Consider the following 55,927-nt stretch of genomic DNA (forward strand, 5'->3'; position numbering starts at 1 on the left):
GCAAGGCTGGGACGGAAGTCACTGTCGTTCTCAAAATCGGTGGAGCTGCATGACAAGGTCATCGGGCATTATCTGAACATAAAACACTATCAGTAAGTTGGAGTCATTACCGTGGTTATACGGCTGTTACCACCGGATCCTGCGGGTGGGAATGACTTCTCTGTATACGTTACTATTGCCTGAGTTTTATTCGATGAGCAGCCAGACAGGAGTAGTTATGAAAATTTCCCGCCTCGGCGAAGCGCCGGATTATCGCTTCTCGCTGGCAAACGAGCGCACCTTTCTGGCCTGGATCCGCACCGCGCTGGGCTTTCTGGCAGCGGGTGTCGGCCTCGACCAGCTGGCGCCCGATTTTGCCACGCCGGTGATCCGCCAGCTGCTGGCGCTGCTGCTGTGCCTCTTTTCCGGCGGGCTGGCGATCTACGGTTACCTGCGCTGGCTGCGTAATGAAAAGGCGATGCGCCTGAAAGAAGACCTGCCCTATACCCACAGCCTGCTGATTATCAGCCTGATCCTGATGGTGGTGGCGGTAATTGTGATGGGGCTGGTGCTCTATGGCGGATAACCGCAAAGCCCGCCGCCTGGCCGATCCGGGACTGCAGCCGGAGCGGACCTCGCTCGCCTGGCTGCGCACCCTGCTGGGCTACGGCGCATTGATGGCGCTGGCGGTTAAACACAACTGGCAGCAGGCAGGGCAGCTGTTCTGGGTGGCGCTGGGTGTACTGGCAATCGCGGCGCTGATCCTCTGGTATTACACCCGCAGCCGGGCGCAAATGGATGTTTCTCTGTATGATTTTTCATCATCCCGACCGGTGCGTATTAAATTTTTGATCGCCCTCGCAGTGTTATCCCTCGCATTACTGTTTGCTGCTAGTCATGTCCACCATCTCATTACTTTCATCAGGGGTATTACATGACAGGATGTCAGGTTATGGCCAAGCCAGCCAGCTCACGATGCAACCTGAATTGCCGCTACTGTTTTTATATCGATAAGCCTCAACAGGCGATCATGGATGACGCCACCCTGGAAACCTTTATTCAACAGCATATCGCCGCCCAACCCGGGCCAGAGGTGCAGTTCGCCTGGCAGGGCGGGGAACCGACCCTGTGCGGGCTGGATTTCTTTCGTCGCGTCGTGGAACTGCAACAGCGGCATGGCGCAGGAAAGCGTATCCACAACGCTTTTCAGACCAACGGCATCCTGCTCAATGACGCCTGGTGTATCTTTTTTCGCGAACAGGGCTGGCTGGTGGGTATCTCTCTTGATGGGCCTGCGGCGCTGCATGATGCTTACCGCGTCAGCCGCAGCGGCAACCCTACTCATCATAAGGTGCTGGCGGCGATAGAGAAGCTGCGAGCGCATCAGGTGTCGTTTAATCTTCTGACGGTCATCAACCGGCAGAACAGCGGCCAGCCAGAGCGCATGTATCGCTATTTGCGCGCGCTGGGCACGCCGTATCTGCAGTTTCTTCCCCTGCAGGAGCACGACAACCCGGAATCGGTCAGCGATGCGCAGTGGGGAGCGTTCCTGTCGTCGGTGTTTGATATCTGGGTGCGGGAGGATATTGGTCGCATCTTTGTGCAGCTTTTCGACTCGACGTTAGGGGTCTGGTGCGGCTATCCGTCGCAGATCTGTTCCCTCGCCGTCACCTGCGGCCACGCCTTCGCGCTGGAGGCGCAGGGCGATCTCTATCAATGCGATCACTATGTCTACCCCGAGTACCGGCTGGGTAACATCCACCAGACGCCACTGGCAGAGCTTAATAACAGTGAGGCGGCCATCGCCTTTGGCCTGCGTAAAAAAAACACTTTATCCGGTGAGTGCCAGGCCTGCCCGGCGCTTCACCTGTGCAATGGCGATTGCCCGAAACACCGGGCGGAGGGCAAAAGCGCGCTGTGCGCGGGGTATCTGGCGTTCTTCCGCCATTGTGCCCCGCATATGCGGGTGATGCGCGATCTTATCCGTCATCACCGTTCGCCCATTGAGTTAATGACCCTGTTACGCCAGAGCCAGTAAGTTACCGCCCTTTTGCCAGATACTTGGCCATCTCCTCGTCCGGCACCATGCCGCCGCCGGTGGCCCACACCAGGTGGGTGGCGTTGTCCAGCGCATAGTGCCCGGCAGTGACGAGACGTACCGGCCCGGCCATGCCCGCCAGCGCAGAGGGTTCAAGAAGAATCTGCTCCTCCTGCGCCAGCCAGCCCAGCATCTCATACATGCTCTGATCGGAGAGGGTATAGAACCCGTCGAGCAGGCGCTCCATGGCGCGGCCAACAAAACCGGACGCGCGGCCTACCGCCAGGCCATCGGCCGCAGTGAGGTTATCGATACCCAGATCCTGCACCGCAATCTGGTCATGCAGCCCGGTATAAACCCCCAGCAGCATGCACGGCGAATGAGTAGGTTCGGCAAAGAAGCAGTGCACATGGTCGCCAAAGGCCAGCTTCAGCCCAAACGCCACGCCGCCAGGGCCGCCGCCGACGCCGCATGGCAGGTAGACAAACAGGGGATGATCCCTGTCCACCACCCGGCCCTGTTCAGCAAACTGCGCTTTCAGTCGTGCGCCTGCCACGGCATAGCCTAAGAAGAGGGTGCGGGAGTTTTCATCGTCGATAAAGAAGCAGTTCGGATCGCTTTCGGCCGCTTTGCGCCCTTGCTCCACCGCCACGCCGTAATCCTGCTCATATTCCACCACCGTCACGCCGTGGCTGCGCAGTTTCGCTTTTTTCCACTCACGGGCGTCGGCGGACATATGGACCGTCACCTTAAAGCCAATGCGGGCGCTCATGATGCCGATGGACATTCCCAGGTTGCCGGTCGACCCCACGGCGATGCTGTACTGGCTGAAGAAATCTTTAAAGCGCGGCTCCAGCAGGATGCTGTAATCCTCTTCCGGCGTTAACAGGCCCGCGGCGAGGGCCAGTTTTTCCGCGTGGGTCAGCACTTCATAGATGCCGCCGCGGGCTTTGATAGAGCCGGAGATCGGCAGATGACTGTCTTTTTTCAACAGCAGCGTGCCGGGAAGGGTGATATCAAATGCCGTCTCCAGCCGCTTATGCATCGCCGGTATGGCGACCAACTCCGATTCGATAATCCCGTTTGTGGCCGCCGTCTCCGGGAACGCTTTTGCCAGGTACGGCGCAAAGCGCGCCAGGCGCGCGTGGGCATCATCCACATCGGCCTGGGTCAGGTCGACCCAGGGCAGCCCGTCGGCAAGGGTGGTGGCTTTCGGGTTAAGCCAGGTGGTCTCTTTCAGGGCGATCAGCGCATTGAGCAGGGGATATTGCGCGATTAATGTCTGGGTCTGTGGCGTCATAGGTTCCTCGCAGGCGTTATCCCCTTAAGAAAACAGGAAACGGACGCGAGGGCAAGTGAACGCTACACCGCCTGCTGGTGATGTGAGGCGCGGGAGGCCAGCGGCAGCCAGCACAGCACAATCAGCAGCCCCATTAAGGTCATCAGCAGACCGAGGCTGGCCTGTCCGTTTTGCGGCATCATCGCCGAGAGCCAGGCCAGCGCGCCGGAGCCGATATTCTGCAACCCTCCCACCAGCGCCCCGGCGGTGCCCGCGAGGAACGGGAAGGGCTCCATCGCGCCGCTGGTCGCCAGCGGGAAGAGCATCCCCGCGCCAAAGAAGAAGAGCGCAGCCGGGATCAGCAGGGTCCAGACATTCATCACCCCGAACAACCCCGGGATCCACATCATCAGCCCCGCCAGCAGGCAGCTTGCGACCGACTGCCACATCAGGGTGGTAAAGCGTTTATTCGCGCGTCCGGCAAACCAGGCGCCGAAGAACGCCGCCGGGATCGGCAGAATAAACAGAATACTCACCACCATGCTGCTGAGGCCCAGCCCGGCGCCCAACAGCACGCCCGAACTGGCTTCGAACACCGCGATCCCCGCCAGGCCGCCAATCAGCATCAGCACGTAGCAGTTAAACGCCCCATTGCCGAAAAGGATTTTGTAGCTGGTGAGCAGTCTGGTGCGAGGCGCCTCAGTAGGCCGGGTTTCCGGCATCCAGCGCGCCATGCTGAAGGTGACGATGGCGCATAGCACTAGCAGGAAGCCATAGCAGGCCCGCCATGACCAGACGGTATCCAGCAGGCCGCCAATCAGCGGCGCCAGCAGCGGGCTGACCAGGATGCCCATGTTCAGCAGGCTGTTGGCGTGGCGCAGCTGGGTGCCCTGATACATATCCCGCGGCAGCGTGCGCGCCATCACCCCGCCGACGCCGGTGCCGACGCCCTGCAACGCGCTGGCGGCAATCAGCACGTTCAGGCTGTGGGTGGACATGGCGATGAGCGTCGCGATCATAAAAATCGTCATGCCGACCAGGATCACCGGACGGCGACCCACGCGGTCCGAGAGTGGGCCGTAGAATAACTGCGATACGCCATAGGTCAGCAGATAGGCGCCCATCACGCTCTGGATCGCCCCTTCGCGTACCTGGAGTTCCTTCGCCATGTCCGCAATGGCCGGGATATAGATGGTTTGCGCCATCTGACCGACGGCGACCAGCAAGATCAACATCAAGAGTAAATTAACGTTCCGCTGTTTTTTCATGTCGCTGAATACTTTTGCCAAAAGTGAGAAATAAAGAATAAGTAACTACGCATTCCCATAAATGCGCGAGGAATCTACCACAGGAAAATGACAAGTTAAGTACCCGGCTGAAGAACGGGAAGGGGCAAGAAGGCAGGATTTTTAAACGACAGCGGCAACGAATGTTGCCAGCGTTAATTCATTTGCTTAAACCGCGCAAAAAAGCCGGTGCGTCACGCGCGGTTCATCGGCGACCAGCGTAAAGCCCGACCGCTGGTAGAAGGCCCAGGCGGTCTTCGGCGCATGGGTATTGAGAAAATCGAACCAGATGCTGGCATCGGCCATCACCACACCGAGCAATTGCCTGCCGATACCCTGCCCGCGACACTTTTCGCTGATATAAAGATGGCGAATGCGCCCGGCCCGCGGCTGCTGGCTGAACGGATCGCGGTTTAGTCCGCAGATTCCTACCAGCTTGCCATTGAGAAACGCACCCAGCAGCTTTTCGCCGGGGGCATTGAAGCGGTTTTCGCCACGCTGCCAGTTCTCTTCCAGCCTGCGCAGCATGTTGAAATTGCGCGCAATGCTCTCGGCCTTAAGCGCGATATACCCCGGTTCGTCCGGCGTAACGGGTTCAATTAGCAAACGCGACATAGCATTCCCTCGTTATTATCGTTGTTAAAGAGGGGCGGTTTCCCGCCCCTCTTCGGTGCGACTTGAACCTGAATTACTTCACATACTTCAGGACAGCATCAAGCAGTTGCAGTGCTGCAACAATGAGTTTGAGGATAAGTACAACCATATCCACTACGCTCATACGCGTCTCCTCTGGTTAAGGAGCACGATGCTGGCGTACCTTTCCGCCGCCTGTGACCAGCACCTTTGTTGACGTAACACAGTGTGCTCAGTTGGGGAGTGGAGGCGCTGACGGCACCACCCGTTTCAGCCAGGACTTCGTTGCGCCGGTGTACTACGAGCGGCTCCCCTCACACCCTGTGAACACAACCAGTATAGATAAATACTGTATATATGAACAGTAATTTATGGACAAAACGTGAAGGGCGATCCATACTCAAATGCGTCAAAATCCGTGCCCAAAATTGCGCGTTCCTGTGCGATCGCGTATACTTCGGGCGTTGACGTAACACAGTGTGCTCTGCGGTCACCAGCCGCAAACGCTGTAAAAAAAACCTCGCTCCGGCGGGGTTTTTTGTTTTCATCACTCGACAAACGAAACGTGATCGTTGACGCATTTTTATGCAGATGAAAATAATTCCGTTGTCACGCCTCTCAACCTGTGCTTGTATAAATCCACTTAATGATTCCAGAGACAGGTCCCCCATGACTGCATCCATGAACACCGCGACCCTACTAAAAACTGCGCACCCAGCCGCAGTGGTCGTCGTGCGTGTGGTGGTCGTCGTCGGCAATGCGCCGTAGGGACTGGATCAACACACGATTCCAAACCCCGCCGGCGCAAACCGGCGGGGTTTTTCGTTTAAAGCCCCCCGGAAAGTCGGCTCAGAATAAAAGGACTGGAGCATGGCAAGTTCGGGCACAACATCACACAAGACGCGTTTCACTGGCGCGCAGTTAATCGTTCATCTGCTGGAACGTCAGGGCATTACCACGGTTGCAGGTATCCCAGGCGGGACGGTACTCCCGCTGTATGACGCCTTAAGTCAGAGCACGCAGATCCGCCACGTGCTGGCGCGTCACGAGCAGGGCGCAGGCTTTATCGCCCAGGGCATGGCGCGTACTCAAGGCAAACCAGCGGTGTGCATGGCCTGTAGCGGGCCGGGGGCCACTAACCTGGTAACCGCCATCGCCGACGCGCGTCTCGACTCTATCCCGTTAGTCTGCATTACCGGCCAGGTACCTGCCTCAATGATCGGCACCGATGCGTTTCAGGAAGTGGACACCTACGGCATCTCTATCCCCATCACCAAGCACAACTATTTAGTGCGCGATATCAGCGAATTACCGCAGGTTATCAGCGATGCGTTTCGCATTGCCCAGTCCGGTCGTCCGGGTCCGGTGTGGATAGACATTCCTAAGGATGTGCAGACCGCTGAAATTGAGATCGACGTGCTGCCAGAGCCAGGCACCCGCGCGCCATCGCCGGAATTTAGCGTCGAGAGCGTGCGCGAGGCGGCAGCGATGATTAACGCCGCCCAGCGCCCGGTGCTCTATCTGGGCGGTGGGGTGATCGACGCGCCTGATGCGGTGCGTGCGCTGGCAGAAAAGGCCAACCTGCCGACCACCATGACCCTGATGGCGCTGGGCATGCTGCCCAAAGCGCACCCGCTGTCGCTGGGGATGCTCGGAATGCATGGTGCGCGCAGCACCAACTTTATTTTGCAGGAAGCTGACCTGCTGATCGTTCTCGGGGCACGTTTTGATGACCGGGCGATTGGCAAAACCGAGCAGTTCTGCCCGAACGCCAAAATCATTCATGTGGATATCGACCGCGCCGAGCTGGGCAAAATCAAGCAGCCGCACGTGGCGATCCAGGGCGATGTTAACGAAGTGCTGGCGCAGCTGCTGCCGCACATCGACGCCACTCCGCGCACCGCGTGGCGTGAGCAGGTTACCGGTTTGCAGCAGGAGTTCCCGGGCGCTATCCCGACCGGCGGCGATCCGCTGAGCCACTACGGGCTGATTAACGCCGTGGCCGCCTGCGTGGACGACAGTGCCATTATCACCACCGACGTGGGACAGCATCAGATGTGGACCGCCCAGGCCTATCCGCTGAACCGTCCGCGTCAGTGGCTGACCTCCGGCGGGCTGGGGACCATGGGCTTTGGTCTGCCTGCGGCGGTGGGCGCGGCGCTGGCGAATCCGGACCGCAAGGTGATCTGCTTCTCCGGCGACGGCAGCCTGATGATGAACATTCAGGAGATGGCCACCGCGGCGGAAAATCAGCTGGATGTGAAAATCATCCTGATGAACAACGAAGCGCTGGGCCTGGTGCATCAGCAGCAGAGCCTGTTCTACAAGCAGGGCGTCTTTGCCGCCACCTATCCGGGGATGATTAACTTTATGCAGATTGCCGCCGGATTTGGCCTGCACACCTGCGATCTGAATGGCGAAGAGGATGCACACGCGGCGCTGCAGGCGGCGATCTCGCGCCCGGGCCCGGCACTGATCCACGTGCGTATCGATCCACAACAAAAAGTTTATCCGATGGTACCGCCGGGTGCGGCCAATACAGAAATGGTGGGGGAATAAGCCATGCAGAAGCAAAATGATAACGTCATTCTGGAACTCACCGTCCGCAACCACCCAGGCGTCATGACCCACGTCTGCGGGCTGTTTGCCCGCCGCGCCTTCAACGTGGAAGGCATCCTCTGTTTGCCAATTCAGGGCAGCGAGCACAGCCGTATCTGGCTACTGGTGAATGACGATCAGCGTTTGGAGCAGATGATGGCCCAGATCGACAAGCTGGAAGATGTGGTGAAAGTGGTGCGTAACCAGTCCGATCCGACCATGTTTAACAAAATTGCGGTGTTCTTCGAATAAATCGCTCATTGCTTGAACACCCGCGCGCTTATCGTTAAGGTAAGCGCGTTTTTTTATCCGCCCGCCAGGAACGCACCATGACCACCATCGCCCTTATCGACGATCACCTTATCGTCCGCTCCGGATTTGCCCAGCTGCTGAGCCTGGAGCCCGATTTTCAGGTGGTGGCCGAGTTCGGCTCCGGCCGCGAGGCGCTGGCCGGCCTGCCGGGACGCGGGGTGCAGGTCTGTATCTGCGATATCTCAATGCCGGACCTCTCCGGGCTGGAGCTGCTGAGCCAGCTGCCGAAGGGAATAACGACCATCATGCTCTCGGTTCACGACAGTCCGGCGCTGGTGGAGCAGGCGCTAAACGCGGGCGCGCGCGGGTTTCTCTCCAAACGCTGCAGCCCGGACGAGCTGATTGCCGCCGTGCGCACCGTCGCCACCGGGGGTTGTTACCTGACGCCAGATATCGCCCTCAAGCTGGCGGCCGGACGCCAGGACCCGCTCACCCGACGCGAACGCCAGGTGGCGGAAAAGCTGGCACAGGGGATGGCGGTGAAAGAGATCGCCCTTGAGCTGGGCCTGTCGCCAAAAACCGTACACGTTCACCGCGCCAACCTGATGGAAAAACTGGGCGTCAGCAATGACGTTGAGCTGGCGCGCCGCATGTTTGACGGCTGGTAATGCACGCCTTTTTCTCCCGGCTGGTGGCGGTGGTCGCCAGCTTCTTTATCTTCTCCGCCGCCTGGTTCTGCCTGTGGAGCATCAGCCTGCATCTGGTAGAACGCCCGGAGCTGGCGGTGCTGCTGTTTCCCTTTGGCCTGCGTCTGGGGCTGATGCAGCAATGCCCGCGCGGCTACTGGCCGGTGCTGCTGGGCGCCGAGTGGCTGATGCTGGTCTGGTTGTCGCAGGAAGTCGCCCTCGCGCATCTGCCCTTATTGATGACCGGAAGCGTGCTGACGCTTATTCCCGTGGCGCTGATCTCCCGCTATCGTCACCAGCGCGACTGGCGCACCCTGCTGCGCCAGGGGGCCGCGCTGATCGCCGCCGCGCTGTTGCAGTCCCTGCCGTGGGTGGGCGAGAAGGAGATGCTTAACGCCCTGCTGCTGACTCTGACCGGCGGCCTGACCCTGGCCCCGACCTGCCTCGTCATCTGGCATTACCTCACCAGCACCGTCTGGCAGCCCCTTGGCCCGGCGCTGGTTTCGCAACCGGTGAACTGGCGCGCCCGGCATCTCATCTGGTATCTGCTGCTGTTTGTAGTGAGCCTGTGGTTGCAGCTTGGCCTGCCCGCAGAGCTGTCGCGCTTTACGCCGTTTTGTCTGGCGCTGCCGATCATTGCTCTCGCCTGGCATTACGGCTGGCAGGGGGCGTTGATTGCCACGCTGATGAACGCCATCGCGCTGATTGCCAGCCAGACCTGGCACGATCACCCGGTGGATCTGCTGCTCTCCCTGCTGGCCCAGAGCCTGACCGGGCTGCTGCTCGGGGCGGGCATTCAGCGTCTGCGTGAGCTGAACCAGTCCCTGCAAACCGAGCTGTCGCGCAATCGCCGCCTGGCAGAACGCCTGCTGGAGACCGAAGAGAGCGTGCGGCAGGAGGTGGCGCGCGAACTGCACGACGACATCGGCCAGACCATTACCGCCATTCGTACCCAGGCGGGTATCGTCCAGCGTCTGGCGGCGGACAACGCCGGGGTGAAGCAGGGCGGGGCGCATATCGAACAGCTCTCGCTGGGCGTATATGACTCGGTGCGCCGTCTGCTCGGCAGGCTGCGTCCGCGCCAGCTCGACGACCTGACCCTGGAACAGGCGGTGCGCTCCCTGATGCGCGAGATGGAGCTGGAGAGCCGCGGCATCGTCAGCCATCTCGACTGGGACATCGACGAGACAACGCTGAGCGAAGGTCAGCGCGTCACCCTGTTCCGCGTCTGTCAGGAGGGGCTGAATAATATCGTCAAACACGCCAGCGCCAGCGCGGTCACGATACAAGGCTGGCAGCAGGACGAGCGCCTGATGCTGGTGATTGAAGACGACGGCTGCGGCCTGCCGCCGGGCTCCGGGCAACAGGGCTTTGGCCTGGCGGGCATGCGCGAGCGCGTGAAGGCGCTGGGCGGCACGCTGAATATCTCCTGCACCCACGGGACGCGCGTCAGCGTCAGTTTACCGCTTCGGAGTCACCATGTTTAAACCCCCTGTCGATGCAGTCCCGATAAGCGATAAGGCGGAAATCGACGCCCGCTATCGTTACTGGCGACGCCATATTCTGATCACCCTCTGGCTGGGGTACGCGCTGTTCTACTTCACCCGCAAAAGCTTTAACGCCGCCGCGCCGGAGATCCTCGCCAGCGGGGTGATGACCCGCACCGATATCGGCCTGCTGGCGACGCTGTTTTACATCACCTATGGCCTGTCGAAGTTCTTCTCCGGCATCGTCAGCGACCGTTCCAACGCGCGCTACTTTATGGGCTTTGGCCTGATCGCCACCGGGGTGGTGAACATCCTGTTCGGCTTCTCCACCTCGCTGTGGGCCTTCGCCCTGCTGTGGGCGCTGAACGCCTTTTTCCAGGGCTGGGGCGCGCCGGTCTGCGCCCGCCTGCTCACCGCCTGGTATTCGCGCAACGAGCGCGGCGGCTGGTGGGCGATCTGGAACACCGCCCATAACGTCGGCGGGGCGCTGATCCCGATGGTGGTCGGTGCCGCAGCGCTGCACTACGGCTGGCGCGCGGGGATGATGATTGCCGGTTGTCTCGCAATCTTTGCCGGGCTGTTTCTCTGCTGGCGTCTGCGCGATCGGCCGCAAACCGTGGGTCTGCCCGCGGTGGGCGACTGGCGGCACGACGCGCTGGAGATTGCCCAGCAGCAGGAGGGGGCGGGGCTGTCCCGCAAAGCGATCCTCACCCGATATGTGCTGAAAAACCCCTATATCTGGCTGCTGTCGCTCTGCTACGTGCTGGTCTACGTGGTGCGCGCGGCGATCAACGACTGGGGCAATCTGTACATGTCCGAGACGCTGGGTGTGGATCTGGTCACCGCCAACTCGGCGGTGACGATGTTCGAGCTGGGCGGGTTTATCGGCGCGCTGGTGGCGGGCTGGGGCTCGGATAAGCTCTTCAACGGCAACCGTGGCCCAATGAACCTCATCTTCGCTGCCGGGATTTTGCTCTCGGTCGGCTCGCTGTGGCTGATGCCCTTTGCCAGCTACGTGATGCAGGCGGCGTGCTTCTTCACCATCGGCTTCTTTGTATTTGGTCCGCAGATGCTGATCGGCATGGCGGCGGCGGAGTGTTCCCACAAGGATGCGGCAGGGGCAGCGACAGGTTTTGTCGGGCTGTTCGCTTATCTCGGGGCATCGCTCTCCGGCTGGCCGCTGGCCCGGGTGATCGACATCTGGCACTGGAGCGGTTTCTTCGCGGTGATCGCTATCGCGGCGGGGATTTCGGCCCTGCTGCTGCTGCCTTTCCTCAACGCCCAGGCCCCGCGTGAAGCCAGTGTGATGTGATGCGCCTCACCTTTTCACCGCGAGTGGGGCAAAACTAAGAAATTTTCCCGGTTCCGCCTGGACGCTGTCTCAGGCGTCACGCCCGGCTGATTTTTACAATGCGGCAAAAATCAGCTCGGGAGACATTGATACATGCTGGCCTTCTTAAATCAGGTGCGCAAGCCGACCCTGGATCTGCCGCTCGATGTGCGGCGCAAAATGTGGTTCAAACCCTTCATGCAGTCCTATCTGGTGGTCTTTATCGGCTACCTGACCATGTACCTGATCCGCAAAAACTTTAACATTGCGCAGAACGACATGATCTCCACCTACGGGCTGAGCATGACGCAGCTGGGGATGATTGGCCTGGGCTTCTCCATCACCTATGGGGTGGGGAAAACCGTTGTCTCCTACTACGCGGACGGCAAAAACACCAAGCAGTTCCTGCCGTTTATGCTGATCCTCTCCGCCATCTGTATGCTCGGCTTCAGCGCCAGCATGGGCGCGGGCTCCGTCAGTCTGTTCCTGATGATCGCCTTCTACGCCCTGAGCGGTTTCTTCCAGAGTACCGGCGGGTCGTGCAGCTACTCCACCATCACCAAATGGACACCGCGCCGCAAGCGTGGTTCCTACCTCGGCATGTGGAACATCTCCCACAACCTCGGCGGTGCCGGTGCGGCAGGGGTGGCGCTGTTCGGCGCGAACTACCTCTTCGACGGCCACGTGATCGGCATGTTTATCTTCCCGTCGATTATCGCCCTGATCGTCGGCTTTATCGGCCTGCGCTTCGGCAGCGACTCCCCGGAATCATACGGTCTGGGTAAAGCCGAAGAGCTGTTTAACGAAGAGATCAGCGAAGAGGACAAAGAGACCGAAGAGAACGAGATGACCAAATGGCAGATCTTTGTTGAGTACGTGCTGAAAAACAAAGTCATCTGGCTGCTCTGCTTCTCCAATATCTTCCTGTACGTGGTGCGCATCGGTATCGACCAGTGGTCAACCGTGTATGCCTTCCAGGAGCTGAAGCTCTCCAAAGAGGTGGCGATCCAGGGCTTCACCCTGTTTGAAGTGGGCGCGCTGGTTGGCACCCTGCTGTGGGGGTGGCTCTCGGATCTCGCTAATGGCCGTCGTGCGCTGGTGGCCTGCGTCGCGCTGGCGCTGATTATCGCCACGCTGGGTATTTATCAGCATGCCAGCAACCAGTACGTCTACCTCGCCTCCCTGTTCGCGCTCGGCTTCCTGGTTTTTGGTCCACAGCTGTTGATCGGCGTGGCGGCGGTCGGTTTCGTGCCGAAAAAAGCGATCGGCGCTGCCGATGGGATTAAGGGCACCTTCGCCTACCTGATCGGCGACAGCTTCGCCAAGCTGGGTCTGGGGATGATTGCCGACGGCACGCCGATCTTCGGCCTTACCGGCTGGGCAGGCACCTTTGCCGCGCTGGATGCGGCAGCCATCGGCTGTATCGTCCTGATGGCGATGGTTGCGGTGCTGGAAGAGCGCAAGATCCGCCGCGAAAAACGCGTACAACGTTTGAAAGCAGCCTGAGTGTGCAGGTAACTTTTTGCCCGGCGTGATACCGGGCTTTTTTACATTCTCACCCCGATTACCTTACCCCGCTTTACACATCCGCTCCGTCCTATGCTCTACAGTTTTAGTTTGCTGCCGCCTTTCGCGCAGCCTTAGCCCCTTTGCTAACGGAGAGCTTGCATGTTGACCCGACGATTATCCTGCCTTGCGCTGCTGGTGGCGCTGGCCTCACCCGCGATGGCGGCCGATACCCCCACCTACGGCGAAAAACTGGAAGGTTTTGACTACGCCTGGCCGGTAAAACACTTCACCTTCACCTCGCAAAATCAGGCGCTTGATATGGCTTATCTGGACGTGAAGCCGGAAAACGCCAACGGCCGCACCGTGGTGCTGATGCACGGCAAAAACTTCTGCGCCGGCACTTGGGACGGCACCATCCGCGCCCTCACTGCCAGCGGCTACCGCGTGGTAGCGCCCGATCAGGTCGGTTTCTGCAAATCCACCAAGCCGGAGCGCTATCAATACACCTTCCAGCAGCTGGCGGATAACACCCATGCCCTGCTGAAAGAACTGGGGATCGATCGCGTTACCGTTATTGGACACTCCACCGGCGGCATGCTGGCGACCCGCTACGCGCTGATGTGGCCCCAGGAGGTGGAACAGCTGGTGATGGTCAACCCGATTGGTCTGGAGGACTGGAAAGCGCGCGGCGTGCCGCACATTACGGTCGATCAGTGGTATCAGCGCGAGCTGAAAACCAGCGCCGACGGCATCCGCCAGTACGAAAAAAACACCTATTACGCCGGAGAGTGGAAGCCGGAATATGAACGCTGGGTCACGATGCTCGCCGGGCTGAATAACGGGCCGGGTAAAGAGCGGGTGGCCTGGAACTCGGCCCTGCTCTACGACATGATCTACACCCAGCCGGTGATGTATGAATTCAGCGAGCTGAAGATGCCGGTATTATTGATGATCGGCACGAAGGACAATACCGCCATCGGCAAAGATCTCGCCCCGCCGGAAATACGTAAGACGCTGGGTAACTACGTGGTGCTGGGTAAGGAGACGGCGAAGCGTATCCCTCATGCCACGCTGGTGGAGTTTGACGATATGGGTCATGCCCCGCAGATGCAGGATCCCGAACGTTTCCATGAGGCGCTGTTGAAGGGGTTACAGACGCAGTAACGCTTCATGCGGCAGGTAGCGGTTTTCCCCGGCCCGATCCACTGTTTGTTGCTTTATTAATACGACGTTACCTGCTGTTGACGCGCCACGTTTCCCGATATCATGCATGGCTAACCGTAAGGAGAGTGCATGGTCTGGATAATGCTGGCTACGCTGGCCGTGGTATTTGTGGTGGGCTTTCGCGTCATGACGTCGGGTTCCCGGCGCGCCATTCGTCGCCTCAGCGAACGGCTGGGGATCACCCCTGTGCCGCTGGAGTCGATGATCGACCAGTTTGGCAAAAGCGCCGGCAATGAGTTTATCCGCTACCTTGAACGTCCCGACGAGGCGCATCTGCTCAATGCCGCGCAGGTGCTGCTGATCTGGCAGGTGTGCATCGTCGACAGCAGTGAAAACAACCTGCAGAACTGGTATCGCCTGCTGCGCAAGGCGCGCCTCGCCGCGCCTATCACCGATGCACAGGTTCGCCTGGCGCTCGGTTTTATGCGCGACATGGAGCCCGATCCCTACGAGCTTAACGCCTTCCAGCTGCGCTATAACCAACTCTTCCTGCCTGAAGAGGGGGTTTTCTTCCTGCACTGATTAAACATCGCCCGGTGGCGCTACGCTTACCGGGCCTGGAAAACCCGTAGGCCGGTGCAAGCGCAGCGCCGCCCGGCAAAAAGTGCCAAAAGTTGTCAAAACGTTAAATGGATCACATTTAAACTGTTAAACTGCGCGGCTTTCCCGCTCGTTTTCTCCTCAGGTGATGCCATGACAGAACAGATCCAATCCGCCCCTTCGCCCCATGCTGACGCGGTTTCTCGCCCGAACTGGTCGGCGGTTTTTTCCGTGGCGTTTTGCGTCGCCTGCCTGATTACCGTGGAGTTTTTGCCGGTCAGCCTGCTGACGCCGATGGCGCAGGATCTGGGCATATCTGAAGGGCTGGCGGGCCAGTCGGTTACCGTTACTGCGTTTGTGGCAATGTTTGCCAGCCTGTTTATCACCCAGGCGATCGGCACCATTGACCGTCGCAAGGTGGTGATCCTGTTCAGCGTGCTGCTGACCCTCTCCTGCCTGCTGGTCTCCTTCGCTGAAAGTTTCACCCTGCTGCTGTTAGGGCGCGCCTGCCTCGGGCTGGGGCTCGGCGGGTTCTGGGCGATGTCCGCCTCGCTCACCATGCGGCTGGTGCCGGCGCGCACCGTGCCGAAAGCGCTCTCGGTCATCTTCGGGGCGGTCTCCATCGCGCTGGTGATTGCCGCGCCGCTCGGCAGCTTCCTCGGGGGGATCATCGGCTGGCGCAACGTCTTTAACGGTGCTGCGGTGATGGGCGTGCTCTGTATTCTGTGGGTCTGGAAGGCGCTGCCGTCGCTGCCGGGCGAAGCCGCGCACCACAAGCAGAACATGTTCAGCCTGCTGAAACGCCCGGGCGTGCTGGCGGGGATGACCGCCATCTTTATGGCCTTCGCCGGGCAGTTTGCCTTCTTTACCTATATCCGCCCGGTGTTTATGACCATGGCCGGGTTTGACGTCGATGGCCTGACGCTGGTGCTGTTAAGCTTCGGTATCGCCAGCTTTGTCGGCACCTCGCTGTCGGCGCAGTTCCTGAAACGCTCCCTGAAGGTGGCCCTGGCGGGGGCGCCGCTGGTGCTGGCGGTCAGCGCGCTTGTGCTGATTCTGTGGGGCAGCGACAAGTGGGTTGCCTCGGCGATTGCGATTATCTGGGGCTTTGCCTTTGCGCTGATCCCGGTGGGCTGGTCGACCTGGATCACCCGCTCGCTGGCTGATCAGGCGGAAAAAGCCGGGTCCATTCAGGTGGCGGTGATCCAGCTGGCGAATACCTGCGGTGCGGCGTTGGGTGGCCTGGCGCTGGATAATTTAGGGCTCACCTCACCGGTGGTGATTTCCGGCACCCTGATGCTGCTGACGGCGCTGCTGGTGGCGGGGAAAGTGAAAGCGCAGTAAGTTTTTGGCCCTCTCCCCGCCGGGAGAGGGCATCAGGCTACGACGATGTCTGAGCCCTTCTTCTCGAATCCATCGAAATCAGCACCACCGACGACACAATCAGCAGCGTGCCCAGCCAGTCCGGCAGGGTAAACGCCACTCCCAGTAAAATCACCGACAGCAGGGCGCTGCTCAGCGGCTCGGCGCAGCTCAGAATACTCGCCTTTGGTCCGCCAATCATCTGCGCACCTTTCAGATAGAGGCTGAAGGTCACCGACGTGCCAATCACCACCAGGTAGAAGAAGGCCAGCAGCAGGCTGCCGTCGATAACGAAGGTGGTCTCACGCCCGGCATAGAACGGCGTCAGCATTAACCCGGCCAGCAGCATACTCCAGCCGACGATCGGCAGGGTGCCGTAGCGGGCAATCAGCGCCGAGGGGTAGGTGGTATAGAACGCCGCGGCGAAGGCGGAGGCGATACCCCAGCAGAGCGCAGCAGGGGAGATGGTCAGCGAAGTCGGATCCCCGTGTGTGACCAGTAAAAAGGTGCCGATGAGCGAGGTCATGATCGCCGCCAGCACGAAAATCCCCGGACGCTTTTTACGCGCCAGCGCAAACCACGCCACGATAATGGTCGGGGAGAGGAATTGCAGCACGGTGGCGGTGGCGGCATTGGATTTTTCAATCGTCACCAGGAAGGTGAGCTGGACGATCAGCGCCCCGAAGAGAGAGAAAATCAGCAGGCTGAGGGCATCTTTGCGATTTTTGATGATCGAGAAAATCTTGTCGCCGTGAACGAATGAGAGTGTCAGCAGGATCACGCCGGCAAACAGCAGGCGAACCATGGTGAGGTAAGGCGAGGAAATATGACTTTTCTCCATGATGTACTGCGCGCAAACCCCTGAGCTGCCCCATAAAATGGCGGCGATCAGGACGTTCAGCATCCCTTTACGTGTGGAACCCATGTTCTCCCCTGCAATATTGGCTTTTCAAAGGCCAGCAGCATAACACGGGGCCTGCCGGGTGGCGCTACGCTTACCCGGCCTACAAAACCTTGTAGGCCCGTGCAAGCGCAGCGCCGCCGGGCGCAGCAGGGGTTAGAACCAGGCTTCCCACATCGCGCCGACGTTGAAGTCGTCGAGCGTTTCGTCTTTGGTGTTGTTCACGCGGGCGGTGCGTTCGTTATCCACCTTGCCGCCGGTGACGTAGAAGCGCAGCATCGGACGGAATTCCGGGCCCATAGCGATAGACATGTTCTGCGACAGGGTCAGCTTCCAGCCTTTGTTATCGCCGCCGTTGTCGTAATCAACGTGCTGCCAGCCCGCTTCCAGCCAGGTGGAGTGAACGTCGTTCCACCAGTGCATCGGACGCACGATGGCGTTGTAGTTCTTACGGTTGTCGGTGTTGTCACGGCTGTTGTCATAGTCGTGGAAGGCCAGAATGTACTCCACCTGGGTCGCCGGGGTGAACTTGTGCAGCCCTTCGAAGCTGGCGTACACCGTGGTCAGATCCTCGGTTTTGTTGAACACGCTGTTGTCAGAGTTATCAGAGTAACGGGCGATCACTTTGTTCACGCCGCTGTCGTTGGTATGGCTCAGCACCACGCCACCCTGCCAGGCGTTGGTGCGCTCTTCGGTGTCGATGGCTTTGGAGTCAAAGCCGTAGTTGGCGTACAGCTCCAGATCGATCGGGCCGAGCTTCATGCCGTGAATTTTGGAGGTGGCCGCGTAGTTGCCCTTGTCGCCGGTGCCGGAGCCGCCGGTACAGGTGATGCGCGACGGGTTCGCTTCATCGTCCATCACTTCCGGGCTACAGGATTCCACTGCCGCCACGGTGGCTACGTCAAACTGCACGCCGCCGATGTCGAAGTTCTTCACCCCGGCACCCTGGCCATCGTGGTTCATCCAGAAGTAGTCGTTGATGCCCTGTTGCGGACGCTGGTGGAAGTCACGACCCGCCCAGATATAGGCGTTCGGGTTGGATTCCAGGATATTGGTCACCCCGGCGTAGGCTTTTTTCAGGTTAACTTCGTCGCCCCAGTGGTCAATCATCACGTTGACGTCCCAGATGGCGCCGTTTTCGCCCTTGAAGGCTTTGGAAAGCTGGAACTCGCCGCCGTTGCTTTCGTTACCCAGACGACCAATCGCCGAGGCGCCGTTATAGGAGCCATCTACGGCAACGTATTTCTGATCGGCGGCCTGGAAGTGGGCGCCGTAACGGGCATAACCGGTAAATTTAATGCCGAACGGGATCGCCATATCCGGAGACTGCGCGGCGCTTTGCGGTTCGTTGATGACGTCGGCTTTTTTCGCTACCGCGGCATCCATTTTTGCCTGGCGTTCTGCCAGGGCTTTATCCACCGCTTTGGCCACAATGGCGTCGATTTGCTCCTGCGTAAATTCTTGTGCGAGTACAGAAATTGGGCAAAGCGCGGCGATAACCGCCATTGTTAATGGAAGTTTTTTAATCATATTCATGGTTATCTCAATATATATTTAAATTTTATTCAGACAATAACCATCCCGTTCCGCATTGACAAAATATGTCGCTATCATCAGAACAAGTTGATTTTTATTTTTTAGGGTGCAGAGGTTTTACACTATTATCGTAAAGCTATCTCCATCACTGATATTTAAATATTAGCGCTGGTATAAATGAATAATCTCTTCGGATAATTCACGGGCCAGCAGCGAGTTCATTAAATGATCCTGAGCATGCACCATAATTAAGGTCATCGGCTGACGGGCTTCGCCTGCGTCCTGTTCGATGAGTTTGGTCTGCATATGGTGCGCCTGGCGCGCGTAGCCATCGGCTTCGCGCAGCAGGCTTTTCGCTTCGTCAAAGTTGCCCTGCCGCGCAGCATGCAGTGCTTCAAAGCACAGGCTGCGCGACTGACCAGCATTGACGATGATTTCCATTACTGCTTCTTCTAAGGCAATCATCATCTTCCACTCTATTTATCGAAACTATTATTTAGAGAGGTTTCGGCAAACCATTCTCCGCTCTTTTTAATGGTGCGTTGCTGCGTTTCTAAATCGAGCTGGACAAAGCCATATCGGTTTTTATACGCATTGCACCACGACCAGTTATCAATAAATGTCCACATATGGTAGCCAAGGCAATTACAGCCTTCGCTAATACCTTTATGCAGCCATTTAAGATGTTCAGAAATAAATTCGATACGATATTGGTCGTTAATTTGACCGTTCTCAATAAAACGCTGCTCGTTTTCAACACCCATACCATTTTCAGAAATAAAACAGCGTGGGTTGCCGTAATTATCGCGCAGGTTAATAAGAATATCGTAAATACCTGGCTCGTAGATTTCCCAGCCGCGATGCGGGTTCATTTTGCGGCCCGGCATCTCGTAGCTGTCGAAGAACCACTCCGGCATAAACGGCGCGTTGGGATTAATGGCCGTATCACGGCACTTCACCCGACGCGGCTGGTAGTAGTTAATGCCCAGCAGGTCGATTTTACCGTCGGCAATCAGCGCGCTGTCCTCTGGCAGACAGGCTGGCAGCTGATCGTGCGCTTTCAGCATCGCCACCAGATCCGCCGGGTATTCACCACACAGCACCGGGTCGAGGAAGCTGCGGTTAAACAGCAGATCGCAGTGGTGCGCGGCTTTCACGTCCGCCGGGTTCTGCGAACGCGGATAGGACGGCGTCAGGTTCAGTACGATGCCAATCTCACCGGCATAATGCCCGGCGCGGAAGGCGCGAACCGCCTGCGCATGAGCCAGCACGGTGTGATAAGCCACGGTGGCGGCGCGACGGAAATCGACCACGTTCGGGTAGTGGAAGTCATACAGATACCCGCCCTCTACCGGCACAATCGGCTCGTTAAAGGTAAACCAGTGCATTACCCGATCACCAAAAAGCTCAAAGCAGGTTTCTGCGTAGCGGGCATAGGCCGCGACCACATCGCGGTTTTCCCAGCCGCCAATCTCCTGCATCGCCATCGGCATGTCGAAGTGGAACAGGGTGATGAATGGCGTAATGCCCTGGGCGATCAGTTCGTCGATCACCTGGTTGTAAAACGCCACCGCTTCCTGGTTCACTTCACCGATACCTTCCGGGATCAGGCGCGCCCAGCTTATCGAGGTGCGAAAGCTGTTGTGGTTCAGCTGCTTTAACAGCTGAATGTCAGCTTTCCAGTTCTGATAAAACGTGGAGGTATTCTGCGGCCCCACCCCGTTGTGAAAGCGATTTGGCTGTGTGGCGAACCAGTGATCCCAGGTGGTTAATCCCTTGCCGCCGCCCTGGCTTTCCCCTTCGGTTTGCAGTGCAGAACAGGCGCTACCCCACCAGAAGTTTTCGGGAAATGCATATTTCATAAAACGTCCTCTTTGACTTAATTGCCGACGGTCTCTGCTGCACCTACAGACGCCTGCGCTTTCTGCTCTTCGGTTTTCACCAGGGAGCGCTCATAAGCACGCAGGAACGGTAAATACATCAGCGCCGACATCACCATACAAATGACGCACATCACCACCGGACTCAGGGCCCAGTTTGCCGCCCAGGAGGCGCCAATCGGAGCCGGTGTCGTCCACGGCGTCAGCGACACAACCTGTGCCAGCCAGCCGAGTTTGGTAGCGGTATACGCCAGACAAGCGTTGATCATCGGAACGAACACGAACGGAATAAACAGCATCGGGTTCATGATGATCGGCGCGCCGAACAGAATCGGTTCGTTGATATTAAAGAAGCTTGGCACGATGCCCATTTTGCCGATAGTGCGCAGGTGCGTTGCACGGCTACGCAGCAGCAGGAAGGCCAGCGGCAGGGTAGAGCCCACGCCGCCAATCAGCAAATAGTGATCCCAGAAGCCCTGCAGATAGACGTGCGGCAGCGCAGCGCCAGCAGCCAGTGCGGCCTGGTTGGCAGAAAGGTTAGCCATCCAGAATGGGTTCATGATGCCGGTGACAATCAGCGCGCCGTGGATGCCGGCAAACCAGAAGATCTGGCACAGCAGCACGGAGAGCAGAATGGCTGGCAGGGAGTCAGAGGCGGAAACCAGCGGCTCCAGCAGGTGCATAATCGCCTGCGGGATAATCATCCCGGTTTGCGCTTCGATAAACAGGTTCAGCGGGTGCAGCGTACCGATTATCACCACCACCGGGATCAGGATCTCAAACGAACGCGCCACGCCGGTTGGCACTTCCTTCGGCAGGCGAATAGTGACGTTATGATCCTTCAGCCAGGCGTAAACGCGGGTGGCATAGATAGAGGTGATCAGCGCGGTGAAGATCCCCTGGCCCGACAGATACTGGGTGGAGATTTTACCGTCGGCATAGGGCGCGGCGACCAGCAGGAATGCCATAAAGGCCAGCAGGCCGGACATTACCGGGTCGAGATTAAACTGGCGGCCCAGACTGGCGCCAATCCCTACCGCGATGAAGAAGGTCATCACGCCCATGCTGAGGTTAAATGGCAACATCAGCTGGTCGCGGTAGGTTTCAGAGAAATCGAGCCAGCCGCGGGCAAAGCTGTTGGTGGTGTCCGCGGAGAACGGCGGGAAGATGAACACCAGCATAAACGAGCCGATGATCATAAACGGCAGCGCGGCGGTAAAGCCGTCGCGGATGGCAATCACGTACTTCTGCTGGCCCAGCTTGCCTGCCAGCGGCGCGATGGACTGCTCAATGACGCCAACCATAGATTGATATAACGAACTCATGAGAACACCTTCTTAGTGTGCCGCTTCGATGAGCGACAGAGCATAGTCCAGCACTTTATCGCCACGTTGCATACCGTAATCCATTGTATCGATGGACTGAACGGGTATGCCCTGGGTGGCAGCCTTGTCTGAGAGCGTTTTTAGCATGTATTTGACTTGCGGTCCGAGAAGCACGACCTGATATTGCGGAAACTGTGTATCAAATTCTGAAACACCGTACGCATCGATTTTGACGGGGATTCCGCGTTCTTCCGCGGCTTCGACCATTTTCCGTACCAGCAGACTGGTAGACATCCCGGCAGAACAGCACAGCATAATCTTGAACATCGACAACCATCCTCAAAATGTAAATAGTTATTGCGGAGATGATTGGATAACATATGGAAACCGGTTTCCATGCATATAAGACAGAAGTGTGACAGCCATCAAGATCCATTACTTATAGGGGCTGTTTATCGGATTTGGGTCACATATTTTGGCTGCTTTTGCATCACTTAGAGTGGAAACGGAAAATCGGTTTCCATAGAAAACGGAAACAGATATACTTCTGAGTGGCTATAATATGAGCCGAAGTGGAATCAGGAATTACAGGGGCCTGGAGAGACCTGTCAGGGGATAAAGATGTCTACAATCAACGATGTATCACGTCTGGCCGGGGTGTCCAAAGCCACGGTATCACGGGTGTTGAGCGGGTCGCGCGGCGTGAAGGAAGCCAGCCGTCAGGCCGTACTGAAAGCAGTTGAAGAGCTGAACTACCGGCCAAACGTGATTGCCCAATCGCTGCTGAGCCAGACAACCGGTTGTATCGGCGTCATTTGTGCGCAGGACAACATTAACCAGACTACGGGTTACCTTTACGCGCTGGAAAAACACCTCAGCCAGCACCAGAAGCACCTGCTGCTTCGCTTCGCCAATACCAAAGCCGAAGTCATGAGCGCGCTGGATGAACTCTCCTGCGGGCTATGCGATGACATTCTGATTATTGGCGCCCGTTTCCCGTTGCAGATCGATCAGGAGAACGTCATCCTGGTGGATTGCATGGAAACCAATAACGTCAATAGTATCCAGTATGACCACGCTTTTGCCGCGGAAACCGCCTGTAATTTCCTCGCCAGCCAGGGGCGACGCCAGATTGCCCTGATCCACCCGTACGGCAGTGGTTTTGCCGATCAGGTGCTGCTGGGCTACAAGCATGGGCTGGAAAAGAACTTCCTGCCGTTTAATCGCAACCTGGTCTTTATGGAAGCCACCTCATCCTCCGTGGCCCTGCAGGAGCTGCTCAACAACGCCTCCACGCTCAATTTCAACGCCTTGCTGGTGGCCGATGAGCAGGAAGCGCAGCGGGTGATCCCCCAGCTCCAGGCATTCAACCGATCGGTGCCGGGCGACATCATGGTCTTCAGTCTGGCGGGTTCACTGCATCTGCCGGGCATTCCAACCATTCCGGCGATTGAGTACTCAATGGATGCTATGGCTGCACGGATCGTCAGCTGGCTGAATGAGAAGACCCAGATGCTGGGTTCGTATGTGTTGCGCGGGGATTTAATTATTCCGGATGTGCGTCGCTAAAATATTAAGGGGGCTATATGGCCCCTTTATGCGTAATCAGTAATCCTCCATGCAGTCCACCTGACTGACAGCATCCCAGTAACCTTCCTGGTTGTTCCGCTCCATCGCCACCACCGCGTTTTTGACCAGCATCTGATTGGCCTCAGACGCCATGATCATCGCCTGCCACTCTTTATCGGTTTGCTTGCGTTGTGGGGCACAGGCTTTCTTCACATCCTTTAAAACCGCCTGTTTCATCTGCTCTAACTTTGCCGGATCGTTCATTTCCTGAGCATGAACGAAGGCGGCGAAAAGCAGGCAGACGATGAGGCAAAACAGGTGCGCTGACTTCATGGAAACCTCCGAAAAAAACACACACGTTTATGAAATATATCGTTACATCCGCCTTTTCGACCCAAGCCGAAAGTATTAATTTTGCCAATAGTTGCGCAGGGGTACGACTAAGCGTAGCCGCAGAATTTGCCGGAGAGGGAAGCGCAGAAAAAAATTGTGTGACGGCTGGCTGGTGACAAGTAATAAAGGGTGATACGACTCGCAAAGGTACTTTTCCGTTGATTGCACTTACATTTTTAACCCGCACGGAGCCAGAATTTGGCGTTTGTATCCCGGGCGGAGTATGCGATAGTCGATCTGCAACGTAACGGGGGATTGATATGCAACTGAGTATTACCGACACCATTACCGAACACGAACAGGAAGAGTTACTCCAGCTACTGCGGATCTATAACAGCCAGTTTATTGATTTTTCCCGCGTGGGGAGCGATCTCGCCGTCTATGCCCGCGATGACAGCGGCAACATGCGCGGCGGACTCATCGGCAACCGCCAGGGCGAGTGGCTGAACATCAAGTACCTGTGGGTATCCGATGAATTGCGTGGTAGCGGGCTTGGCAGCCAGCTGATGCAAGCCGCCGAAGCCGAGGCCCGGAAGCAGGGGTGCCGGCATGCGCTGGTGGACACTTTCAGTTTCCAGGCGCGTCCGTTTTATGAAAAGCAGGGCTATAAGCTGGAAATGACGCTCAACGATTTCCCCTATCCGGGAATACAACGACACTACCTGTCTAAGGCGCTTTAAGCGCCAATACCGCCGCCCATCACCGCCAGAGCATGGCGCACAATACGTTCCGGCGAGAGGGCGCTTAACCTCTCGTCATTGCGCATACGCGAAAAGGGCACCAGCACCAGACTCAACAGGGTGGTGAATAAAAGCTCCGGCGCCAGATCGCGGTTCAGTTTACCTTCCTGCTGCCAGCGGGCGACGGTATCCAGCGTCCCCTGATATTTCTCATCGCCAAAGCGGGCCTGCAGATGCGCACGCAGCACCGGCATTTCACCGATCACCTCCTGCATCCATAGCGGCGCGAACCAGTGATGCTCTCCGGCCAGTTCGGCCAGCTTTTCCACCATCAACGTCAGGGCGGTGACCGGATCGTCCGGGTGAGCGCTGAAAAGCGTCGCGATGGCGCTGCGAAGCGGTAGAAAACGCTCCTCGATCATCTCATCAAGCAGCTGCTCCCGGGAGTTGAAGTAGTAGTGCAGCATCGCTGGCGTCACGCCTGCTTCTTTGGCAATGGCGTTAAGGGAGGTCCGGGCAATCCCCTGGCGCGCAAAGAGATCGAGGGCGATATCCAGCAGCTGCTCCCGGCTGGTGGCGGTGGGTTTGCTTCCGCGTGGGCGTCCGGGGCGGCGAGCCTGTGGCGTAGGGTCGGAATTATCTTTATGTGCTGACATGCGCGGGGGATCCCTTGACCTGATTCATAACTTAGATAAATATTAATTATACGATTAATTAATTTCAAGCGGTGTTTATGGTCTCCGATTCAACAACGCAAACCAAAAACGCGCCCCCGGTGCGGCTGCTCTTCAGCGCGCTCCTGCTGGTGATGCTGCTCTCGGCTCTCGATCAGACCATTGTCTCCACGGCGCTGCCCACCATTGTGGGCGAGCTGGGCGGCCTGGATAAACTCTCCTGGGTCGTGACGGCCTATATCCTGAGCTCCACGATTGTGGTGCCGCTGTACGGTAAGTTTGGCGATCTTTTTGGCCGCAAAATCGTGCTGCAAATTGCGATTATCCTGTTTCTGGTGGGCTCCGCCCTGTGCGGGCTGGCGCAGAACATGACCCAGCTGGTGCTGATGCGCGCCCTGCAAGGGCTGGGCGGCGGGGGGCTGATGGTGATCAGCATGGCGGCGGTGGCGGACGTTATTCCCCCCGCGGAGCGTGGTCGCTATCAGGGCTTATTCGGCGGGGTCTTTGGTCTCGCGACGGTGATTGGTCCGCTGGTCGGTGGTTTTCTGGTGCAGCACGCCTCCTGGCGCTGGATTTTCTACATCAACCTGCCGCTGGGGCTGTTTGCCCTGCTGGTGATTGGCGCGGTCTTCCGCGGCAGCGCGAAGCGCAACAAACATGAGATCGACTATCTGGGGGCGATTTACCTCAGCATGGCGCTGCTGTGCATCATCCTGTTTACCAGCGAAGGGGGCACGGTACGCGAGTGGAGCGACCCGCAGCTGTGGTGCATTCTGGCCTTTGGCCTGACGGGTATCGCCGGGTTTATCTACGAGGAGCGTCTGGCGTGGGAGCCGATTATTCCCCTGTCGCTCTTCCGGGATCGCAGCTTTCTGCTGTGTAGTCTGATTGGCTTTATTATCGGCATGTCGCTGTTTGGCTCGGTGACTTTCCTGCCGCTCTATCTGCAGATTTTCAAAGAGGCCACGCCGACCCAGGCCGGGTTGCAGCTGATCCCGCTGATGGGCGGACTGCTACTGACCTCGATTATTAGCGGTCGCATTATCAGCCGCACCGGGAAATATCGCCTGTTTCCGATCCTCGGCACCCTGCTGGGTGTGGTCGGCATGGCCCTGCTCACGCGGATCACCATCGAATCACCGGTCTGGCAGCTTTATCTGTTTACCGGCGTACTGGGGGCGGGGCTGGGTCTGGTGATGCAGGTGCTGGTGCTGGCAGTACAGAACAGCGTCTCATCCAGCCAGTACGGTGTGGCCACTTCGGGCGTGACCCTGTTCCGCTCCATCGGCGGGGCCATTGGCGTGGCGCTGTTTGGCGCGGTCTTCACCCACGTATTGCAGTCGGGCCTGATGGCGCGGATCCCCGAGGGGACCGAACTGCCGCGGGAGATGAACCCCACCGCCATTCATCATCTGCCGGATGCCCTGCGCCTGGACTACCTGGACGCCTTTGGTTCGGCCATTCATGCGGTGTTTTTGATGGCTGCCGGGATCATGGTGCTGGCCTTTGTGCTGTCGTGGTTTTTGCGCGAGGCGCCGCTGCGCAAGCGGGAGGCGTAAGGTTAGTGGGTCTGCTATTTGTTGCGAGTCGCTTTCCGAATTTTGACGCTCTGACTTGTCATTCCCGACGGTGCTGGCGCATGCTTTGGCCTGGTCAATAAACCAGCAGAGGTTGCGATGGAACGTAAAGCAAAACTGTTCAAAAAAGGGCAAAACCAGGTGGTTTTACTGCCTGCTGAGTTCGCGTTTGATGCGGAGAGTGTCTGGATCCGGCGGGATGAAGAGGGGAATGTGGTTTTGGCTGCAAAACCTGCCAAGGAAAAAAGCTGGGATGAATTTTTCAGGATGTTGGAAAACACCACCGTACCGGATTCATTTTTAAGTCCGGAGGAAAGAAATCAGAGTATTACAAAGAGGGATCCTTTGGATGGAGTTCAGGTATGAAACATATGCTGGATACGAATATTGTGAGCCATTTATTTAAAAGGCATCCCGGTGTTGTAAATAGAATGACTAACCTGAAGCCAGCGGACGTATGTATCTCAAGTATCACAGAAGCGGAGCTGCTTTATGGGGCGGATAAAAAACAAAGCACCAGGTTAAAAGAGACCATAAAGACGTTTCTGAGCACTATCACTATCTATGACTGGGACAGTGACGCCGCAGCCGCTTACGGCAAACTCCGTGCTGAGATGGAAACTCGAGGTAAAGTGATGGCAGATCTTGATCAGTTGATCGCAGCCCATGCCATCAGCCGGGGCACAACGATTGTGACTAACGATCATGCTTTCGGAATGGTACAGGAGTTGACTATCGAGGACTGGACTACAGCGGCGTGAGCCCCAACGCCCGGTGGCGCTACGCTTACCAGGCCTATGACAGTTCTCCGTCTCTTCACGTAGGCCGGGCAAGCGCAGCGCAGCCCGGCAAAACCTGCATATAACTTATCCTTCTTATTGATGCCATTTCGTTTTTTAACCTGCCGCTGGGTTGCCGATATAGTCGATAAAACAGTTATCAAAAGGATATGACCGGTGAAACTTCGATTGGGTGCGCTTCTTCTTGCTGGCCTGCTGCTGGCGGGCTGTGACCAAAGCGGCAGCGATGCTAAACACATTAAAGTCGGCGTGATCAACGGCGCCGAGCAGGACGTGGCGGAAGTCGCCAAAAAAGTGGCGAAAGAGAAGTTCGGCCTCGACGTTGAGCTGGTGGGCTTTAGCGGCTCGCTGCTGCCAAACGATGCCACTGACCACGGTGAGCTGGACGCCAACGTCTTCCAGCATCGCCCATTCCTGGCGGAAGACAACAAAGCGCACGGCTACAAGCTGGTGGCGGTGGGCAACACCTTTGTCTTCCCGATGGCGGGTTATTCCCGCAAGATCAAATCGGTCTCTGAACTCAAAGATGGCGCAACCATCGCCATCCCGAACGACCCCACCAACCTGGGCCGTGCGCTGTTGCTGCTGCAAAACGAAAAGCTGATTACCCTGAAACCGGACGTCGGTTTGCTGCCGACAGCGCTGGATATCACCGCCAACCCAAAAAACCTGAAAATCATGGAGCTGGAGGGGGCGCAACTGCCGCGCGTGCTGGACGATCCGAAAGTGGATGTGGCGATTATCAGCACCACCTATCTCCAGCAAACCGGGCTGTCGCCGGTGCATGACAGCGTCTTTATCGAAGATAAAAACTCGCCTTACGTGAACATTGTGGTCACGCGAGAAGATAATAAAGATGCGCAGAAGGTGAAGGAGTTTATCCAGGCCTACCAGTCACCAGAGGTCGCGAAGGCGGCAGAGACCATCTTTAACGGCGGGGCAGTGCCGGGCTGGGAATAAAACTTCATGCCGCTCACTGCGGCATGAAAATAAGTTGGCCCAATCCCATCGTTGAATGCCCTTTAGCCCACATTCTGCCGCTCCTCCTCCGACTATCCTTTCTGCAATACAGACCGGAGGAGAGCTCATGAACATCACCCACATTCGTAACGCGACACAGCTTATCACCTATGCCGGAAAGCGCTTTCTGGTTGACCCGATGCTGGCACCTAAAGGGACTTACCCCGGCTTTCCGGGCACTGCCCGGGAGGCGATCCGCAACCCGATGGTGGAACTGCCCTGTGCGATTGAAACCCTGCTGGATGTCGATGCCGTTATCGTAACCCATACCCACCCCGATCACTGGGATCAGTACGCTATCGAGCGGATCGCCAAAGACAAACCGATCTTCGTGCAGAACGAAGATGACGCGCAGCTTCTGCGCAGCCAGGGCTTCACCCAACTTAACGTGCTGACGGACAACAGCCCGTTTGGCGATATCCAGCTAAGTAAAACCGACGGCGGCCAGCATGGTACCGATCGTGCCTATGCGGTGCCGGAGCTGGCGGAGCGGCTGGGCGAAGCCTGCGGCGTGGTGTTTCGTCATCCTGACGAAAAGACGCTCTGCATTGTTGGGGATACGATCTGGCGCGAGGCGGTAGCAACCGACCTGCAAAAACATCAGCCCGATGTGGTGATCATCAACGCCGGTTATGCCCACGTGATCGGGTTTGGGCCGATCATCATGGGCCAGGAGGATGTGCTGAATATCCACTTCCTGCTACCGCAGGCGAAAATTGTGGCGGTCCATATGGAGGCCATCAACCACTGCCTGCTGACCCGCAGCGCGTTGCGTCAGTATGCAGAGGATAATCAGGTCAGCGACGTGCTAAGCATTCCTCAGGATGGTGAATCCGTTATATTCTGAGGCAATCAGGGGAAAGGAGAGATCAATGCCGCTTACTCACGTTGCCATTGTCGCCGTGGACGGGTTTAGCCCGTTCCACTACTCCGTTCCCTGCATTCTGTTTGGCGATACCGTTTCCGGTAAAAAGCGTTTTAATTTGACGATCTGCGCCGAAAAGCCCGGACTCCTGACCTCCCCCGACGGCTTCGCGCTTAACGCAACGCAGGATTATTCTGCTATCGGGCAGGCCGATATCGTGGTGGTACCTTACTGGCAACACGTTCTGGCGCGTCCCCCACAGGCGCTGCTCGACAGCCTGGTGCAGGCCAAAGACCGCGGGGCGGAGATCGTCGGGTTGTGCCTGGGGTCATTTGTTCTCGGCTATGCCGGCATTCTCGACGGCAAACGCGCGGCAACGCACTGGGAATTCGAACGCCAGTTTCAGACGCTTTTCCCGAACGTGCAGCTCGATATCAACGCGCTGTACGTTGATGACGACCGCATCATCACCTCTGCCGGTACCGCCGCCGCGCTGGACTGCTGCCTGTACATTATCCGTCAGCGCTTTGGCAGCGAGGTCGCCAACCAGATTGCCCGGCGGATGATCGTGCCGCCGCACCGCGAGGGCGGGCAGGCGCAGTTTATCGCCCAGCCGGTGCCAGAAACCACCCGCGATGCGCGGATCAACAACCTGATCGACTATCTCCAGCGTAACATCAGCCAGCCGCTCAACCTGGATGCGCTGGCAGAGAGCGTGGCGATGAGTCGCCGCACCCTGACCCGCCATTTTATGAAAGCCACCGGGATGAGTGTGGCCTCGTGGATCACCGCCGAACGCCTGCGGCGTAGCCAACTGTTGCTGGAGAGCAGCAATCTGCCGATCGAGGCGGTGGCAGAGCAGGTGGGCTATCTCTCAGCCGTGACCTGGCGTCAGCAGTTTAAGGCCCGCTTTGGCGTCAGCCCGGCGGAGTGGCGCAAAACCTTCCGCACGCAGACCCAGGCCGGGTAAGCGTAGCGCCACCCGGTATTTACCCCAGCCGCGCCATTCTCGTCTCGCCTTCCACCATCGACAGCTGATACAGCGAAAACGATCGATGCTTCTCAATCAGGTTCGCCAGCTCCGGCGAGTGGCTGGTGAGCCAGATCTGCGAATAGCGGCTGGCCTCAGCAATCAGGCTCGCCAGGGCAGGCAGCATCTGCGGATGCAGGCTGTTTTCCGGTTCGTTGAGGGCGATAAAGGCGGGCGGGCGCGGGCTGAGCAGGGCCACCGCCAGACAGAGAAAACGCAGCGTGCCGTCGGAAAACTCTCCGGGCTCCAGCGGCCGGCTTAAGCCTTCGCGCTGCATCATCATCCGGAAACGTCCGCCCGTATTGTCGCTGTAAAAGACGCAGCCGGGGAAAGCCTGGTCGAGAATACGCATCAGCAGCATCTCGTCGCCAATCTCGACGATGGTCTGAAACGCGGCCGCCAGGTTTGCGCCGTCGCTGGCCAGCACTGGGGAGCGGAACCCCACCTGCGGAGCGCGCATCGCCGAACCGGATGAAACAGAAAACTCATGATAAAAACGCCAGTTACGCAGGGATTCGCGCATCTGCGACACCTCGGGGTAGAGGTGCGGCTCGCCGAGCTGGCCGAAGACCGATTCGTTCTCATACAGGGTGCCGCTGTGAGTCACCTTCTCGTGGTGAACGTTATTCAGAAACACGGTCTGGTTTTTGCGCTGCATCAGGCGTGCGGAGGGGCGCCGCTGGTGGCCGCTCAGCCAGATGGACTCCTCTTTGATGACCGGATCGAGCTGAAACTGCGAGGGATAAGGCAGCTTTTCGACAAAACCCACCTGCAGTTCATACTCGTAGGTTTCGGTTTCCACCGCCAGATTCATCCGCCGCAGCTGATCGCTGCGGGTTTTGCCTGCCCAGAACACCTTCAGAATGCCGCCTTCATTCGCCAGCGCCTGGGAAAACTGCCCCTGCGCCGCGCTGTGCATCAGGTGGATGGCTTTATAGATATTCGATTTTCCGCTGCCGTTCGGGCCGAAAACGATATTGAGCTGCTCCAGATCCAGCGACATGTCGCGAATTGAGCGGTAGTTTTGAATGTGCAGGGTGTTGATCATGGGCGGACCCTTTTGCGGCTTAAGCCTGTATAAAGCTACAGTATTTTAAGCAAACTGCAAAAAAAAGACGACAGTGAGGGTGTCGTCTAAACGGGGTACTGCTTTGGGCCTCTGTGGGTCAATGGGGCCTTCGCATTGTGAATTTCAGGCTACAGCGAGACGCAGACCTAAATCATCCGGGTAGGGATCAAAGTAGTTTTGCGTCATCAGATACTGGTCAGGATATTCCGCCAGATAGTGCTTCAGCAGCGTGAGCGGGGCGAGAATAGGCAGTAATCCGTCACGGTAATGCAGGATCACGTCGCGCAGTTCGCCGCGCTGGCGGCTGTTAAGCTGGTTACGGAAATAGCCCTGAATATGCATCAGGACGTTGGTGTGGTTTTTCCGCGAGGCGGGTTTTTTGAGGATCGTCATCAGCTTTTCGCGGTACGCCTCGAAGAAAGCATTCAGATCTTCCCACTCGTGCAGCGAAGCGACGAACGGGCCAATCTCCCGGTAGCCTGCCTGGTGATGGGCCAGCAGCTGGAGTTTGTAACGACTGTGGAAGTCCAGCAGCGCGCGGCGCGTCAGGCCATTGGCGCGTAGGGTGTTCAGTTCGTGAAGGGCAAAGACGCGCTCAACAAAATTCTCCCGCAGTACCGGATCGTGCAGGCGTCCATCTTCCTCCACCGGTAGCCACGGCCAGGTTTCAAGGAGCGCAGCGGTGAACAGCCCGACACCCTCCTTGCGGCCCCGGTTTCCGTTTTCATCATAAAGCCGCACGCGTTCCATGCCGCAGCTGGGTGATTTTGCACAGACGATAAAGCCAGCGAGATCGCCGATTTTAGGCAGATAACCCGCCGCAAAATCGGCCATCTTCTGCGTAACGTTTTCGTGAGGCGCTTTGCTGAACCGCATCTGCGTCTCACCGCTGTCGGTCAGGACCAGACGCAGCGCCGGACGAGGCGTCGGCAGACCAATAGCCATTTCCGGACAGACGGGCCTGAAGTTGACCCACTGGGCCAGCTCATCCATGACAAAGCCCATACGCTTATGCCCGCCGTCGAAGCGAACGGCGGAACCGGTTAAACATCCGCTAATACCCAGCACAGGTTTTGTTGTCATGGTGTGTACCTCCAGAGCCTATATCTAAAAGTTACACAACTTGACTATTTTGTCCAAGTATTGGCGAAACTATTTTTTAATATGTATAAATATCAATAGCTTTTAGCTGCCCTTATAGGTTGAGTAACCGTACTGGCTGAGCAGCAGAGGGATGTGCAGCTTCTCGTTGGTGCGGGTCACGGTAAACAGCACCGGGATCTCCGGGAAGAACGACTGCAGCTTATTCCCCTGGAAGTACTCGGCGGTTTTAAACGTCACTTTATAGACGCCAGGCTGCATATCCTGATCCTCGGGATAGAGCGACTTGATGCGGCCATCCTGGTCGGTTTTGCCGCTGGCAACAGGGGTCCATTTGTCCTGCTGCTGTTTTTCCAGCGTGACGCTGACGCCCGGCGGTGGCGTACCGGTTTGCTGGTCAAGAATATGCACGCTCAGCGTACCGACAGGGGCGCTAAAGGCGACAGGAGCAAAGGCCATAGAGGCCAGGATCAGCAGAGGGGCACTTTTTTTCATTGGGTTTTCCTGTGGAGTAGTAAGTCACAGGAAAACGTTAGCATTTGCTGCGCGGGAAAATATTCAACTTTTCGTGACAATTCCCGCAGGAGAAAATCATCGGAGGATAATCACCTCAAGGGAAACCTGCTGCTGCCACTGCTCAACCTGCCTTTTGCGCGCGGCATTGAGCTTACCGCTGGTGACCAACAGCCACTTGCGGTCCGGGAAGATCTCCGGTGCCAGCGCGGCAGGGGGAATGGGCAGGATGGTGATCCGATGACCCTGGCCGGTGCGTGTCAGGGCTTCAAGCCAGATTTCACAGGGGTCGTTCAGGTGCCAGCCGCTGAGCAGAAGGTTGTCGCCCGGCGCTTTCTTGTCGCCCTCAAGGCAAAACGAGGTATAGGCGATGATAATGCCATCGAGGATCTCGCGCAGGGTCATGGCGGCGGGAACGTTCGCCGAGACCTGGCTGCGCAGCGGGCGTAACACCTTCGTGACCAGCTCTGGCCGAGGATACTCGCGGCCGGCATCGTAAATCATCTGGCGCAGGGATTCGATTTTGCCCGCCTGCAGACGGTCCAGCATGTTCTGTTGCAGCGTTTGCCAGTTGTTGGTACGGCTCGGTGCAGGGCGCTCCAGCAGCGGCTTCACCTGGCCAATCGGAACGCCTTTTTTCACCCAGTCGAGGATTTTCAGCGCCTGTTGGACATCCTCTTCGCTGTACAGGCGATGGCCACCCTCCGTGCGCTGCGGCTTGAGTAAACCGTAGCGGCGCTGCCACGCCCGCAGGGTGGTGGCGGTGATCCCGCTGAGTCTGGCGAATTCGCCGATGGAGTAAGCCATGTCTGCGTCCGAAGGAAAGGATTAATCTCAATATACTACGAATATTTGCCTGCGGGATGAAGCACCACAGCGGTGCACTACACTTTACATCCAGACGCGCAAATGAAAGGAGTTCTCATGAAACTATGGCCTGTTGTGACCGGTGTCGCCATTGCGCTGACCCTGGTTGCCTGTAAATCCCCTACGCCGCCGAAAGGTGTGCAGCCCATCACCAACTTTGACGCCAGCCGCTATCTCGGCAAGTGGTACGAAGTCGCCCGCCTGGAAAACCGCTTCGAACGCGGTCTGGAGCAGGTTACCGCCACCTACGGCAAGCGCAGCGACGGGCAGATCAGCGTTATCAACCGCGGATACGATCCGGTAAAACGCAAGTGGAACGAGAGCGAGGGCAGAGCCTCTTTCACCGGCGCGCCGACCACCGCCGCGCTGAAGGTTTCGTTCTTCGGCCCGTTCTACGGCGGGTATAACGTCATCAAGCTGGACGATAACTACCAGTACGCGCTGGTCAGCGGCCCGAACCGTGACTACCTGTGGCTCTTGTCGCGCACCCCGACCATTCCGGATGCGGTGAAAGAGGATTATCTCAATACCGCGCGCAGCCTGGGCTTCCGGGTCGATCAGCTGGTATGGGTGAAACAGTAAATATCGTGCTTTCTTCCTGGGGCGGCGTGCGGGCAGACGGACAGCCGGATGGACAGCAACAGCCGCCACTGGTTTATCCACGCTAACGACGCCATAGGCATCCGTTCCCAGGCATTACAGTACGATGTGAAAGCGTGCCTGATCCGCAGCGACAAACAGGTGAATGTGCTGGGGATCTTCGAATATTTCAACGACACCGATGTGGTGGCCTTTTTGCAACATATCCTACGGCTGGTGAAACCCGGAGGAAAGCGTCACGACCCTTGTGCCGAAAGATGAAGTGAAATCAGGAAGTAAGGCTGCCATATTTATCGGGCTACGACAGAGGGATGAAATTGCAGTTTTTATATCCGCTTGATATTGTTTACGGCGCAGCGGGATATATCTGGATCAGAAAATTAATTTTTAATTTATCTAGTGAATAATATAAGGAAATATTAATGGACGATTTGAAGGACCTGATACACGCCCTGAAAAGCAGTATCCCGGAATTAGATCCCGATTCACTTTATGCCTCTGTTCCCACCACCCTTGAGCCTGAAACTGTTCTGGATTGGTTATATGACAACCTCAGCGCGCAACATCTGATGGTATATGAAGAATGGACGGAATATACCGGTTATCTTCCGGCGTTAAAACCACTGGCTAGTGTTTCTCTTCCCGTTGAACCCTCTGAGTATCTTTTTACGTTCATTGAGAAAATTAACTGGTCAGAGGCTGAAATTGAGCCCTGGGATCTTCCCTACATGATGCCTTGGCTCGAACATATCAACCACTACCTGAGCCCACAAGGTATAAGGCTTGTTGATATTTTACCTTTTGAAAATGCCTATATTATCTGTTTGAAGAATGATGACGCATTAATCCAAAATCTCCACGCATGTCTGCAAAAGCTGGGAATGGGCATCAATATGCGGTCGCCAATGAATCAACAACAGGTTCTCACGTACATTGAATCCACTCTTTCAGGAAACGTTCAATAATATAGCGAATTGATTGTCCTATATCTTGCTGGGGCAGGGTGCGATGGATATATGTATAAGGAAAATTACACCGGCTGCAAAAGTATTTAATGGCAAAAATAATGCCATCCGGTCGTACAGAAAGACGGGGTGGATGCGGTGATGGGAGTATCTGTTTAAGCGCGGTCGGTTCCCTCTCCTGTTGGGAGAGGGACAAAACTGGAATTTCCTAAATATGAAACGCCACGCGCTTCCCGGTCGGGAGTTCAACATCCAGGCTCAGTTTACCGCCCATCAACTCAGCGACATGCTTTTGCGACAGCTTCAGCTCTTCTCGCATCATTTGCAGACCCGTTTCCAGGATCATTTCGTCGGACATTTCTTTGATGCGTTTTTGGCTTTCAGGGAACGCGAAGCGATCGCTTCATTCAGGGTTTTCAATCTTTCGTCTCCATCACATGATGTCATCCTTGATAAGTTATTAATTGTATAAGCTACAGCTTATAAATACACCTGCTCAGGCTTGATGTAGATTCGTTTCCCGGCCATGATCGCATTATGAAAATTGAACCCGCAGTTCCCTCACAATTTGAACGACTTGTCGCGATCTGGGAGTCCTCAGTTCGCGCCACTCACCACTTTCTGCAAGAGAGCGATATTGCGGCATTGCGTCCGCTATTGCTCAACGCCTATTTACCGAACTTAAAGGTTGTGATCGCCCGCGATGAAAGCGGCGATATTCATGGCTTTTTGGGCGTGGATGAGAACCGCATTGAAATGCTGTTTGTGGATGATGCGAGCCGGGGGAAGGGCGTCGGCACGCTGCTGCTGAGACACGCTATTGACCATTTCGGTGCTAACGAGGTGGACGTCAACGAGCAGAATCCGCAGGGGGTTGGGTTTTATCAGCATATGGGGTTTGAGCAGGTTGGGCGATCGGAGCGGGACGGGCAGGGTAATCCGTTTCCGTTGTTGCATATGCGGTATGGCGGTTAAGCCTGCACAATGCCGGGTGGCGGCTGCGCCTTACCCGGCCTACAAAATCTGCACGGAGAGAACGTTACGCAGCGGCGAGCGCCCCTTCAATCCCTTTCAGCTTCTGCTGCGCCTGCTTTAACTCAGCGAGCAGTGCCTTCTCATACGGGTTGTGTGCCATCACAACGATGCAGCCATCCATGACTTTTACCGTGACTTTATCTCCGGTATCAAACCCCGCCGCGCGCAGCCATTTGCCGGAAAGGATCAGGTTTGGCGTACTGCGATCGCGACCTTGCGGGCGATATCCCACAATTAATGTACGCTCAGTTCCGGTTGCGGTAGCGTCTGGGGTAGAATGCGAATCAGCCATAATCAACTCCTTGATAGTTGGTGAGGTTAGACGCCCTTCAGTGCTGTAACACTGTTGGGCGTTGCTTGAAATCTTAATCCATGTGGTAGGTAACACATGGTGATAAGATGACCGAAACGGTACCTACCATGCAAGAGAAAAAGAAGCCAAATTTTGACCGCTCTAAAAGTACGATGAAGAACATCCGGTTTGAGGATGAGCTTTTGGAAAAAATTGAGAAAGCAGCGGGGAAAGGGAATTTTAGTAAGTGGGTGAAGGACGCATGCATTTTAAAATTGAACACGGATATTAAATAATATTAATAATATATAGTAAGTGTGATTGATTTTACTGAAAGAGATATTTATACGAGAGATATTTATGCCAGCTAATATATTAAGGATTGAGGGTGTGAGAGTAGATTCCTTTCCTGAGTTTTTACGAGCTGAAGCTCACAGTCAATGGACAAATGTATTATTTTACCCAGGAACTTTTGAAGGAGTTAATGGCAAACATTTATCTTTTAAAAACAAAAAATTTAATTTCGTTTCATTTAAGGATACAACTTTTAATAAGGTGCGCTTTATCCGTTGTACTTTTGAAAGTTGTATTTTTATGGGCGCAGTTTTCAACAACTGTCAATTCACTGACTGTATATTCACAAATACAAATACAAATACAAATAAAATTAAGTTGATTGATTGTTTATTAGATCCAAAATCATTTGATGATAATTTTGATCTCATTAATGACACTAATATTGCAATAAATTTATATCAAGAGTTATACAAGAATTCCGCCAGAGAATATCAATCAGATCATGCATTATATAGTTTATATAAAAAGAAAAATTCTGAATATCATCATTTTCGATCACAACTTGAAAGGGGGGTAATTACAGAAAAAGAATATAATAAACAAAGGATATTATACTACTTTCATGACTTTATATCAGGGTATGGTCTGAAAACTTTCAATGTAGTTAGGTTGTTAGCTATTTTAATTATCCTTTTTTCATTAATGAATTATATTTTTAATAGTTTTATATTTGATAGTAGTGTAGATTTTTCGCTAATTGATTCTTTTTATTTTACCTGTGTTACAATAACCACTTTAGGTTTTGGGGATATTACTCCGTGCACAGCAATTGGTAAACTAATAGTTTCCATACAAGCAATGTTGGGGTTTGTTGTTTTATCTTTGTTCATGGCATCAGTTGTTAATAAGGCTGTAAAGGCGGTATAAATGTTTGCTGTCGCAGAATTTGGTTCAGTATGTCGTAATACTAATGATCTTTATAGTGATAATGATATTCTTATTATCTGTAATAAGAGATATGGCAAGTATTATTACGATAAATATCATAGCAAAGGATATAGTGTTTCGACTTTCTCAGAAGAACAATTATACGCAATGAAAAGTAGTGGTTCATTGTTTCTTCAACATCTAAAAAAAGAGTCTAAAATACTAATAGATAATAATTTAGATTTTACAAATTTTTTAAAAGATTGTTCACTAACCAAACCTAGTGAAAAAGAAATTGATAACTGTAAAAATACTATTCAGAATTTAATTTCTTGGCCTAACTATCCTGTTTTTCTGGGATGGAAGTCTGATTTTTTATACGGAGCTTCAAGAGATTTTTTAATTAAATTCCTTGCAAAAAATGGAATCATAGCCTTTGGCATTGATGAAATAATTAGTGAGTTATGTTCATTGCTATGTTTAAACATTGACCAGTTCAGTTCTTTGAAGTTGCTCCGACAATTTAAAAGTGCTTACCGTACTGAAATTGATTTGCCTACAAATATAATAATAAGAAGAACTTTAGAAAGCTGGGCTGAATTACTTCAAAATATTTTTGGTTTTAATTTTTATTCCTATAGAGATGAATTTGATATTAAAGATATGGTTTTCTCGTCAAACTATGAACGATTAAGATACCTTGAAATTATATATATTTGTTTAGTTAACTCTGGGTTTAAACATGCAAAGCACACGGAGATCACTAATTTAATATTAAAGCCAAACTTATATCAATCTTTAAGATGTAAGAAAACGAAATTAATAATTAATTATCTAGAAGATCTATATCCTATATTTAAAAGATGTTCATTCGAAATCAGAAGAAATCCAATAAAATCTCTTATATTGTTGTGAAAAAGATTTTTAGATTTAAACGTATGTGTAAGAAAGATGTTTGGCGGAAGATCACAGGAGTCGAACCTGCCCAGGACCGCTGGCGGCCCCAACTGGATTTGAAGTCCAGCCACCTCACCGGAGATGACGATCTTCCGCGCCTCGATTGCTACATGGAGGCGGGGCGCATTATAGCTACTTTCAATCATTTACCCCATCATTTCCCTCACTTATTTCACCCCTTTTTTGACCTGCGTTATGCCTCCAGCGTAAACCTTAAGAAAATCCTCAGCTTACATTTTCCGCCTCCGCACTTTTACCGCGATCACAAAAAACAAGAAACGTAAAAAAGTAACCAGAAAACGCAATACCTGCCCGTGGGTGAATGGTTTACAAAAAATGTAACCGGTCTCAGCGCCCTACGCGTGAAGGAAAAACAATGAAAAGCGAAGTCTTATCCGTCAAAGAGAAAATTGGTTACGGCATGGGTGACGCCGCAAGTCACATAATTTTCGACAACGTTATGCTCTACATGATGTTTTTCTATACCGATATCTTCGGCATCCCCGCCGGGTTTGTCGGCACCATGTTCCTGCTGGCGCGTGCGCTGGATGCAGTCTCTGACCCCTGCATGGGGCTGATCGCCGACCGCACCCGCAGCCGGTGGGGTAAGTTCCGCCCGTGGATACTGTTCGGGGCAATCCCGTTTGGCCTGGTCTGCGTGCTGGCCTACACCACGCCGGACCTCAGCCTGAACGGCAAAATGATCTACGCTGCTGTCACCTACACCCTGCTGACCGTGCTCTATACCGTGGTCAACATCCCTTACTGCGCCCTGGGTGGGGTGATCACCAACGACCCGACGCAGCGTATCTCCCTCCAGTCCTGGCGCTTTGTGCTGGCGACGGCGGGCGGCATGCTCTCCACGGTGCTGATGATGCCGCTGGTGAATATGATTGGCGGCGAGGATAAAGCACTCGGCTTCCAGGGCGGTATCGCGGTGCTGTCGGTGGTAGCGTTCCTGATGCTGGCGTTCTGCTTCTTCACCACCAAAGAGCGCATCCAGGTGCCGCCGAGCACCACCTCCATGCGCGAAGATCTACGCGACATCTGGAAGAACGACCAGTGGCGCATCGTCGGGCTGCTTACCATCCTCAACATTCTGGCGGTCTGCGTGCGCGGCGGGGCGATGATGTATTACGTCACCTGGATCATGGGCTCGCCGGAGCTGTTCGTCGCCTTCCTTACCACCTACTGCGTCGGCAACCTCATTGGCTCCGCGCTGGCGAAACCGCTCACCGACTGGAAATGCAAAGTCAGCGTCTTCTGGTGGACCAATGCCCTGCTGGCGGTGGCGAGCGTGGCGATGTTCTTCGTGCCGATGCAGGCCAGCATCACTATGTTCGGCTTTATCTTCGTGATTGGCGTGCTGCACCAGCTGGTGACGCCGATCCAGTGGGTAATGATGTCCGACACCGTCGATTACGGCGAGTGGACCAACGGCAAACGCCTCACCGGTATCAGCTTTGCGGGCACGCTGTTCGTGCTCAAGCTGGGCCTGGCGCTGGGCGGGGCGTTAATCGGCTGGATGCTGGCTGGCGGCGGCTACGATGCCGCAGCAAAAACCCAGAACAGCGCCACCATCAGCATTATCATCGCCCTGTTTACCCTGGTACCCGCCGCTTGCTACCTGCTGAGCGCGGTGATCGCCAAACGCTACTACAGCCTGAAGACGCCATTCCTGGTCAAAATCATGAACGATCTGGCGCAGGGCGCGCGTCGTAACGAGCAGGAATTTAACATCCTGCCGGTCAGCAAAGAATTGCAGAACTAAGAGGACGAAAGCATGAAAATCAGTGATGGAAACTGGCTAATTCAACCGGGTCTGAACGTAACCTATCCGGTTCAGGTATTCGATGTGGAGCAGCAGGGCAATGACCTGGTGGTCTATGTGGCGCCACGCGACGTGCGCGAGCGCACCTGGCAACTGGATACCCTGATGTTCACCGTGCGCCTGTTTGCGCCGCAGGAGGGGATTGTCGGGGTGCGTATCGAGCACTTCCAGGGGGCGCTGAATAACGGCCCACATTATCCGCTCAACGTGCTGAAAGACGTTAACGTGCAGATTGAAAACAACGCAGAGTTTGCCGAGCTGAAAAGCGGCAACATCAGCGTGCGCGTTACCAAAGGCGAGTTCTGGTCGCTGGATTTCTTCCGCGACGGGCAACGCATCACCGGCAGCCAGTTGAAAAACAACGGCTACGTGCAGGACGGCAATACCGATCGCAACTACATGTTTGAGCGTCTGGATCTGGGCGTGGGTGAAACCGTCTACGGCCTGGGCGAGCGCTTTACCGCCCTGGTGCGCAATGGCCAGACGGTGGAAACCTGGAACCGCGACGGCGGTACCAGCACCGAACAGTCGTACAAAAATATCCCGTTCTACCTCACCAACCGCGGCTATGGCGTGCTGGTGAATCACCCGGAAAATGTCTCCTTTGAAATCGGCTCCGAGAAGGTGTCGAAGGTGCAGTTTAGCGTCGAGGGTGAATATCTGGAGTACTTCGTCATCGACGGTCCGACACCAAAAGAGGTGCTCAACCGCTATACGCAGTTCACCGGCCGCCCGGCGCTGCCGCCTGCGTGGTCGTTCGGGCTGTGGCTCACCACTTCATTCACCACCAACTACGACGAAGCGACGGTAAACAGCTTTATCGACGGCATGGCGGAGCGCGACCTGCCCCTGCACGTTTTCCACTTCGACTGTTTCTGGATGAAGGCCTTCCAGTGGTGCGACTTCGAGTGGGACCCGCTCACCTTCCCGGACCCGGAAGGGATGATCCGCCGCCTGAAGGAGAAAGGGCTCAAGGTCTGCGTGTGGATCAACCCCTACATCGGGCAGAAATCACCCGTATTTAAAGAACTGAAAGAGAAGGGCTATCTGCTGAAACGTCCAGATGGCTCCCTGTGGCAGTGGGATAAATGGCAGCCGGGGCTGGCGATCTACGATTTCACCAATCCAGAGGCTTGTGCCTGGTACGCCGACAAGCTGAAAGGCCTGGTGGATATTGGCGTCGACTGCTTTAAAACCGACTTTGGCGAGCGCATCCCGACCGACGTGAAATGGTTCGACGGTTCCGATCCGCAAAAAATGCACAACCATTATGCCTACATCTACAACGAACTGGTGTGGAACGTGCTGAAAGAGACGGTGGGCGAGGAAGAGGCGGTGCTGTTCGCTCGCTCGGCCTCCGTGGGGGCGCAACAGTTCCCGGTTCACTGGGGCGGCGACTGCTACGCCAACTACGAATCGATGGCCGAAAGCCTGCGCGGCGGGCTGTCGATTGGGCTCTCCGGATTTGGTTTCTGGAGCCATGATATCGGCGGGTTCGAAAACACCGCCCCGGCGCATGTTTATAAGCGCTGGTGCGCGTTCGGGCTGCTCTCCAGCCACAGCCGCCTGCATGGCAGCAAATCCTACCGGGTGCCGTGGGCGTATGATGACGAGTCCTGCGACGTGGTGCGCCACTTTACCCAGCTGAAATGCCGGATGATGCCATACCTCTATCGCCAGGCGGCGCTGGCCCGCGAGTTCGGTACGCCAATGCTGCGCGCGATGATGCTCGAGTTCCCGGACGATCCGGCCTGCGACTACCTCGACCGCCAGTATATGCTGGGCGATGCGGTGATGGTTGCGCCGGTATTCAGCGAGGCGGGCGACGTGCAGTTTTACCTGCCGGAAGGGCGCTGGACGCATCTGTGGCATAACGACGAATTGCAGGGCAGCCGCTGGCACAAACAGCAGCACGATTTCCAGAGCCTGCCGGTCTACGTGCGCGACAACACTCTGCTGGCGCTGGGTAACAACGACCAGAAACCGGACTATGCCTGGAACGAAGGCACCGCCTTCCAGCTGTTTAACCTGGCCGATGGCGCCACGGCGGTAAGCGAAGTCCCTGAGGCGAACGGTGCCGTGGCCTTTACCCTGACCGCGACGCGCAGCGGCGATACCATAACGTTAAAAGGAAGCGGCGAGGCGCGGAACTGGACGGTCTGCCTGCGCAATGTGCAGCGGATTAGCAGCGTGAAAGGCGCATCCAACATCGGCAGCGAGTGGGGCGTGGTGGTGAAAGCCGAAGGGAATGAGGTGGTGGTTCACCTCTGAATCATCTGGAAAAGCCCGGCGGCGCTGCGCCACCGGGCCCACATTATGGTGCGGGTGGTGGTGCCACCGTATTCACCGCTCCACCCGTCATCGTCTGGGTCACCTGCTGCTTATCCATATTTACCGCATTCAGCCTGCCGTTAACCGTCGGTTTTAACGGGGAATCTTTCTGCACGTTGCCGCTGGCGGTGAGCTGAAGGTTGCCGTCGCCGGACACTGGCAGCGCTGGCCAGCCCCACTGCTGGATGATGTTCAACGGCACGCCGCGCCCGGTCAGATTAACGGTAGTCTGGCGCACCGGGGTCTGCGACACGCTGGCTTTCGCTTCCAGGATACCTTTCTCGGTAAAGGCGCTCAGTTCATTGATGTCAATCGTCGAGGCGTTGGCGGTAAGCGTCAGCGACGGACGGCGCACGTCCACACGGTTAAAGGTGGCGGCCGCGCCGTTCAGGGTGGCAGTGCCTGACCAGACCCCCCACTCGCGATCTTTCGCCAGTTGCAGGTTGGTGCCATAACCGTCGAGCGCGGTGATCTGCCACGGGAAGGTGGCGTCGACATCGATCACCAGGTTCCGGCTCAGGCCAAATTTGCGCAGCGTGACGCTGTGCAGCCATTCCGGCAGGGTCGTCATCCACTGCGTTTTCCAGTTCTCCGGCAGGGTGTATTCCAGCCCGGCGACGGCGACATCATCCAGCACCAGCGCTTTACCGCTGCGCAACCAGTTGCCGGAGGTGCGCACCATTCCGCCTTCCCAGCGTGAGGTGAACTGGCGCAGGGCGATCCCCTGCCGGGAGAATTCGGCGTTCAAGATCGGGTCGAACAGATGCAGTGAACCGTAGATAAACTCGCTGGCGTTCATCGACAGCCGGCCATCCTCACTCTGCCAGTCGCCCTGGCTCAGGGTCAGGTTGCGCAAGTTTAAATCGAGATCGGTGACTGCCCAGTCCGGCCCCTGCAGGCGGGCGTCGGTCACGTCGAGGCGGCCAATCTGCAACGATGGCAGGGTAGTAATCGGGGCAAAAAAGTCGGACAGCGATTTATCGCTCTGCAGGCGGATCTCATTCAGGCGCATGTTGTCCACCTTCCAGCCGCCGTTGGCGTCGCGACGCGCGGTGCCGGTGAGCGAGCCCCGGGCCATGTCTGCGCCGATGGTGGTCAGCACCACCTCTTTACCGTTCAGTTCACCTTCAATCAGCACGTTGCTGGCCGGTACGCCGTTCAGCGTTAGCGACCCGGCGCTGATCTGAATCTGCGCTTTTTTACCCATCACGTTGCCCGCTTCAGGGTCCCAGGGGCGCACGCCGCCGGTCACCTTCTGGGCGCTCAGATCCCATTCAGTGTTCGGGCTGTTAAACGCCATGTTGTTCAGCAGCAGGCGATCGGCCTGGAAGGGAAGAGGAGCGGTCTGCGGCGAGAGGTTCAGCGTGCCGTCAAACAGGGTGATGGTATCCATGTGCAGCGGATCGGTGAGCTGACGGCTGCTCACACCAATATCCACCATCTTCGCGACCAGCGTCGCGGGTTGGCCATCGCGCCCGAAGGTGACGTTTTTCAGCACCAGGTGCGTGGGCGACGAGAAACGGTGATCCATCAGGTCGAAATTGAGTTCGTAATCGGTGTTTACCGTGATCCAGCTGCTGACCTGCGCCGCTCCCCAACGGGTTTGTACAAGGATATAGAGCGCGAGGATCGCAATAAGCAGAACGGCCAGAATACCGACGAGAAGCTTTCCAATAAATTTCATGGTCTTCCATCACGTAAAACGAACATAAAGGAGTTATGCACGATTTATACGCAATGCTCAAGGCGGGAATGGTGTAATTACGTGTCACGGCAGCAGTTGCCTGCTGCCGTGAAAGGGATTAGTTCTTTTCTGGCGGGAAGATCAGGTTCAGGACAATAGCGGTGATCCCACCGGCGGCGATGCCGGAAGAGAGCAGGTTCTTCACCCAGTCCGGGGCAAACTGCAGGATCAGCGGCTGCTGAGAGACACCCAGACCCACCGCCAGCGACAGGGCGATGATCATGATAGCGCGGCGGTTCAGCGGCTCGCGGGAGACGATACGCACGCCCGATGCCGCGATGGTGCCAAACATCACCAGCGTTGCGCCGCCGAGGACCGGCTCAGGAATGTGCTGCACAAAGCCGCTCACCGCCGGGAACAGACCCAGTAAAACCAGCATTAGCGCCACGACAAAGCCCACGTAGCGGCTGGCAACGCCGGTCAACTGGATCACGCCGTTGTTCTGGCCGAAGCAGGAGTTCGGGAAGGTGTTGAACACGGCGGAGACAAACGAGTTCAGACCGTTGGCCAGGACGCCGCCTTTCAGGCGCTTCATGTACAGCGGGCCAGAGACCGGCTGTTCAGAGACGTCAGAGGTCGCGGTAATGTCGCCGATGGTTTCCAGCGAGGTGATCATAAACACCAGCATCAGCGGCAGCAGCAGGCTCCAGTCGATGCCCAGGCCGTAGTAGAGCGGCGTCGGCACCATGATCAGCGGGCTGTCGGTCGGCGCGGCAGACTGCGGCAGCATGCCCATCGCCCAGGCGGCCAGGTAGCCTGCCGCCATGGCGATCACCAGCGAGGCGACGCGCAGGTACGGGTTACGCTGACGGTTAAGCAGAATAATGATTGCCAGCACAATGCCCGCCAGCAGCAGGTTTTTCGGGGCGCCGAAGGTGTGGTCGTTCATCGCCGCGTAGCCGCCGCCGATGGAGGTCAGACCCACCTGAATCAGCGACAGGCCGATAATCATCACCACTACGCCGGAGACCAGCGGAGTAATAATGCGGCGCGCCAGGTGCAGAACGCGGGAGATCACCATCTCGGTGCAGCTTGCCAGCATCAGGGTGCCGAACAGCGCCGCCATCATTGTTGGTACATCCGCGCCGCCGGTTTTCAGCGCCGTACCGCCCATGATCAGCGGGGCAACAAAGTTAAAGCTGGTGCCCTGAATCGACAGCAGACCGGAGCCCACCGGCCCCCAGGCTTTAATCTGAATAATGGAGGCCACGCCCGAAGCAAACAGTGACATGCTGATAATGTGCTGGGTGTCCTGCGCCGGTAAACCGAGGGCCTGACAGATCAGCAGGGCTGGGGTAATAACGGCCACAAACATCGCCAGCAGATGCTGACAGGCGGCAAACAAGGTCTGCGCCAGCGGCGGACGGTCTTCAAGACGGTAAATCAGTTCACTGTTTTGCGGCTGCGCAATCGGTTGCGCATCCTGCTGTTCAATGGCGTTAACGGACATCTGCTGCGAACCCCTGGAGGAAAAGCGGGCATTTTAGCCGAGTGGATGAGAAAAGCAAACGATTGCCAACAAAAAACGTTGATAAATTCACCCGTCCAGGACGGCTTTTTCTGTCCTGATGCGGCAAAGTTCATTACACTCCTGCTCCCGATTGCGCTAATAACACGCAAACGTTACAGGAAAACGCGCATGTTGATGGAGCACGTGCCTTAAAAGGAGCCCACTATGATTCATCTCGATACGTTGTCGACCCTCGTTGCGGCAACTCTCGTTTTACTGCTTGGCCGTAAACTGGTTCACAGCGTTCCCTTCCTCAGAAAATACACCATCCCGGAGCCCGTTGCGGGCGGATTGCTGGCTGCCATCGCGCTGCTGGTGCTGAAAAAAAGCATGGGCTGGGAAATCAACTTTGATATGACCTTAAAAGACCCGCTGATGCTGGCCTTTTTCGCCACTATCGGCCTGAACGCCAACCTCTCCAGCCTGCGGGCGGGTGGCAAAGTGCTGGGCGTGTTCTTGATTGTGGTGGTCGGTCTGCTGGTGATGCAGAACGCCATCGGCATCGGCATGGCGTCGCTGCTGGGGCTGGACCCACTGATGGGCCTGCTGGCCGGTTCGATTACCCTGTCGGGTGGACACGGTACCGGCGCGGCGTGGAGCAAGCTGTTTGTTGAACGCTATGGCTTTCAGAATGCCACCGAAGTGGCAATGGCCTGCGCCACCTTCGGGCTGGTGTTGGGTGGCCTGATCGGCGGGCCGGTCGCGCGCTATCTGGTGAAGCGCTCCACCAACCCCAACGGCTGCCCGGACGATGAGTTGACGCCGTCGGCATTTGAGAAGCCGGACGTCGGACGTATGATCACCTCCCTGGTGATGATTGAAACCATCGCCCTGATCGCCATCTGCCTGACGGTGGGTAAAGTGATTGCGCAATTGCTGGCAGGCACCGCGCTGGAGCTGCCGGTCTTTGTCTGCGTGTTGTTTGTGGGGGTGATCCTCAGCAATGGCCTGGCCCTGATGGGCTTTTATCGCGTCTTTGAGCGGGCTGTGTCGGTGTTGGGCAACGTCTGCCTGTCGCTGTTCCTGGCGATGGCGCTGATGAGCCTCAAGCTGTGGGAGCTGGCCTCGCTGGCGCTGCCAATGCTGGCGATCCTCATCGTACAGGCCCTGTTTATGGCACTGTACGCCATGTTCGTTACCTGGCGGATGATGGGTAAAAACTACGATGCGGCGGTGCTGGCGGCCGGCCATTGCGGCTTTGGTCTGGGGGCAACGCCGACGGCGATCGCCAACATGCAGGCCATTACCGAGCGCTTCGGTCCGTCGCATATGGCGTTTCTGGTGGTGCCGATGGTGGGGGCATTCTTTATTGATATCGTCAACGCGATCGTGATTAAGCTCTATCTGATGCTGCCCATCTTCGGCTGATCAGGCGTTAGAGTAACGTCCGGTCTCTGGCATCCAGCGGTCGATTAACGCTGCCGCCTGTTCGGGGTAGCGTTCATGAATATGGCGTGCCAGACGCTGAACTTCGGGGATCATGCCCTGATCGCGCAGTAAATCTGCCACTTTAAACTCGGCGTTACCGGTCTGACGGGTGCCGAGCAACTCTCCCGGCCCACGGATCTCCAGATCCTGTTGCGCAATCACAAAGCCGTCATTGCTGTCGCGTAACACCTGCAAACGTTTTTGCGCCGTTTTCGACAGCGGGGCTTTATAAAGCAATACGCAGTGCGAGGCCACGGCACCACGTCCGACGCGGCCACGCAGCTGGTGCAGCTGCGCCAGACCCAGACGTTCCGGGTTTTCGATGATCATCAGGCTGGCGTTAGGCACATCCACCCCCACTTCAATCACCGTGGTGGCAATCAGCAGATGCACTTCGCCCTGCTTGAAGGCCTGCATGACCGCCTGTTTTTCCGCAGGCTTCATGCGGCCATGCACCAGCCCAACGTTCAGCTCCGGCAGGGCCAGCTTTAACTCTTCCCAGGTGGCTTCTGCCGCCTGCGCTTCCAGTAGATCCGACTCTTCAATCAGGGTACAGACCCAGTAGGCCTGACGCCCTTCCTGCAGGCAGGCGTTGCGCACGCGATCAATGATGTCGCTGCGGCGTGTATCCGGGATGGCAACGGTGGTCACCGGTGTACGGCCCGGGGGCAGCTCGTCGATAACGGAGGTGTCGAGATCGGCATAGGCGGTCATCGCCAGGGTGCGGGGGATGGGTGTGGCGGTCATGATCAGCTGGTGCGGATGATAACCCTGCTGGAGACCTTTCTCCCACAGCGCCAGACGCTGATGCACGCCAAAACGGTGCTGCTCATCAATAATCACCAGCGCCAGACCGTGGAACTGCACCTGCTCCTGGAAGATGGCATGGGTGCCGACAATCATCTGCACCTGACCGCTGGCAATCGCCTCCTGCTGCGCCTGTCGCGCTTTGCCTTTTTGTTTACCGGCAAGCCAGCCCACCTCCACGCCCAGCGGCGCAAACCAGGCGCGGAAATTGTTGGCGTGCTGCTCGGCCAGCAGTTCGGTAGGCGCCATCAGGGCGACCTGCCTGCCGTGGGCAATGGCGCGTAACGCGGCCAGAGCGGCCACCAGCGTTTTACCGGAGCCGACATCGCCCTGCACCAGGCGCATCATCGGCACGTCCAGCGCCATATCATGCTCGATCTCGGCGGTAACGCGGGCCTGCGCCCCGGTAGGTTTAAACGGCAGCGAGGCCAGAAGCCTCTCTTTTAATTCATTACGGGCCGGGAGCGGCAGAGCGTGAAAACGCTGTGCCCCGGCGCGCAGCGCCAGCATGCTCAGGTTATGCGCCAGTAACTCTTCGAGAATAAGACGGCGCTGCGCCGGGTGTTGTCCGCTCTCTAAATCGCTCAACAGCAGTGAGGGCGGCGGGCGATGCAGGGTGCGCAACGCATCCGGCAGGCTCATCATCCCCTGCGCCAGCTCCGGCGGCAGCAGTTCGGCAATGGCGCAGGTGTCCAGCAGCTCCAGCGCCTGATCGGTCAGCTTGCGCAGCGTCGCCTGCTTAACGCCTTCGGTCGTCGGGTAGACCGGCGTCAGCGTCTCCTGCATCTCCGGCGTGCTGAGATCGCCCTGCACGCGGTACTCCGGGTGGATCATCTCTGCGCCATATTTCCCGCGTTTGGCTTCGCCATAGGCCAGCACCCGTCGTCCGGTGGCGAGGCTGTTTTTCATTGCCGCATTGAAGTTAAAAAAGCGCATCGTCAGGATGCCGGAGCCGTCGCTGATCTGGCAGGTCATCATCCGGCGACCGCCGAAGGTGATGTTGCAGTTCAGGACTTCGCCTTCAACGGTGGCGTAAATGCCAGGCAGGAGTTCACCAATCTGGTAAAGCTGAGTGCGGTCTTCGTAACGCAGGGGGAGGTGCAGGAGGAGATCCTGCACAGTATGCAGGCCAATTTTAGCCAGTTTACTGCTCTGGGCCGCGCCAACGCCCGTCAGGGAATTGAGCGGCACAGCATCCAGCAGACGGCCTTGCATGATTTACTTCGCCGCCTGCATCGTCGCCCACCACGTCGCATCGGCTTCAATCTCGCCCTGCAGATTCACGTGGGGGTACGGTAATTTTTTCTGCTTCGCCACTCTGGCCAGCACCGGATAACCGCCTTCAAACAGCAGGCGCTGCTGCTCGTCGTCCGGCAGCATGCTGTTCTCGCGTTTGTACATCCCGGCATTTTGCCGCTGACGCTGCGCTTCATACAGAATGAGGGCGGAAGCTACGGAGACGTTCAGCGACTGCACCATGCCGATCATCGGAATGATAATGTCCTGATCCGCCAGATCTAAGGCTTCCTGGGTGATCCCCGTCTTCTCCTGACCCATCAGAATGCAGGTCGGGCGGGTGTAATCAATTTCACGGAAATCGACGGCTTTGTCGGAAAGGTGGGTCGCCAGAATCTGCATGCCGCGCCCTTTCAGATGCGAAATGGCTTCGCCAATAGTGTTGTGGGCTTTGACCTGTACCCAGCTGTTGCTGCCTGCGGCAGCCGAGGCCATAGGACGCATCCGCGTCCCCTTCCAGACGGCGTGCACTTCATGCACGCCGACGGCATCAGCGGTACGGACGATAGCAGCAACGTTATGAGGTTTATGCACCTGCTCCATGCACACCGTCAGATCGGGCTGACGCCTGGCGAGCATTTCGCAAATCCGGGCATAACGCGTTGAGTTCATAAAACTAGTTTCGGTTACGGGTGACTTTAATGACGTCAGCCATCACGCGGATTTTACGCATGATATTCGCCAGATGCACACGGTCCCGCGCGGTCAGACGAATAAAGGCGCTGTAGACACGGCCATCCTTCTCTTCGGTATTCAGGCTATGAATATTCGAAGAGGCGGTGTTGATCGCCGCGGTCAGGTTCGCCAGCGCGCCCTGGTGGTTGAACATATCTACCTTGATCTCGGTGATAAATTCCTGCTCGGTCTCTTTATCCCACTCGACCGCCATAAACTTCTCTGGCTCTTTCTGATAGCCGCGGATGTTACGACAGGATTCGTGATGGATAACCAGGCCTTTACCGGGGCTGACGTGGGCAATAATCGGATCGCCAGGAATAGGGCGGCAGCACTTGGCAAAGGTGATCAGTACGCCGTCGGCGCCCTTGATCGGCAGATGCCCGTGGCTGGTTGATGACGGCTGCGGCACAGAGGTTTCGCCCTGCTGCAGGTTCTTCGCTACCACCACGCTCATCGCGTTGCCCAGACCGATCTCTGCCAGCAGGTCATCAAGCGAGGCGAGCTTCATACGCTCCAGCTCGTGCTGGATGCTCTCTTTCGGGATCTCAGCCAGCTTGCGGCTACCCCCCAACGCATGGTTGAGCAGACGACGACCAAGGCTGACGGAGTCATCGCGTTTGAGATTCTTCAGCAACTGGCGGATCTTGGCGCGTGCTTTCGAGCTCACGACAAAGTTGAGCCACGCCGCATTCGGACGCGCGCCTGGGGCGGTAATGATTTCTACCGTCTGGCCACTGGTCAACGGCTGCGACAGCGGATACGGCTGCCTGTCGACACGTGCCCCCACGCAGGCATGACCGATATCGGTATGCACGGCGTAGGCGAAGTCGACCGGCGTGGCACCAGCAGGCAGCTCGACAATGCGCCCTTCTGGTGTGAAAACGTAAATCTCATCCGGGAAGAGATCGGATTTAACGCTCTCGATAAATTCAAACGAGCTACCGGCGCTCTGTTGCAGCTCCAGCAGGCTCTGCATCCAGCGCTGGGCGCGGATTTGCGCGGTAGTGCTGGTTTCGCCGTGCTCTTTGTAGGCCCAGTGCGCGGCAACACCCATCTCCGCCATCTGATCCATATCTTCGGTACGAATTTGCACCTCAACCGGCACGCCGTGCGGGCCAATCATCGAGGTGTGCAGAGACTGATATCCGTTCGCTTTTGGAATGGCGATATAGTCTTTCATTCGGCCCGGACGCGGCTTGTACAGGCTGTGCATCTGACCGAGCACGCGATAACAGGTGTCGGCGTCATGAACGATCACGCGAAAGGCGTAGATATCCATGATCGAATGAAAACGCTGCTCTTTGAGCACCATTTTGCAGTAGATGGAGTACAAATGCTTTTCGCGACCGCTGACGCGACAGGGGATCCCGGCTTCCTGCAAACGCCCTTCGATTTCCGAGAGGATCTTCTGAATCATCTCTTTACGGTTGCCACGCGCGGCTTTCACCACCTCTTTGATCACGCGGAAGCGGTTCGGATACAACGCTTCAAAACCCAGCTCTTCCAGCTCGGTTTTAATGTGATGAATACCTAAACGGTGTGCCAGCGGGCTGTAGATTTCGAGGGTTTCACGGGCAATACGGCGACGTTTGTCCGGGCGAAGCGAGCCCAGCGTGCGCATATTATGGGTACGGTCGGCGAGTTTGATCAGAATGACGCGGATATCCTGCACCATCGCCATGATCATCTTGCGAAAGTTTTCGGCCTGCGCCTCTTTCTTGTCGCGGAAATTCAGCTTATCAAGCTTAGAGACCCCTTCCACCAGTTCGGCAACGCTTTTGCCAAACAGTTGTTCCATATCCTGGTAGGTGGCAGGGGTATCTTCGATCACGTCATGCAGCAGGGCGGCCATCAGCGTTTCATAGTCGAGTTTCATCTCGGCCAGAATACAGGCCACCGCTACCGGGTGCGTGATATAGGGTTCACCGCTTGAACGTGTCTGACCCTCGTGAGCGTCACGTGCAACGAGATACGCCTGCTGGAGACGTTTAATCTGATCTACCGGCAGGTAGGTTTGAATCAGTTGATTCAGGCTTTCAAACAGATACAAGGGCGACCCGCAGGTTTAATTAACGACGACCTTCAGCAATGGCGGTAACGGCCTGCAGTTCTGCGGCTTCCTGCTCTTGCTGCTCCTGGCGCTCACGAACATCGAGGATCTGGCTGTTGATCAGGCCTTCTTCGATTTCGCGCAGTGCGATAACGGTAGTTTTATCGTTTTCTTCCGGTACCAGTGGATCTTTACCGCCTGACTGCATCTGACGAGCGCGACGCGCGGCGACCAGCACCAGGTCAAAACGGTTACCAATTTTCTCTACAGCGTCCTGAACAGTTACGCGTGCCATACTTAAAATGCTCCACAGATGAAGAAATGACTGGGCATGATACTGAATGTGGGTTCAGTCTGCCAACAGTTTGGTGATTAATGCGTCATGTCGCTGCTTCTGGCGGCTCATACGCAGACGTTCGGCGCGAAGGATAGTTTTGAGATCGCTCAGGGCGGCGTCAAAATCATCATTCACAATCAGGTAATCATATTCGGCGTAATGGCTCATTTCCGCAACTGCCTGGGCCATACGTTTTGCGATAACCTCTTCGCTATCCTGGCCGCGGCCACGGAGACGGCGATCCAGCTCATCTTTCGACGGCGGCAAAATAAAAATGCTGCGTGAATCGGGCATTTTCTGGCGAATCTGCTGCGCGCCCTGCCAGTCGATATCCAGGAATACGTTTACGCCGGTCGACAGCACTTGCTCGATGGTTTCACGCGAGGTGCCGTAATAGTTACCGAAGACCTCAGCGTGTTCAAGAAACGCATCTCTGCCAATCATCGTTCTGAATTCGTCGTGATCGACAAAGAAATAGTGTTCACCGTGTACTTCACCCGGACGCGGCGCGCGCGTGGTGTGAGAAACAGAAACCTGCGTATCGTACAACGGTTGGGTTTTTAACAGCGCCTGAATCAGGCTGGATTTACCCGCGCCACTTGGGGCAGAAACAATATAAAGCGTGCCTTGAGCCATGAGAGTCTTTTGTATGTGTTAGCGAAGAAAGTCCTACATACGGGCTTATTATACACGTCGCCGCTTCGTGACGTAGCCTTTGTCACACTTTTTCCGCATTCCGGTTGATTTTTGCGTGCCTTTTTCCGGTTTTAACTTCTTTCTGCTGCAACAAAAACAACGTGCTGAAGCACGCTCGTAAAATGCCTTTTTGCTGCTGGTCTGCGGTATCCGGGCAGGGTATACCCTTCGCAAAACAGGGAGGGATAATAATGGTGAGATGGATAAGCATACTGATGTTCTTCTTAAGCAGCGGGGCGATAGCAATCTGCCCTGTCTGGTCACCGTCGAAGGCCGGGCAGGAGATCGCGGCCTTGAAGGCGCAGCTGACCCGCTGGAATGATGCTTACTGGAAGCAGGGCAGCAGCGAGGTGAGCGACGATGTTTACGACAGGCTTAACGCCCGATTAAAACAGTGGCAGCGCTGTTTTCACGATGAGCTGCTGCACAACGATCTCCCTGCCACCAGCGGGACGGTGAAGCACCCCTTCGCCCATACCGGCGTGCATAAGGCAGAAAGCCAGCAGGCGCTTAGCCGCTGGATGGCGGCGCAGCAGGATCTCTGGGTGCAGCCAAAGGTGGATGGCGTAGCGGTCACCTTGGTCTACAAATACGGCAAGCTGGCGCAGGCGATCAGCCGGGGCGACGGACTACAGGGAGAAGATTGGACGGCACAGGCGCGAATGATCCCCGCTATCCCGCAAACGCTGGGCGGGCCGCTTGCCAACAGCGTGTTGCAGGGTGAACTTTTTCTGCTGCGCGAGGGGCATATCCAACAGCAGATGGGTGGTATGAATGCGCGTGCGAAGGTGGCGGGAGCGATGATGCGCGCGACCGATCCCGCAGCGCTGAAGCAGACAGGTATTTTTATCTGGGCCTGGCCGAACGGCCCAAAAATGATGAAAGCACGCCTTTCCGCGCTGGCGGAGGCAGGTTTTACCCTGACTGCGCGCTATACCCTGCCGGTTAAAAACGCGGCTGACGTGGAGGCGCAGCGGGCGGTCTGGTTTAAGGCTTCGTTACCCTTCGCCACGGATGGCATCGTGGTTCGCGCCTCGGCAGAGCCGCCGGGTGAGCAGTGGCTGCCGGGAGAAGGGAACTGGGTCATCGCGTGGAAATATCCTCCTGTGGCCCAGGTGACGGAAGTCAAAGCCATTCACTTTACCGTTGGCCGTACCGGGCGGATCAGCGCGATTGCGCAGCTTGAGCCGCTTATGCTCGATGATAAACGTGTACAGCGCGTTAGCCTGGGGTCGGTCAACCGCTGGCAGATGCTGGATATTGCCCCCGGAGATCAGGTGCTGATAAGTCTGGCGGGACAAGGTATTCCCCGGCTGGATAAGGTGGTGTGGCGCAATGTGGATCGCCGTAAACCGCAGCCGCCCTCATCGCGCTACAACAGCTTAACCTGTTTCTACGCCTCCCCGGAATGCATGGAGCAATTTTTTGCCCGGCTGATGTGGCTAAGCTCCAGCCAGGCATTAGATATCAAAGGAATGGGCGAGTCGGGATGGCGTACCCTCTATCAGACGCATCGGTTTGAGCATCTCTTCTCCTGGCTACAGCTCACACAAGCTCAGCTCACTGCGACGCCGGGGATATCGGCAACGCATGGCGCTGCGCTATGGCATCAGTTTAACCTGGCGCGGGAGCGCCCTTTTATCCGCTGGATCGCTGCGATGGGAATACCGTTGGCCCGGTCGACGCTGAAGGCGGCAGGGGATCGCTCCTGGCAGGCGCTAATTCAGCGAAACGAAGCGGAGTGGCGGTTGCTGCCTGGTATCGGGCAGGAGAAGGCCCGCCAGATCGTAAACTGGCTGCATCAGCCCCAGATTGAAGCGCTGGCGAGGTGGCTGGCCGCACAGCACATCGGTGGGTTTTAATCTGCGTGCGCTCCTGAACAGACTAGCAAGGGTGCACTATTCCGCAGCTGTTAAAACGCGTATTTATGATAAGGGGTTTAATATACATAATAGCTATGAATATGAGGTAATGCTGCCAACTTACTGATTTAGTGTATGATGGTGATTTTAAGGTGCTTGCGTGGCTTCCATTTCCATCAGATGTCCTTCCTGCTCCGCTACTGAAGGCGTGGTGCGTAATGGCAAGGCTGGGACGGAAGTCACTGTCGTTCTCAAAATCGGTGGAGCTGCATGACAAGGTC

Annotated in this window: 57 protein-coding genes, 1 tRNA gene and 2 pseudogenes (1 of these 60 running past the window's edge); 34 read left to right on the forward strand and 26 right to left on the reverse strand. The window is 56.5% G+C overall.

What is annotated here, in order from left to right:
- The 4 genes from FHC51_RS05720 to FHC51_RS05735 all read left to right on the forward strand — a co-directional run.
- Positions 1-96 (forward strand): IS1 family transposase (locus FHC51_RS05720; protein WP_000851394.1); only part of this gene is annotated, 96 nt, incomplete at its 5' end.
- Positions 97-217: 121 nt separating this feature from the next.
- A complete protein-coding gene (locus FHC51_RS05725; RefSeq protein WP_103177645.1) occupies positions 218-565 on the forward strand; it encodes a YidH family protein in 348 nt (115 codons plus the stop codon).
- Positions 555-917, forward strand: coding sequence for a DUF202 domain-containing protein (locus FHC51_RS05730; protein WP_220435071.1), 363 nt, complete (start codon positions 555-557; stop codon positions 915-917). Before FHC51_RS05725 ends, FHC51_RS05730 begins: the two co-directional genes overlap by 11 nt.
- Positions 914-2,017 carry an anaerobic sulfatase maturase gene (locus tag FHC51_RS05735; RefSeq protein ID WP_220435072.1) on the forward strand — a complete coding sequence of 368 codons (1,104 nt, stop codon included), beginning with the start codon at positions 914-916 and terminating at the stop codon, positions 2,015-2,017. The genes FHC51_RS05730 and FHC51_RS05735 overlap by 4 nt, the downstream gene beginning before the upstream one ends.
- A gap of 1 nt (position 2,018) precedes the next feature.
- On the opposite strand, the gene dsdA is transcribed toward FHC51_RS05735, so the two are convergent.
- The 4 genes from dsdA to tisB all read right to left on the reverse strand — a co-directional run bounded on the left by dsdA (position 2,019) and on the right by tisB (position 5,360).
- Entirely contained in the window at positions 2,019-3,317 is a 1,299-nt protein-coding gene (dsdA, locus tag FHC51_RS05740; RefSeq protein WP_220435073.1) for a D-serine ammonia-lyase, read from the reverse strand.
- Between the two features lie 62 nt (positions 3,318-3,379).
- Positions 3,380-4,564 (reverse strand): multidrug efflux MFS transporter EmrD, encoded by a 1,185-nt coding sequence (emrD, locus tag FHC51_RS05745; protein ID WP_220435074.1) that lies wholly within the window; start codon positions 4,562-4,564, stop codon positions 3,380-3,382.
- 186 nt (positions 4,565-4,750) lie between these two features.
- The gene (locus FHC51_RS05750; RefSeq protein ID WP_103824262.1) at positions 4,751-5,197 is read right to left on the reverse strand and encodes a GNAT family N-acetyltransferase; all 447 of its coding nucleotides are present in this window, start codon (positions 5,195-5,197) and stop codon (positions 4,751-4,753) included.
- 73 nt (positions 5,198-5,270) lie between these two features.
- Positions 5,271-5,360, reverse strand: a complete 90-nt coding sequence (gene tisB / locus FHC51_RS05755; protein WP_039032257.1) for a type I toxin-antitoxin system toxin TisB — start codon at positions 5,358-5,360, stop codon at positions 5,271-5,273.
- A 524-nt stretch (positions 5,361-5,884) separates the two neighbouring features.
- Between tisB and ivbL the strand changes: the two genes are divergently transcribed.
- The 10 genes from ivbL to nepI all read left to right on the forward strand — a co-directional run bounded on the left by ivbL (position 5,885) and on the right by nepI (position 16,185).
- Complete coding sequence (gene ivbL / locus FHC51_RS05760; protein WP_103824263.1) at positions 5,885-5,983, forward strand: ilvB operon leader peptide IvbL; 99 nt, start codon at positions 5,885-5,887, stop codon at positions 5,981-5,983.
- Between the two features lie 102 nt (positions 5,984-6,085).
- Entirely contained in the window at positions 6,086-7,774 is a 1,689-nt protein-coding gene (gene ilvB / locus FHC51_RS05765) for an acetolactate synthase large subunit (protein ID WP_220435075.1), read from the forward strand.
- Between the two features lie 3 nt (positions 7,775-7,777).
- Positions 7,778-8,065, forward strand: a complete 288-nt coding sequence (gene ilvN, locus FHC51_RS05770; protein ID WP_039032259.1) for an acetolactate synthase small subunit — start codon at positions 7,778-7,780, stop codon at positions 8,063-8,065.
- Positions 8,066-8,142: 77 nt separating this feature from the next.
- On the forward strand, positions 8,143-8,733 hold the full coding sequence (gene uhpA, locus FHC51_RS05775; RefSeq protein WP_114316305.1) for a transcriptional regulator UhpA: 591 nt from the start codon (positions 8,143-8,145) through the stop codon (positions 8,731-8,733).
- Positions 8,733-10,238, forward strand: coding sequence for a signal transduction histidine-protein kinase/phosphatase UhpB (gene uhpB / locus FHC51_RS05780; protein ID WP_220435076.1), 1,506 nt, complete (start codon positions 8,733-8,735; stop codon positions 10,236-10,238). The genes uhpA and uhpB overlap by 1 nt, the downstream gene beginning before the upstream one ends.
- Positions 10,231-11,550 carry an MFS transporter gene (locus FHC51_RS05785; RefSeq protein WP_220435077.1) on the forward strand — a complete coding sequence of 440 codons (1,320 nt, stop codon included), beginning with the start codon at positions 10,231-10,233 and terminating at the stop codon, positions 11,548-11,550. Before uhpB ends, FHC51_RS05785 begins: the two co-directional genes overlap by 8 nt.
- 132 nt (positions 11,551-11,682) lie before the next feature.
- The gene (gene uhpT, locus FHC51_RS05790; RefSeq protein WP_103177659.1) at positions 11,683-13,074 is read left to right on the forward strand and encodes a hexose-6-phosphate:phosphate antiporter; all 1,392 of its coding nucleotides are present in this window, start codon (positions 11,683-11,685) and stop codon (positions 13,072-13,074) included.
- Positions 13,075-13,236: 162 nt separating this feature from the next.
- Positions 13,237-14,241, forward strand: a complete 1,005-nt coding sequence (locus FHC51_RS05795; protein ID WP_220435078.1) for an alpha/beta fold hydrolase — start codon at positions 13,237-13,239, stop codon at positions 14,239-14,241.
- A 129-nt stretch (positions 14,242-14,370) separates the two neighbouring features.
- Entirely contained in the window at positions 14,371-14,823 is a 453-nt protein-coding gene (locus FHC51_RS05800; protein ID WP_114316301.1) for a DUF1198 domain-containing protein, read from the forward strand.
- A gap of 171 nt (positions 14,824-14,994) precedes the next feature.
- Positions 14,995-16,185: a purine ribonucleoside efflux pump NepI gene (gene nepI / locus FHC51_RS05805; RefSeq protein ID WP_103824271.1), complete on the forward strand. Its 1,191-nt coding sequence runs from the start codon at positions 14,995-14,997 to the stop codon at positions 16,183-16,185.
- Positions 16,186-16,222: 37 nt separating this feature from the next.
- Here the strand turns inward: nepI and FHC51_RS05810 are convergent, their stop codons facing one another.
- From FHC51_RS05810 to FHC51_RS05835, 6 genes are all read right to left on the reverse strand, one after another.
- Positions 16,223-17,128: a DMT family transporter gene (locus FHC51_RS05810; protein WP_220435079.1), complete on the reverse strand. Its 906-nt coding sequence runs from the start codon at positions 17,126-17,128 to the stop codon at positions 16,223-16,225.
- Between the two features lie 132 nt (positions 17,129-17,260).
- A complete protein-coding gene (locus tag FHC51_RS05815) occupies positions 17,261-18,640 on the reverse strand; it encodes a carbohydrate porin (RefSeq protein WP_220435080.1) in 1,380 nt (459 codons plus the stop codon).
- A gap of 162 nt (positions 18,641-18,802) precedes the next feature.
- The gene (locus FHC51_RS05820; RefSeq protein WP_072250852.1) at positions 18,803-19,105 is read right to left on the reverse strand and encodes a PTS lactose/cellobiose transporter subunit IIA; all 303 of its coding nucleotides are present in this window, start codon (positions 19,103-19,105) and stop codon (positions 18,803-18,805) included.
- Between the two features lie 11 nt (positions 19,106-19,116).
- Entirely contained in the window at positions 19,117-20,502 is a 1,386-nt protein-coding gene (locus tag FHC51_RS05825) for a glycoside hydrolase family 1 protein (RefSeq protein ID WP_114316298.1), read from the reverse strand.
- Positions 20,503-20,519: 17 nt separating this feature from the next.
- Positions 20,520-21,845 (reverse strand): PTS sugar transporter subunit IIC, encoded by a 1,326-nt coding sequence (locus FHC51_RS05830; RefSeq protein WP_220435081.1) that lies wholly within the window; start codon positions 21,843-21,845, stop codon positions 20,520-20,522.
- A 12-nt stretch (positions 21,846-21,857) separates the two neighbouring features.
- The gene (locus FHC51_RS05835) at positions 21,858-22,172 is read right to left on the reverse strand and encodes a PTS sugar transporter subunit IIB (protein WP_103824276.1); all 315 of its coding nucleotides are present in this window, start codon (positions 22,170-22,172) and stop codon (positions 21,858-21,860) included.
- 294 nt (positions 22,173-22,466) lie between these two features.
- On the opposite strand from FHC51_RS05835, the gene FHC51_RS05840 reads away from it, so the two are divergent.
- Positions 22,467-23,414, forward strand: a complete 948-nt coding sequence (locus FHC51_RS05840; protein WP_103824277.1) for a LacI family DNA-binding transcriptional regulator — start codon at positions 22,467-22,469, stop codon at positions 23,412-23,414.
- A 36-nt stretch (positions 23,415-23,450) separates the two neighbouring features.
- Here FHC51_RS05840 and FHC51_RS05845 read toward each other — a convergent pair whose 3' ends face one another.
- Entirely contained in the window at positions 23,451-23,747 is a 297-nt protein-coding gene (locus tag FHC51_RS05845) for a YicS family protein (RefSeq protein ID WP_103177671.1), read from the reverse strand.
- Between the two features lie 320 nt (positions 23,748-24,067).
- Between FHC51_RS05845 and FHC51_RS05850 the strand changes: the two genes are divergently transcribed.
- Positions 24,068-24,487, forward strand: a complete 420-nt coding sequence (locus FHC51_RS05850; protein WP_103824278.1) for a GNAT family N-acetyltransferase — start codon at positions 24,068-24,070, stop codon at positions 24,485-24,487.
- Here FHC51_RS05850 and FHC51_RS05855 read toward each other — a convergent pair.
- The gene (locus FHC51_RS05855) at positions 24,484-25,143 is read right to left on the reverse strand and encodes a TetR/AcrR family transcriptional regulator (RefSeq protein WP_220435082.1); all 660 of its coding nucleotides are present in this window, start codon (positions 25,141-25,143) and stop codon (positions 24,484-24,486) included. The genes FHC51_RS05850 and FHC51_RS05855 overlap by 4 nt on opposite strands.
- A 77-nt stretch (positions 25,144-25,220) precedes the next feature.
- On the opposite strand from FHC51_RS05855, the gene FHC51_RS05860 reads away from it, so the two are divergent.
- From FHC51_RS05860 to FHC51_RS05885, 6 genes are all read left to right on the forward strand, one after another.
- Entirely contained in the window at positions 25,221-26,720 is a 1,500-nt protein-coding gene (locus tag FHC51_RS05860) for an MDR family MFS transporter (RefSeq protein WP_220435083.1), read from the forward strand.
- Positions 26,721-26,837: 117 nt separating this feature from the next.
- Positions 26,838-27,104 (forward strand): antitoxin, encoded by a 267-nt coding sequence (locus FHC51_RS05865; RefSeq protein WP_220435084.1) that lies wholly within the window; start codon positions 26,838-26,840, stop codon positions 27,102-27,104.
- Positions 27,101-27,499, forward strand: coding sequence for a type II toxin-antitoxin system VapC family toxin (locus FHC51_RS05870; protein WP_103824282.1), 399 nt, complete (start codon positions 27,101-27,103; stop codon positions 27,497-27,499). Before FHC51_RS05865 ends, FHC51_RS05870 begins: the two co-directional genes overlap by 4 nt.
- 195 nt (positions 27,500-27,694) lie before the next feature.
- The gene (nlpA, locus tag FHC51_RS05875; RefSeq protein ID WP_220435085.1) at positions 27,695-28,498 is read left to right on the forward strand and encodes a lipoprotein NlpA; all 804 of its coding nucleotides are present in this window, start codon (positions 27,695-27,697) and stop codon (positions 28,496-28,498) included.
- Positions 28,499-28,625: 127 nt separating this feature from the next.
- Positions 28,626-29,405, forward strand: coding sequence for an MBL fold metallo-hydrolase (locus FHC51_RS05880; RefSeq protein WP_220435086.1), 780 nt, complete (start codon positions 28,626-28,628; stop codon positions 29,403-29,405).
- A 25-nt stretch (positions 29,406-29,430) separates the two neighbouring features.
- Complete coding sequence (locus FHC51_RS05885; RefSeq protein WP_220435087.1) at positions 29,431-30,393, forward strand: GlxA family transcriptional regulator; 963 nt, start codon at positions 29,431-29,433, stop codon at positions 30,391-30,393.
- Positions 30,394-30,412: 19 nt separating this feature from the next.
- On the opposite strand, the gene FHC51_RS05890 is transcribed toward FHC51_RS05885, so the two are convergent.
- From FHC51_RS05890 to FHC51_RS05905, 4 genes are all read right to left on the reverse strand, one after another.
- Entirely contained in the window at positions 30,413-31,501 is a 1,089-nt protein-coding gene (locus tag FHC51_RS05890) for an AAA family ATPase (RefSeq protein WP_220435088.1), read from the reverse strand.
- 144 nt (positions 31,502-31,645) lie between these two features.
- Complete coding sequence (locus FHC51_RS05895) at positions 31,646-32,605, reverse strand: DUF523 and DUF1722 domain-containing protein (RefSeq protein WP_220435089.1); 960 nt, start codon at positions 32,603-32,605, stop codon at positions 31,646-31,648.
- 102 nt (positions 32,606-32,707) lie between these two features.
- Positions 32,708-33,118, reverse strand: a complete 411-nt coding sequence (uraH, locus tag FHC51_RS05900) for a hydroxyisourate hydrolase (RefSeq protein WP_220435090.1) — start codon at positions 33,116-33,118, stop codon at positions 32,708-32,710.
- A 96-nt stretch (positions 33,119-33,214) separates the two neighbouring features.
- Entirely contained in the window at positions 33,215-33,943 is a 729-nt protein-coding gene (locus FHC51_RS05905) for a MerR family transcriptional regulator (protein WP_220435091.1), read from the reverse strand.
- 117 nt (positions 33,944-34,060) lie between these two features.
- Here FHC51_RS05905 and FHC51_RS05910 point away from each other — a divergent pair, with 117 nt between their 5' ends.
- From FHC51_RS05910 to FHC51_RS05920, 3 genes are all read left to right on the forward strand, one after another.
- Positions 34,061-34,585, forward strand: a complete 525-nt coding sequence (locus tag FHC51_RS05910; protein ID WP_103177683.1) for a lipocalin family protein — start codon at positions 34,061-34,063, stop codon at positions 34,583-34,585.
- A gap of 48 nt (positions 34,586-34,633) precedes the next feature.
- Positions 34,634-34,864 (forward strand): class I SAM-dependent methyltransferase, encoded by a 231-nt coding sequence (locus FHC51_RS05915; RefSeq protein WP_220435092.1) that lies wholly within the window; start codon positions 34,634-34,636, stop codon positions 34,862-34,864.
- Positions 34,865-35,025: 161 nt separating this feature from the next.
- Positions 35,026-35,568 carry a hypothetical protein gene (locus FHC51_RS05920; protein WP_220435093.1) on the forward strand — a complete coding sequence of 181 codons (543 nt, stop codon included), beginning with the start codon at positions 35,026-35,028 and terminating at the stop codon, positions 35,566-35,568.
- Between the two features lie 208 nt (positions 35,569-35,776).
- Here the strand turns inward: FHC51_RS05920 and FHC51_RS05925 are convergent.
- Positions 35,777-35,988: pseudogene (locus tag FHC51_RS05925) on the reverse strand (transcriptional regulator).
- Between the two features lie 117 nt (positions 35,989-36,105).
- Between FHC51_RS05925 and FHC51_RS05930 the strand changes: the two are divergent.
- Positions 36,106-36,543 (forward strand): acetyltransferase, encoded by a 438-nt coding sequence (locus tag FHC51_RS05930; protein WP_220435094.1) that lies wholly within the window; start codon positions 36,106-36,108, stop codon positions 36,541-36,543.
- A 64-nt stretch (positions 36,544-36,607) separates the two neighbouring features.
- On the opposite strand, the gene FHC51_RS05935 is transcribed toward FHC51_RS05930, so the two are convergent.
- Entirely contained in the window at positions 36,608-36,895 is a 288-nt protein-coding gene (locus FHC51_RS05935) for a SymE family type I addiction module toxin (RefSeq protein ID WP_220435095.1), read from the reverse strand.
- Between the two features lie 128 nt (positions 36,896-37,023).
- Here FHC51_RS05935 and FHC51_RS05940 point away from each other — a divergent pair, with 128 nt between their 5' ends.
- The 3 genes from FHC51_RS05940 to FHC51_RS05950 all read left to right on the forward strand — a co-directional run bounded on the left by FHC51_RS05940 (position 37,024) and on the right by FHC51_RS05950 (position 39,034).
- Positions 37,024-37,191, forward strand: coding sequence for a YlcI/YnfO family protein (locus FHC51_RS05940; RefSeq protein WP_220436655.1), 168 nt, complete (start codon positions 37,024-37,026; stop codon positions 37,189-37,191).
- 64 nt (positions 37,192-37,255) lie between these two features.
- Positions 37,256-38,119: an ion channel gene (locus FHC51_RS05945; RefSeq protein ID WP_220435096.1), complete on the forward strand. Its 864-nt coding sequence runs from the start codon at positions 37,256-37,258 to the stop codon at positions 38,117-38,119.
- Complete coding sequence (locus FHC51_RS05950; protein WP_220435097.1) at positions 38,120-39,034, forward strand: hypothetical protein; 915 nt, start codon at positions 38,120-38,122, stop codon at positions 39,032-39,034.
- Positions 39,035-39,075: 41 nt separating this feature from the next.
- Here the strand turns inward: FHC51_RS05950 and FHC51_RS05955 are convergent.
- Positions 39,076-39,170: transfer RNA gene (locus tag FHC51_RS05955), tRNA-Sec, on the reverse strand.
- A 282-nt stretch (positions 39,171-39,452) separates the two neighbouring features.
- Between FHC51_RS05955 and FHC51_RS05960 the strand changes: the two genes are divergently transcribed.
- Together FHC51_RS05960 and yicI are read left to right on the forward strand one after the other, a co-directional pair.
- Positions 39,453-40,847, forward strand: a complete 1,395-nt coding sequence (locus FHC51_RS05960; RefSeq protein ID WP_220435098.1) for a glycoside-pentoside-hexuronide family transporter — start codon at positions 39,453-39,455, stop codon at positions 40,845-40,847.
- 12 nt (positions 40,848-40,859) lie between these two features.
- Positions 40,860-43,178, forward strand: a complete 2,319-nt coding sequence (yicI, locus tag FHC51_RS05965) for an alpha-xylosidase (protein WP_220435099.1) — start codon at positions 40,860-40,862, stop codon at positions 43,176-43,178.
- 43 nt (positions 43,179-43,221) lie between these two features.
- On the opposite strand, the gene FHC51_RS05970 is transcribed toward yicI, so the two are convergent.
- Complete coding sequence (locus tag FHC51_RS05970; RefSeq protein WP_220435100.1) at positions 43,222-44,922, reverse strand: AsmA family protein; 1,701 nt, start codon at positions 44,920-44,922, stop codon at positions 43,222-43,224.
- A gap of 118 nt (positions 44,923-45,040) precedes the next feature.
- Positions 45,041-46,432 carry an NCS2 family protein gene (locus FHC51_RS05975; RefSeq protein WP_103824300.1) on the reverse strand — a complete coding sequence of 464 codons (1,392 nt, stop codon included), beginning with the start codon at positions 46,430-46,432 and terminating at the stop codon, positions 45,041-45,043.
- Between the two features lie 225 nt (positions 46,433-46,657).
- Here FHC51_RS05975 and gltS point away from each other — a divergent pair, with 225 nt between their 5' ends.
- Positions 46,658-47,860 carry a sodium/glutamate symporter gene (gltS, locus tag FHC51_RS05980; RefSeq protein ID WP_114385502.1) on the forward strand — a complete coding sequence of 401 codons (1,203 nt, stop codon included), beginning with the start codon at positions 46,658-46,660 and terminating at the stop codon, positions 47,858-47,860.
- Here the strand turns inward: gltS and recG are convergent, their stop codons facing one another.
- From recG to gmk, 5 genes are read right to left on the reverse strand one after another with little or no spacing between them, the layout of a single operon-like run.
- Positions 47,861-49,942, reverse strand: a complete 2,082-nt coding sequence (gene recG / locus FHC51_RS05985) for an ATP-dependent DNA helicase RecG (RefSeq protein WP_220435101.1) — start codon at positions 49,940-49,942, stop codon at positions 47,861-47,863.
- Positions 49,943-49,945: 3 nt separating this feature from the next.
- On the reverse strand, positions 49,946-50,635 hold the full coding sequence (gene trmH, locus FHC51_RS05990; RefSeq protein WP_103177695.1) for a tRNA (guanosine(18)-2'-O)-methyltransferase TrmH: 690 nt from the start codon (positions 50,633-50,635) through the stop codon (positions 49,946-49,948).
- Between the two features lie 4 nt (positions 50,636-50,639).
- Positions 50,640-52,751, reverse strand: a complete 2,112-nt coding sequence (gene spoT / locus FHC51_RS05995) for a bifunctional GTP diphosphokinase/guanosine-3',5'-bis pyrophosphate 3'-pyrophosphohydrolase (protein WP_103177696.1) — start codon at positions 52,749-52,751, stop codon at positions 50,640-50,642.
- 19 nt (positions 52,752-52,770) lie between these two features.
- Complete coding sequence (gene rpoZ, locus FHC51_RS06000) at positions 52,771-53,046, reverse strand: DNA-directed RNA polymerase subunit omega (protein ID WP_039030179.1); 276 nt, start codon at positions 53,044-53,046, stop codon at positions 52,771-52,773.
- A gap of 54 nt (positions 53,047-53,100) precedes the next feature.
- Positions 53,101-53,724, reverse strand: a complete 624-nt coding sequence (gmk, locus tag FHC51_RS06005; RefSeq protein ID WP_103177697.1) for a guanylate kinase — start codon at positions 53,722-53,724, stop codon at positions 53,101-53,103.
- A gap of 251 nt (positions 53,725-53,975) precedes the next feature.
- Here gmk and ligB point away from each other — a divergent pair, with 251 nt between their 5' ends.
- The gene (gene ligB, locus FHC51_RS06010) at positions 53,976-55,646 is read left to right on the forward strand and encodes an NAD-dependent DNA ligase LigB (RefSeq protein WP_220435102.1); all 1,671 of its coding nucleotides are present in this window, start codon (positions 53,976-53,978) and stop codon (positions 55,644-55,646) included.
- 218 nt (positions 55,647-55,864) lie between these two features.
- Positions 55,865-55,927, forward strand: a pseudogene (locus tag FHC51_RS06015) (IS1 family transposase) (its annotated part continues 36 nt past the right edge of the window); the annotation flags it as partial.

The sequence above is a fragment of the Leclercia sp. EC_58 genome (assembly GCF_019584355.1).
Classification (GTDB): domain Bacteria; phylum Pseudomonadota; class Gammaproteobacteria; order Enterobacterales; family Enterobacteriaceae; genus Enterobacter.

Coding starts and splice junctions, on each gene's coding strand:
- FHC51_RS05880 (WP_220435086.1), top strand. CDS start 28,626: ATGAACATCACCCACATTCGTAACGCGACACAGCTTATCACCTATGCC.
- ilvN (WP_039032259.1), top strand. CDS start 7,778: ATGCAGAAGCAAAATGATAACGTCATTCTGGAACTCACCGTCCGCAAC.
- gltS (WP_114385502.1), top strand. CDS start 46,658: ATGATTCATCTCGATACGTTGTCGACCCTCGTTGCGGCAACTCTCGTT.
- FHC51_RS05905 (WP_220435091.1), bottom strand. CDS start 33,943: ATGGCTTACTCCATCGGCGAATTCGCCAGACTCAGCGGGATCACCGCC.
- FHC51_RS05800 (WP_114316301.1), top strand. CDS start 14,371: ATGGTCTGGATAATGCTGGCTACGCTGGCCGTGGTATTTGTGGTGGGC.
- trmH (WP_103177695.1), bottom strand. CDS start 50,635: ATGAACTCAACGCGTTATGCCCGGATTTGCGAAATGCTCGCCAGGCGT.
- FHC51_RS05750 (WP_103824262.1), bottom strand. CDS start 5,197: ATGTCGCGTTTGCTAATTGAACCCGTTACGCCGGACGAACCGGGGTAT.
- FHC51_RS05885 (WP_220435087.1), top strand. CDS start 29,431: ATGCCGCTTACTCACGTTGCCATTGTCGCCGTGGACGGGTTTAGCCCG.
- FHC51_RS05815 (WP_220435080.1), bottom strand. CDS start 18,640: ATGAATATGATTAAAAAACTTCCATTAACAATGGCGGTTATCGCCGCG.
- FHC51_RS05910 (WP_103177683.1), top strand. CDS start 34,061: ATGAAACTATGGCCTGTTGTGACCGGTGTCGCCATTGCGCTGACCCTG.
- FHC51_RS05810 (WP_220435079.1), bottom strand. CDS start 17,128: ATGGGTTCCACACGTAAAGGGATGCTGAACGTCCTGATCGCCGCCATT.
- FHC51_RS05820 (WP_072250852.1), bottom strand. CDS start 19,105: ATGATTGCCTTAGAAGAAGCAGTAATGGAAATCATCGTCAATGCTGGT.
- FHC51_RS05940 (WP_220436655.1), top strand. CDS start 37,024: ATGCAAGAGAAAAAGAAGCCAAATTTTGACCGCTCTAAAAGTACGATG.
- FHC51_RS05930 (WP_220435094.1), top strand. CDS start 36,106: ATGAAAATTGAACCCGCAGTTCCCTCACAATTTGAACGACTTGTCGCG.
- uraH (WP_220435090.1), bottom strand. CDS start 33,118: ATGAAAAAAAGTGCCCCTCTGCTGATCCTGGCCTCTATGGCCTTTGCT.
- uhpB (WP_220435076.1), top strand. CDS start 8,733: ATGCACGCCTTTTTCTCCCGGCTGGTGGCGGTGGTCGCCAGCTTCTTT.
- FHC51_RS05785 (WP_220435077.1), top strand. CDS start 10,231: ATGTTTAAACCCCCTGTCGATGCAGTCCCGATAAGCGATAAGGCGGAA.
- nepI (WP_103824271.1), top strand. CDS start 14,995: ATGACAGAACAGATCCAATCCGCCCCTTCGCCCCATGCTGACGCGGTT.
- FHC51_RS05945 (WP_220435096.1), top strand. CDS start 37,256: ATGCCAGCTAATATATTAAGGATTGAGGGTGTGAGAGTAGATTCCTTT.
- rpoZ (WP_039030179.1), bottom strand. CDS start 53,046: ATGGCACGCGTAACTGTTCAGGACGCTGTAGAGAAAATTGGTAACCGT.
- emrD (WP_220435074.1), bottom strand. CDS start 4,564: ATGAAAAAACAGCGGAACGTTAATTTACTCTTGATGTTGATCTTGCTG.
- gmk (WP_103177697.1), bottom strand. CDS start 53,724: ATGGCTCAAGGCACGCTTTATATTGTTTCTGCCCCAAGTGGCGCGGGT.
- FHC51_RS05845 (WP_103177671.1), bottom strand. CDS start 23,747: ATGAAGTCAGCGCACCTGTTTTGCCTCATCGTCTGCCTGCTTTTCGCC.
- FHC51_RS05975 (WP_103824300.1), bottom strand. CDS start 46,432: ATGTCCGTTAACGCCATTGAACAGCAGGATGCGCAACCGATTGCGCAG.
- FHC51_RS05835 (WP_103824276.1), bottom strand. CDS start 22,172: ATGTTCAAGATTATGCTGTGCTGTTCTGCCGGGATGTCTACCAGTCTG.
- tisB (WP_039032257.1), bottom strand. CDS start 5,360: ATGAGCGTAGTGGATATGGTTGTACTTATCCTCAAACTCATTGTTGCA.
- FHC51_RS05840 (WP_103824277.1), top strand. CDS start 22,467: ATGTCTACAATCAACGATGTATCACGTCTGGCCGGGGTGTCCAAAGCC.
- ivbL (WP_103824263.1), top strand. CDS start 5,885: ATGACTGCATCCATGAACACCGCGACCCTACTAAAAACTGCGCACCCA.
- ilvB (WP_220435075.1), top strand. CDS start 6,086: ATGGCAAGTTCGGGCACAACATCACACAAGACGCGTTTCACTGGCGCG.
- FHC51_RS05730 (WP_220435071.1), top strand. CDS start 555: ATGGCGGATAACCGCAAAGCCCGCCGCCTGGCCGATCCGGGACTGCAG.
- ligB (WP_220435102.1), top strand. CDS start 53,976: ATGGTGAGATGGATAAGCATACTGATGTTCTTCTTAAGCAGCGGGGCG.
- FHC51_RS05860 (WP_220435083.1), top strand. CDS start 25,221: ATGGTCTCCGATTCAACAACGCAAACCAAAAACGCGCCCCCGGTGCGG.
- FHC51_RS05950 (WP_220435097.1), top strand. CDS start 38,120: ATGTTTGCTGTCGCAGAATTTGGTTCAGTATGTCGTAATACTAATGAT.
- uhpA (WP_114316305.1), top strand. CDS start 8,143: ATGACCACCATCGCCCTTATCGACGATCACCTTATCGTCCGCTCCGGA.
- recG (WP_220435101.1), bottom strand. CDS start 49,942: ATGCAAGGCCGTCTGCTGGATGCTGTGCCGCTCAATTCCCTGACGGGC.
- FHC51_RS05935 (WP_220435095.1), bottom strand. CDS start 36,895: ATGGCTGATTCGCATTCTACCCCAGACGCTACCGCAACCGGAACTGAG.
- FHC51_RS05830 (WP_220435081.1), bottom strand. CDS start 21,845: ATGAGTTCGTTATATCAATCTATGGTTGGCGTCATTGAGCAGTCCATC.
- yicI (WP_220435099.1), top strand. CDS start 40,860: ATGAAAATCAGTGATGGAAACTGGCTAATTCAACCGGGTCTGAACGTA.
- FHC51_RS05850 (WP_103824278.1), top strand. CDS start 24,068: ATGCAACTGAGTATTACCGACACCATTACCGAACACGAACAGGAAGAG.
- FHC51_RS05970 (WP_220435100.1), bottom strand. CDS start 44,922: ATGAAATTTATTGGAAAGCTTCTCGTCGGTATTCTGGCCGTTCTGCTT.
- FHC51_RS05735 (WP_220435072.1), top strand. CDS start 914: ATGACAGGATGTCAGGTTATGGCCAAGCCAGCCAGCTCACGATGCAAC.
- FHC51_RS05795 (WP_220435078.1), top strand. CDS start 13,237: ATGTTGACCCGACGATTATCCTGCCTTGCGCTGCTGGTGGCGCTGGCC.
- FHC51_RS05825 (WP_114316298.1), bottom strand. CDS start 20,502: ATGAAATATGCATTTCCCGAAAACTTCTGGTGGGGTAGCGCCTGTTCT.
- FHC51_RS05915 (WP_220435092.1), top strand. CDS start 34,634: ATGGACAGCAACAGCCGCCACTGGTTTATCCACGCTAACGACGCCATA.
- FHC51_RS05890 (WP_220435088.1), bottom strand. CDS start 31,501: ATGATCAACACCCTGCACATTCAAAACTACCGCTCAATTCGCGACATG.
- FHC51_RS05920 (WP_220435093.1), top strand. CDS start 35,026: ATGGACGATTTGAAGGACCTGATACACGCCCTGAAAAGCAGTATCCCG.
- FHC51_RS05895 (WP_220435089.1), bottom strand. CDS start 32,605: ATGACAACAAAACCTGTGCTGGGTATTAGCGGATGTTTAACCGGTTCC.
- dsdA (WP_220435073.1), bottom strand. CDS start 3,317: ATGACGCCACAGACCCAGACATTAATCGCGCAATATCCCCTGCTCAAT.
- uhpT (WP_103177659.1), top strand. CDS start 11,683: ATGCTGGCCTTCTTAAATCAGGTGCGCAAGCCGACCCTGGATCTGCCG.
- FHC51_RS05870 (WP_103824282.1), top strand. CDS start 27,101: ATGAAACATATGCTGGATACGAATATTGTGAGCCATTTATTTAAAAGG.
- FHC51_RS05725 (WP_103177645.1), top strand. CDS start 218: ATGAAAATTTCCCGCCTCGGCGAAGCGCCGGATTATCGCTTCTCGCTG.
- FHC51_RS05855 (WP_220435082.1), bottom strand. CDS start 25,143: ATGTCAGCACATAAAGATAATTCCGACCCTACGCCACAGGCTCGCCGC.
- FHC51_RS05865 (WP_220435084.1), top strand. CDS start 26,838: ATGGAACGTAAAGCAAAACTGTTCAAAAAAGGGCAAAACCAGGTGGTT.
- FHC51_RS05960 (WP_220435098.1), top strand. CDS start 39,453: ATGAAAAGCGAAGTCTTATCCGTCAAAGAGAAAATTGGTTACGGCATG.